Source organism: Bradyrhizobium sp. MI1.10 (genome assembly GCF_055811035.1).
Window position 1 is genome coordinate 127,662 of the sequence record NZ_JBVVPN010000011.1, and the last position, 57,671, is coordinate 185,332.

The 57,671-nt window shown below is 64.8% G+C and carries 48 protein-coding genes, 3 tRNA genes and 1 pseudogene (2 of these 52 cut by a window edge); 12 read left to right on the plus strand and 40 right to left on the minus strand.

Features of this window, described 5'->3' with window-relative positions; all coding sequences use genetic code 11:
* Positions 1–876: 876 nt before the first annotated feature.
* Positions 877–1,347, minus strand: coding sequence for a type II toxin-antitoxin system RatA family toxin (locus AC0L3K_RS14040; protein WP_219680137.1), 471 nt, complete (start codon positions 1,345–1,347; stop codon positions 877–879).
* 6 nt (positions 1,348–1,353) lie between these two features.
* Entirely contained in the window at positions 1,354–2,310 is a 957-nt protein-coding gene (gene lipA / locus AC0L3K_RS14045; RefSeq protein ID WP_219680140.1) for a lipoyl synthase, read from the minus strand.
* 130 nt (positions 2,311–2,440) lie between these two features.
* Between lipA and AC0L3K_RS14050 the strand changes: the two genes are divergently transcribed.
* Positions 2,441–3,043, plus strand: coding sequence for a DNA-3-methyladenine glycosylase (locus AC0L3K_RS14050; RefSeq protein ID WP_219680144.1), 603 nt, complete (start codon positions 2,441–2,443; stop codon positions 3,041–3,043).
* Between the two features lie 2 nt (positions 3,044–3,045).
* On the opposite strand, the gene AC0L3K_RS14055 is transcribed toward AC0L3K_RS14050, so the two are convergent.
* From AC0L3K_RS14055 to AC0L3K_RS14090, 8 genes are all read right to left on the minus strand, one after another.
* Positions 3,046–5,922, minus strand: a complete 2,877-nt coding sequence (locus AC0L3K_RS14055; RefSeq protein ID WP_354128229.1) for a valine--tRNA ligase — start codon at positions 5,920–5,922, stop codon at positions 3,046–3,048.
* A gap of 153 nt (positions 5,923–6,075) precedes the next feature.
* Positions 6,076–6,849 (minus strand): PopZ family protein, encoded by a 774-nt coding sequence (locus tag AC0L3K_RS14060; protein WP_007591154.1) that lies wholly within the window; start codon positions 6,847–6,849, stop codon positions 6,076–6,078.
* 306 nt (positions 6,850–7,155) lie between these two features.
* A complete protein-coding gene (locus AC0L3K_RS14065; RefSeq protein WP_007591156.1) occupies positions 7,156–8,556 on the minus strand; it encodes a TolC family outer membrane protein in 1,401 nt (466 codons plus the stop codon).
* 214 nt (positions 8,557–8,770) lie between these two features.
* The gene (locus tag AC0L3K_RS14070; protein ID WP_007591157.1) at positions 8,771–9,433 is read right to left on the minus strand and encodes a protein-L-isoaspartate O-methyltransferase family protein; all 663 of its coding nucleotides are present in this window, start codon (positions 9,431–9,433) and stop codon (positions 8,771–8,773) included.
* A 136-nt stretch (positions 9,434–9,569) separates the two neighbouring features.
* Positions 9,570–9,749, minus strand: coding sequence for a hypothetical protein (locus AC0L3K_RS14075; RefSeq protein ID WP_007591158.1), 180 nt, complete (start codon positions 9,747–9,749; stop codon positions 9,570–9,572).
* Between the two features lie 176 nt (positions 9,750–9,925).
* Positions 9,926–10,000: transfer RNA gene (locus AC0L3K_RS14080), tRNA-Asn, on the minus strand.
* 134 nt (positions 10,001–10,134) lie between these two features.
* Entirely contained in the window at positions 10,135–10,503 is a 369-nt protein-coding gene (locus tag AC0L3K_RS14085) for a hypothetical protein (protein WP_007591185.1), read from the minus strand.
* Positions 10,504–11,774: 1,271 nt separating this feature from the next.
* Entirely contained in the window at positions 11,775–12,038 is a 264-nt protein-coding gene (locus AC0L3K_RS14090) for a hypothetical protein (RefSeq protein ID WP_007591186.1), read from the minus strand.
* 254 nt (positions 12,039–12,292) lie between these two features.
* Between AC0L3K_RS14090 and AC0L3K_RS14095 the strand changes: the two genes are divergently transcribed.
* Positions 12,293–12,487: a hypothetical protein gene (locus tag AC0L3K_RS14095; RefSeq protein ID WP_219680153.1), complete on the plus strand. Its 195-nt coding sequence runs from the start codon at positions 12,293–12,295 to the stop codon at positions 12,485–12,487.
* Positions 12,488–12,573: 86 nt separating this feature from the next.
* Here AC0L3K_RS14095 and AC0L3K_RS14100 read toward each other — a convergent pair whose 3' ends face one another.
* From AC0L3K_RS14100 to AC0L3K_RS14140, 9 genes are all read right to left on the minus strand, one after another.
* Positions 12,574–12,720: a hypothetical protein gene (locus AC0L3K_RS14100; RefSeq protein ID WP_354128228.1), complete on the minus strand. Its 147-nt coding sequence runs from the start codon at positions 12,718–12,720 to the stop codon at positions 12,574–12,576.
* Positions 12,721–12,909: 189 nt separating this feature from the next.
* Positions 12,910–12,983: transfer RNA gene (locus AC0L3K_RS14105), tRNA-Cys, on the minus strand.
* Positions 12,984–13,040: 57 nt separating this feature from the next.
* Positions 13,041–13,787, minus strand: a complete 747-nt coding sequence (locus AC0L3K_RS14110) for an ABC transporter ATP-binding protein (protein WP_473366234.1) — start codon at positions 13,785–13,787, stop codon at positions 13,041–13,043.
* Between the two features lie 10 nt (positions 13,788–13,797).
* Positions 13,798–14,514 (minus strand): ABC transporter permease, encoded by a 717-nt coding sequence (locus tag AC0L3K_RS14115; RefSeq protein WP_354128227.1) that lies wholly within the window; start codon positions 14,512–14,514, stop codon positions 13,798–13,800.
* Positions 14,515–14,712: 198 nt separating this feature from the next.
* Positions 14,713–15,447: a tRNA-uridine aminocarboxypropyltransferase gene (locus tag AC0L3K_RS14120; RefSeq protein ID WP_219680157.1), complete on the minus strand. Its 735-nt coding sequence runs from the start codon at positions 15,445–15,447 to the stop codon at positions 14,713–14,715.
* A gap of 41 nt (positions 15,448–15,488) precedes the next feature.
* Positions 15,489–18,593, minus strand: coding sequence for an efflux RND transporter permease subunit (locus AC0L3K_RS14125; protein ID WP_354128226.1), 3,105 nt, complete (start codon positions 18,591–18,593; stop codon positions 15,489–15,491).
* A complete protein-coding gene (locus tag AC0L3K_RS14130; protein ID WP_473366235.1) occupies positions 18,593–21,742 on the minus strand; it encodes an efflux RND transporter permease subunit in 3,150 nt (1,049 codons plus the stop codon). The genes AC0L3K_RS14125 and AC0L3K_RS14130 overlap by 1 nt, the downstream gene beginning before the upstream one ends.
* 36 nt (positions 21,743–21,778) lie before the next feature.
* Complete coding sequence (locus tag AC0L3K_RS14135) at positions 21,779–23,176, minus strand: efflux RND transporter periplasmic adaptor subunit (RefSeq protein WP_219680164.1); 1,398 nt, start codon at positions 23,174–23,176, stop codon at positions 21,779–21,781.
* On the minus strand, positions 23,166–24,617 hold the full coding sequence (locus AC0L3K_RS14140) for an efflux transporter outer membrane subunit (protein ID WP_376707486.1): 1,452 nt from the start codon (positions 24,615–24,617) through the stop codon (positions 23,166–23,168). Before AC0L3K_RS14140 ends, AC0L3K_RS14135 begins: the two co-directional genes overlap by 11 nt.
* Before the next feature lie 759 nt (positions 24,618–25,376).
* Between AC0L3K_RS14140 and AC0L3K_RS14145 the strand changes: the two genes are divergently transcribed.
* Positions 25,377–26,411 (plus strand): cysteine synthase A, encoded by a 1,035-nt coding sequence (locus AC0L3K_RS14145; protein WP_354128224.1) that lies wholly within the window; start codon positions 25,377–25,379, stop codon positions 26,409–26,411.
* Between the two features lie 21 nt (positions 26,412–26,432).
* On the opposite strand, the gene AC0L3K_RS14150 is transcribed toward AC0L3K_RS14145, so the two are convergent.
* The 7 genes and pseudogenes from AC0L3K_RS14150 to AC0L3K_RS14180 form a co-directional block, all read right to left on the minus strand.
* Complete coding sequence (locus AC0L3K_RS14150; RefSeq protein WP_219680172.1) at positions 26,433–26,966, minus strand: DUF805 domain-containing protein; 534 nt, start codon at positions 26,964–26,966, stop codon at positions 26,433–26,435.
* Between the two features lie 135 nt (positions 26,967–27,101).
* Positions 27,102–29,237 carry an O-linked N-acetylglucosamine transferase, SPINDLY family protein gene (locus AC0L3K_RS14155; protein ID WP_446479879.1) on the minus strand — a complete coding sequence of 712 codons (2,136 nt, stop codon included), beginning with the start codon at positions 29,235–29,237 and terminating at the stop codon, positions 27,102–27,104.
* Positions 29,159–30,328, minus strand: a pseudogene (locus AC0L3K_RS14160) (tetratricopeptide repeat protein); the annotation flags it as partial. The pseudogene AC0L3K_RS14160 and the gene AC0L3K_RS14155, both read right to left, overlap by 79 nt.
* Positions 30,329–30,428: 100 nt before the next feature.
* On the minus strand, positions 30,429–31,166 hold the full coding sequence (locus tag AC0L3K_RS14165; protein ID WP_007591212.1) for an amino acid ABC transporter ATP-binding protein: 738 nt from the start codon (positions 31,164–31,166) through the stop codon (positions 30,429–30,431).
* 11 nt (positions 31,167–31,177) lie between these two features.
* Positions 31,178–32,698 carry an amino acid ABC transporter permease gene (locus AC0L3K_RS14170; protein WP_219680178.1) on the minus strand — a complete coding sequence of 507 codons (1,521 nt, stop codon included), beginning with the start codon at positions 32,696–32,698 and terminating at the stop codon, positions 31,178–31,180.
* A complete protein-coding gene (locus tag AC0L3K_RS14175) occupies positions 32,695–33,900 on the minus strand; it encodes an amino acid ABC transporter permease (protein WP_219680181.1) in 1,206 nt (401 codons plus the stop codon). The genes AC0L3K_RS14170 and AC0L3K_RS14175 overlap by 4 nt, the downstream gene beginning before the upstream one ends.
* 25 nt (positions 33,901–33,925) lie before the next feature.
* Positions 33,926–34,942, minus strand: a complete 1,017-nt coding sequence (locus AC0L3K_RS14180; RefSeq protein WP_007591217.1) for an amino acid ABC transporter substrate-binding protein — start codon at positions 34,940–34,942, stop codon at positions 33,926–33,928.
* Positions 34,943–35,337: 395 nt separating this feature from the next.
* Here AC0L3K_RS14180 and metC point away from each other — a divergent pair, with 395 nt between their 5' ends.
* Together metC and AC0L3K_RS14190 are read left to right on the plus strand one after the other, a co-directional pair.
* Entirely contained in the window at positions 35,338–36,522 is a 1,185-nt protein-coding gene (gene metC, locus AC0L3K_RS14185; protein WP_007591219.1) for a cystathionine beta-lyase, read from the plus strand.
* A 156-nt stretch (positions 36,523–36,678) separates the two neighbouring features.
* Positions 36,679–38,370, plus strand: coding sequence for a Na/Pi cotransporter family protein (locus tag AC0L3K_RS14190; protein ID WP_007591220.1), 1,692 nt, complete (start codon positions 36,679–36,681; stop codon positions 38,368–38,370).
* A gap of 10 nt (positions 38,371–38,380) precedes the next feature.
* On the opposite strand, the gene AC0L3K_RS14195 is transcribed toward AC0L3K_RS14190, so the two are convergent.
* The 6 genes from AC0L3K_RS14195 to AC0L3K_RS14220 form a co-directional block, all read right to left on the minus strand.
* A complete protein-coding gene (locus AC0L3K_RS14195; protein ID WP_007591223.1) occupies positions 38,381–38,719 on the minus strand; it encodes a lipid-A-disaccharide synthase N-terminal domain-containing protein in 339 nt (112 codons plus the stop codon).
* The gene (locus AC0L3K_RS14200) at positions 38,716–39,462 is read right to left on the minus strand and encodes a glycosyltransferase family 2 protein (RefSeq protein ID WP_007591225.1); all 747 of its coding nucleotides are present in this window, start codon (positions 39,460–39,462) and stop codon (positions 38,716–38,718) included. The genes AC0L3K_RS14195 and AC0L3K_RS14200 overlap by 4 nt, the downstream gene beginning before the upstream one ends.
* Positions 39,463–39,525: 63 nt before the next feature.
* Entirely contained in the window at positions 39,526–40,371 is an 846-nt protein-coding gene (locus AC0L3K_RS14205) for a phosphatase PAP2 family protein (protein WP_219680184.1), read from the minus strand.
* A 1-nt stretch (position 40,372) separates the two neighbouring features.
* Entirely contained in the window at positions 40,373–42,115 is a 1,743-nt protein-coding gene (locus AC0L3K_RS14210) for an ArnT family glycosyltransferase (RefSeq protein WP_007591232.1), read from the minus strand.
* Between the two features lie 50 nt (positions 42,116–42,165).
* Positions 42,166–44,274 (minus strand): penicillin-binding protein 1C, encoded by a 2,109-nt coding sequence (pbpC, locus tag AC0L3K_RS14215; protein WP_219680185.1) that lies wholly within the window; start codon positions 44,272–44,274, stop codon positions 42,166–42,168.
* A 95-nt stretch (positions 44,275–44,369) separates the two neighbouring features.
* Positions 44,370–49,574, minus strand: coding sequence for an alpha-2-macroglobulin family protein (locus AC0L3K_RS14220; protein ID WP_219680187.1), 5,205 nt, complete (start codon positions 49,572–49,574; stop codon positions 44,370–44,372).
* A 402-nt stretch (positions 49,575–49,976) separates the two neighbouring features.
* Between AC0L3K_RS14220 and AC0L3K_RS14225 the strand changes: the two genes are divergently transcribed.
* Positions 49,977–50,053, plus strand: a tRNA-Arg gene (locus AC0L3K_RS14225).
* Positions 50,054–50,254: 201 nt separating this feature from the next.
* Positions 50,255–50,497, plus strand: coding sequence for a hypothetical protein (locus tag AC0L3K_RS14230; RefSeq protein WP_473366236.1), 243 nt, complete (start codon positions 50,255–50,257; stop codon positions 50,495–50,497).
* Between the two features lie 61 nt (positions 50,498–50,558).
* Here the strand turns inward: AC0L3K_RS14230 and AC0L3K_RS14235 are convergent, their stop codons facing one another.
* Together AC0L3K_RS14235 and AC0L3K_RS14240 are read right to left on the minus strand one after the other, a co-directional pair.
* Entirely contained in the window at positions 50,559–50,924 is a 366-nt protein-coding gene (locus AC0L3K_RS14235) for a hypothetical protein (protein ID WP_007591279.1), read from the minus strand.
* 15 nt (positions 50,925–50,939) lie between these two features.
* Positions 50,940–52,223, minus strand: a complete 1,284-nt coding sequence (locus AC0L3K_RS14240; protein ID WP_219680191.1) for a hypothetical protein — start codon at positions 52,221–52,223, stop codon at positions 50,940–50,942.
* Positions 52,224–52,363: 140 nt separating this feature from the next.
* On the opposite strand from AC0L3K_RS14240, the gene AC0L3K_RS14245 reads away from it, so the two are divergent.
* Positions 52,364–52,591, plus strand: coding sequence for a DUF2171 domain-containing protein (locus AC0L3K_RS14245; RefSeq protein ID WP_007591282.1), 228 nt, complete (start codon positions 52,364–52,366; stop codon positions 52,589–52,591).
* A 126-nt stretch (positions 52,592–52,717) separates the two neighbouring features.
* Here the strand turns inward: AC0L3K_RS14245 and AC0L3K_RS14250 are convergent, their stop codons facing one another.
* Both AC0L3K_RS14250 and AC0L3K_RS14255 read right to left on the minus strand, forming a co-directional pair.
* Positions 52,718–52,936, minus strand: a complete 219-nt coding sequence (locus AC0L3K_RS14250; protein WP_007591284.1) for a hypothetical protein — start codon at positions 52,934–52,936, stop codon at positions 52,718–52,720.
* 237 nt (positions 52,937–53,173) lie between these two features.
* Positions 53,174–53,323, minus strand: a complete 150-nt coding sequence (locus AC0L3K_RS14255; protein WP_167552267.1) for a hypothetical protein — start codon at positions 53,321–53,323, stop codon at positions 53,174–53,176.
* Between the two features lie 227 nt (positions 53,324–53,550).
* On the opposite strand from AC0L3K_RS14255, the gene AC0L3K_RS14260 reads away from it, so the two are divergent.
* A complete protein-coding gene (locus tag AC0L3K_RS14260; protein WP_007591288.1) occupies positions 53,551–53,730 on the plus strand; it encodes a hypothetical protein in 180 nt (59 codons plus the stop codon).
* 110 nt (positions 53,731–53,840) lie between these two features.
* Here the strand turns inward: AC0L3K_RS14260 and AC0L3K_RS14265 are convergent, their stop codons facing one another.
* From AC0L3K_RS14265 to AC0L3K_RS14275, 3 genes are all read right to left on the minus strand, one after another.
* Entirely contained in the window at positions 53,841–54,617 is a 777-nt protein-coding gene (locus AC0L3K_RS14265; RefSeq protein WP_007591290.1) for a hypothetical protein, read from the minus strand.
* A 184-nt stretch (positions 54,618–54,801) separates the two neighbouring features.
* Positions 54,802–55,038: a hypothetical protein gene (locus AC0L3K_RS14270; RefSeq protein WP_007591292.1), complete on the minus strand. Its 237-nt coding sequence runs from the start codon at positions 55,036–55,038 to the stop codon at positions 54,802–54,804.
* Positions 55,039–55,113: 75 nt separating this feature from the next.
* Positions 55,114–55,350 carry a hypothetical protein gene (locus tag AC0L3K_RS14275; protein WP_007591294.1) on the minus strand — a complete coding sequence of 79 codons (237 nt, stop codon included), beginning with the start codon at positions 55,348–55,350 and terminating at the stop codon, positions 55,114–55,116.
* A 267-nt stretch (positions 55,351–55,617) separates the two neighbouring features.
* Between AC0L3K_RS14275 and AC0L3K_RS14280 the strand changes: the two genes are divergently transcribed.
* Positions 55,618–55,965, plus strand: a complete 348-nt coding sequence (locus AC0L3K_RS14280; protein WP_007591299.1) for a DUF6481 family protein — start codon at positions 55,618–55,620, stop codon at positions 55,963–55,965.
* A gap of 123 nt (positions 55,966–56,088) precedes the next feature.
* On the opposite strand, the gene AC0L3K_RS14285 is transcribed toward AC0L3K_RS14280, so the two are convergent.
* Positions 56,089–56,331, minus strand: a complete 243-nt coding sequence (locus AC0L3K_RS14285; protein WP_007591301.1) for a pentapeptide MXKDX repeat protein — start codon at positions 56,329–56,331, stop codon at positions 56,089–56,091.
* A 320-nt stretch (positions 56,332–56,651) separates the two neighbouring features.
* Here AC0L3K_RS14285 and AC0L3K_RS14290 point away from each other — a divergent pair, with 320 nt between their 5' ends.
* Positions 56,652–57,671 carry the 5' portion of a TRAP transporter substrate-binding protein gene (locus AC0L3K_RS14290; RefSeq protein ID WP_007591303.1) on the plus strand. Its footprint extends 3 nt past the window's final position, so the window shows 1,020 of its 1,023 coding nt (coding positions 1–1,020); the start codon lies at positions 56,652–56,654; the stop codon falls past the right edge of the window.
* On the plus strand, position 57,671 holds a 1-nt sliver of the coding sequence (locus AC0L3K_RS14295; RefSeq protein ID WP_007591315.1) for a TRAP transporter small permease. Its footprint extends 554 nt past the window's final position; only 1 of the gene's 555 nt is visible here; only part of the start codon is in view: it crosses the right edge, with 1 base visible at position 57,671; the stop codon falls past the right edge of the window. The genes AC0L3K_RS14290 and AC0L3K_RS14295 overlap by 4 nt, the downstream gene beginning before the upstream one ends.

Sequence of the window (57,671 nt, forward strand, 5' to 3'; positions counted from 1 at the left end):
CCCCGCCGCCCCCGCCGGCGGGGGGGGGGTCCCCCCCGGCCGCGGGCTGGCCCCCTCCCACAAGGGGGGGGGGGGCCCCCCCCCCGGGGGCCGGGCCCCCCCCCCCCCCCCCCCCGCGCTTCAATCCCTTGCGTTGCCCGACGGGCAAAACACCCAAATGACGGGTCAATCCGCTCGCGCGAAAAGATTCCACTTTACCGAAATTCGGCTTTGGCGTATTCCTTCGCCACCTCATCCCTGTCAGAGGGGCGTATCGCGATCGTCACGAACGCGGGGTGAGCTGCGGTGGACGCTAGTCACATCGGCGCGAAGGGCGTCGCAGGGCGGCAAAACTGTGAGCGAAGGCGTCGCGCACACGACCGGTGCTATTAGCGTACGGCAAAACCGTGTCGTCCTGACGCCCGGGGTCTGTGCGTCAAGTCTTGTGGTGATGTGGACGGCCCGACCGGGCATCCGCATCAGCCATCCGCAAGGCGACGGGGGCAATAGTGCATCGCTCCCCGGGGAGAACTCGGCATAAGCCGTCAAACCACTGCGCAGGGAAGGCCGTGTGTTGGGCTTCACCTGTATGCCGCTGTGCAGCCTCTCGTAGCGCAACCTTCGCACAGTGGACCGTGGGTGCCAGCCGGCACCCGGTCTTCCCTGCGCCCTCTGGCAATTGGGGGCGACGCCAAAAGCCAAGCTCGGGCGAGACACGCCGCGGGGCTGCACACCCGTGTCTGCGACGGAGGACGAGAGTTGTTGGAGAGTGTCGACGCCGCCTCCTCAGTCATTGCGAGCGGAGCGAAGCAATCCAGCATCCCTCAGTGGAAAGGCTCTGGATAGCTTCGTCGCAAGGGCTCCTCGCAATGACGGAGGAGAGAGCGTGCCCGTCCACTACGACGACGCCAGCTTCCGCCGTCCGTAGATCGAATCCGCTCGCTTCTCGAACGCGATGGAAAATCGCGCGAACGCGGCGTCGAACATCGAGCCCATCAGGAGCGCCAGCATGCGGCTCTTGAACTCGTAGGCAAGGAAGAAGCCGACATCGCAAACGCTCTCGCCTTTGGGCTCGAACGTCCAACGGTTTTCCAGATTGCTGAAGGGACCTTGCAGATATTCGACCAGGATCTTCAGATTGGCACGGTCGAGCGTCACGCGGCTGGTGAAGGATTCCCTGACCAGCTTGAACGACACTGTCATGTCCGCGACCAGCACCTCGGTGCCGTCGGGTTTCGCCATACGCTGACGGACCTTCAGCGCGCTGCACAGCGGCACGAATTCCGGGTAGCGCTCGACGTCGGCGACCAGATCAAACATCTCGGACGCGCTGTGATCGACACGGCGCTTGCTCGAAAAATTGGGCATGGCGATTCAGCGGGCGCTTGCTGCCCGCGCGGCCTTCAGTTTCGCAAAATCCTCGCCGGCATGATGCGACGAACGGGTGAGCGGGCTCGCCGACACCATCAGGAAGCCCTTGGTGTAGGCGACCTTCTCGTAGGACGAAAACTCGTCCGGCGGCACGTAGCGCATCACGGCGTGATGCTTGCGGGTCGGCTGGAGATATTGCCCGATGGTCAGGAAATCGACGTCGGCCGAACGCAGATCGTCCATCACCTGCTGCACCTCGTGGCGCTCCTCGCCGAGGCCGACCATGATGCCGGACTTGGTGAAGATGGTGGGATCGAGCTCCTTGACCCGCTGCAGCAGCCGGATCGAATGGAAATAGCGCGCGCCCGGCCGCACCGTGAGATAGCACGACGGCACGGTCTCGAGATTGTGGTTGAACACGTCGGGCTTCGCCGTGACGACAACCTCCAGCGCCCCCTCCTTGCGCAGGAAATCGGGCGTCAGGATCTCGATCGTGGTCGAGGGGCACGCGGCGCGGATCGCGCGGATGGTCTGGGCGAAATGCTCGGCGCCGCCGTCGGTGAGATCGTCGCGGTCGACGGAGGTGATGACGACATGGGCAAGCCCGAGCTTGGCCACGGCCTCTCCGACGTTCTGCGGCTCGGCCGCGTCGAGCGCGTTCGGCATGCCGGTCTTGACGTTGCAGAATGCACAGGCGCGGGTGCAGGTGTCGCCCATGATCATGAAGGTCGCGTGCTTCTTGTCCCAGCACTCGCCGATATTCGGGCAGCCTGCCTCCTCGCACACCGTATGCAGGCCGTTGGCGCGCACGATGTTGCGGGTGTCGGCATAGCCGCGGGTGTTGGGCGCGCGTACGCGGATCCAGTCCGGCTTCGGCGGCGAAGCGGAATCGGGCCGATTCACCTTTTCGGGGTGACGTGGGCGCAGCGGGTTCGAGATGGTATCGACAATAACGACCATGGGGTGTCCGGTCTGACCAAGTCCTACCTAGTCGGTCTCGCCGGGCATCGCAACCCGGCTCGCCCCGCTTCAGGGAACATGGCAGATATGGGCAATATCCTGCTCTGTTCTCTGGCGATTCTCACCTCGAATGGCTCCAGTCTCGAAACCTTCCACACCCCGGCTCGGCAAAGCGCTGAAGCGTGCCTTTTTCGCACGCAGCGTGCACGAGGTCGCGCCCGACTTGATCGGTGCAACCATGCTGGTCGACGGCGTCGGCGGGATCATCGTCGAGGTCGAGGCCTATCATCATACCGAGCCGGCGGCGCACTCCTACAATGGCCTCACGCCGCGGAACCAGGTGATGTTCGGCCCGCCCGGCTTTGCCTATGTCTACCGCTCGTACGGCATCCACTGGTGCGTGAACTTCGTCTGCGAGGAAGAAGGCTCGGCCAGCGCCGTGCTGATCCGCGCGTTGGAGCCGACCCATGGTATCGCCGCGATGCGTCGGCGGCGCCATCTCCAGGATTTGCACGCGTTGTGCTCGGGCCCGGGCAAGCTGACCGAATCGCTCGGCATCACCATCGCGCACAATGCCTTGCCGCTGGACCGTCCGCCGATCGCGCTGCATGCGCGGACGGAGGACGTCGAGGTGGTGGCCGGCATCCGGATCGGCATCACAAAGGCGGCCGAGCTGCCCTGGCGCTATGGCGTCAGGGGTTCGAAGTTTTTGAGCAAGCCGTTTCCGAAATAAGCCTAAGACGCCTGCTTGAGCCGCTCCAGCGCCTCGAGCAGCTTGGCCTTGCGGGCCAGCGCGGCCTCGCGCTTCTCGCGCTCCTCCTCGACGACCTCCTCGGCCGCGTTGGCGACGAATTTCTCGTTGGCCAGCTTGGACTCGGCGCGCTTGATGTCGGCGTCAGCCTTCCCGATCTCCTTGTCGAGACGCGTGCGCTCGGCGGCGACGTCGATCACGCCCTTCAGCGGCAGCGCGGCCACCTCACCTCGCACCAGGAGCTGGACCGCGCCGTCGGGCGCACGGTCGGCGAAGGAGATATCCGACAGCCGCGACATGCGCTTGATGACGTCGCTCCAGCGCGGCGCGCGCTCCTTCGTCTCGGCCGAGGCGCCTGCGAGCACCAGCGCCGTGAGAGTCGCCGGCGGGATGTTCATCTCGGCGCGCACCGAACGGATTTGGGTGACAAGGTCGATGACCCAGCCGATCTCGGCCTCGGCGGCGGGATCGGTGAAGTCGGCATGGTCGAAGATCGGCAGCACCCAAACCGGCGAGACGAGCGCATCGGTCGGCCCCGTCGTCGCCGCGAGCATCGCAAGCTGCTCCGGCGTCGGCCCGGCCGGCTTCAGCGGCCACGGCGCCAGCGCGAGCAGACCGTCGCGCTTGGCCGTCACCTCCCACAGCTCCTCGGTGATGAAGGGCATGAAGGGGTGCAGCAGTTTCAAGATCTCGTCGCGCGCCCATGCCACCATGGCGCGGGTCTCGGCCTTGGCAGGGCTGTCGGGGCCGAGCAGCACGGGTTTTGCGAGCTCGAGATACCAGTCGCAATAGACGTTCCAGACGAAGCGGTAGATGCTGCCGGCGGCGTCGTTGAAGCGATAGGCCTCGATCGCCTCGGTCACCTCGCGCGTGGTGTGCGCGCTCTCATGCGCGATCCAGCGGTTCAGCGTCTCCTTGACCTTGGCCGGCTCGAAACCCTCGGGCACGGCGCAATGGTTCATTTCGGCGAAGCGCGACGCATTCCAGAGCTTGGTCGCGAAATTGCGATAGCCCTCGACGCGGCTGGTGGCGAGCTTGATGTCGCGCCCCTGCGCGGCCATCGCCGCAAGCGTGAAGCGCAGCGCATCCGCACCATATTGGTCGATCAAGCTGAGCGGATCGATGACGTTGCCCTTCGACTTCGACATCTTGGCGCCCTTCTCGTCGCGGACGAGGGCGTGGATGTAGATCGTCGAGAACGGCACCTCCTTCATGAAGTGAAGGCCCATCATCATCATGCGGGCGACCCAGAAGAAGATGATGTCGAAGCCGGTCACCAGCGCGTTGGTGGGGTAGTAGCGCTGCACTTCCGGCGCGTCCGCGGGCCAGCCGAGGGTCGAGAACGGCCACAGCGCCGAGGAGAACCAGGTGTCGAGCACGTCCTCGTCGCGCGTGATGAAACCATCACGCTTGTTGCGGTCGAGCGCCATCTCGCGGCCCTGCTCGACCGTGATGACTTCCTGCTCGACGTAATAGCCAAGCGCGTGGCTGACGGCCTCCTCCTCGGTCTCGGCGACAAACACCTTGCCGTCGGGACCGTACCAGGCCGGGATCTGGTGACCCCACCAGAGCTGGCGCGAGATGCACCACGGCTGGATGTTCTCCATCCACTCGAAATAGGTTTTTTCCCAGTTCTTCGGCACGAACGTGGTTTCGCCGGAACGCACTGCCGCCATCGCGGGCTTCGCCAGCGTCTTGGCGTCGACATACCATTGGTCGGTCAGATAGGGCTCGATCACCGTGCCGGAGCGGTCGCCATGCGGCACCATGTGGGTGTGGGGCTCGATCCGCTCGACGAAGCCGAACGATTCCAACCGCTCGACAATGCGCTTGCGCGCAGCAAAGCGATCGAGCTTGTTGAACTCCTCGGCGAACTGCGAGGCACCTTCCGGCAGGTCGCGCAGATAATCCTCGTTCTCGAGGAGATCGAGGCAACCTTCCTTGTCGATGACACTGATCCGGGCGAGGCCATGGCGATTGCCGACTTCGAAATCGTTGAAGTCGTGCGCCGGTGTCACCTTGACCGCGCCCGAGCCCTTCTCCGGATCGGAATAATCGTCGGCGACAATCTGGATCTTGCGGCCGACCAGCGGCAGGATCACGTTCTTGCCGACCAGCTTCTGATAGCGCTCGTCGTCGGGATGCACGGCGACGCCGCTATCGCCGAGCATGGTCTCCGGGCGCGTGGTGGCAACGACGATGAAGCTCGAGGGATCCTCGGGGCTGAAAGTCTTGCCCTCGATCGGATAGCGCAGGTACCAGAGGCTACCCTTGACCTCGGTCTGCTGCACTTCGAGATCGGAGATAGCAGTGAGCAGCTTGGTGTCCCAGTTGACCAGCCGCTTGTCCTTGTAGATCAGGCCGTCGCGGTGCAGCTCGACGAAGACCTTGACCACGGCCTTGGAGAGGCCCTCGTCCATGGTGAAGCGTTCGCGCGACCAGTCGCAGGAGGCGCCGAGCCGCTTGAGTTGGTTGATGATGGTGTCGCCGCTCTCGGCCTTCCACTGCCAGACCCGCTCCAGAAACTTCTCGCGGCCCATCTCGCGACGGCTGGGCTGCTGGCGCTCCATCAGTTGCCGCTCGACAACCATCTGGGTGGCGATGCCGGCATGGTCGGTGCCGGGCTGCCACAGCACGTCGCGGCCGCGCATGCGCTCGAAGCGGCACAGGATGTCCTGGAGGGTGTTGTTGAGGGCGTGGCCCATGTGCAGCGAGCCCGTCACGTTCGGCGGCGGAATCACGATGGTAAAGGGCACTGCGTCGCGGCGGTCCGGGCGGCCGGCCTTGAACGCAAGGCTGTCCTCCCACACGACGGACATGCGGGCTTCGATATCGGCGGGCTGGTAATTTTTCTCGATCATGGCGCTGTTAGAAAGCCGCGCACGGGGTCCAAGTCAACGGACAAGTCAACGGAAAGGTCAAAGGAAAGCCAGGCGGCAGCAGGGCTTTCCGATCCGGTCGGGAGGCAGAATATGACCCACAAGCGGGGCTTTATGAGGGCTCTGCGGCCCGATCTACCTGCCGCCGCGCGATACCCGCTCGATTTCGGCCTTCACGATGCGTTCGACCAGGCCGGGCAAATTGTCGTCCAGCCAGGATTTCAGCATCGGACGCAGCATCTCCTTAACCAGATCCTCCAGCGTTCGCGCATTGCTGCTGAGCACCGTGTGGGCCAGGGAATTGAAGGCGGATTCGACCGCGGAGACCGTCGATTGCGCCAGGATCGGCTGTTGGAGCGGCAATGGCGGCGCATCGAAGTCCACCGGCGCATAGGATGCCGGCGTCGGACGCGGCGGCGGCGATTCGGCGAATTCGAGATCGTCGCGCGGCTCGACCTTGCGGAAGCTCGGCGGCGGCGGAGGCGGCGTCGGCTCCATCGCCAGCGCCATATCGTCAGTCAATTCCAGCACGTCGGGCTCAGGTTCGGGCTCCGGCTCGGGAGCACGGATTTCCGGCGCAGCCGTGGCCGTGTCGAGGCCCGCCAGCAGCGCGTCGATATCGTCCTGATTGTTGGATGCATCCGCCTCGGGCGCGGGGGCCGGCGGCGGCGCCGGCTTTGCGGCTGAAGGCGGTACGGGCTTCTCGGCGGCCGGTTTGGGCGGCACGACCTTGGATGGCGGAATATCGTTGATCGCCTGCGGCTTCGGTGGGGCGGCGGGGGCGGCAGCTTTCTCGGACTTGGCAGCATCCGCCGGCGGCGGCTTGGCCTCATCATCGGCAATGATGCGCCGGATCGAGGCCAGAATCTCCTCCATCGAGGGTTCTGTGACCTTTGCAGGCTGCGTCATCTCCGACTCCACATCATCAACGCCCTCGCATGCGTTGTTTTACACCAAGCACGACAGGATTGGCCGGTTCCGGATGGCTGGCCCGACATTTTCGTCACGGCAGCCCGACTTGTCCCCAGATGACGGCTCAACGTGCAGCGGTGCGCCCCTGCCCTCGGCACCTCATGCTTTACGCACACGGCATCGGATGCAGAGCGAATCGACCCGCATCTTCTTGGCAAGGCTATGTCAGGGATTTTGATGATTGCAAGCAAAGCACCGGTCGGCTTCGGCTATTCGCGAGGCCGACCGGATGACTACGGGACTCTAGCGTCCGTCTGGCGTGCGTACGCCGGCCCAGCTGTCGCGGACCTGCTGGTAGTGCACGCTGGGATCGTAGACCGTGGTGTTGAGACCAAGCACCTGCGGCGCCAGACGACCGACCGCGTTGAGCACCGAATAGGACGCCACCACGCGGTCATGCTGGGCAGTGACGAGCGCAACGCGCGCGTTCACCAGCGCTTGCTGCGCATTGAGCACGTCGAGGGTGGTGCGCTGCCCGGCCTTGGCCTCTTCGCGCACGCCGTTCAGCGCGATCTCGGACGCCGTGACCTGCGCCTGCGCGGACTGCACCTGCGCCTTGCCGGCTTCCAACTGGCCCCAGGCCTGCACGACGTTGGCGCGGGTCTGATCGCGGGTGGTTTCGAGATTCAGGCGCTGCTGCGCCAGGTTCTCTTTCGATTGGCGGATCAGCGCATATTCTGTGCCACCCTGATAGATCGGCACAGCGACTGTCGCGAGGGCGGACGCGGAACTCGTTCGGAAGATCGTCAGCTGCTGCTGGTAGGCTGTGCTGGCAGTAGCCGCGACCGTGACCGTCGGCAGCAAAGCGCCTTCGTTGATCTTGACCTGGAGGTAGTTGACGTCGATGCCATACATGGCAGCCGTAACGTTGGGATTCTCGACAAGGCTGAGACCAACGGCGGAGGCGATCGTCGCAGGAAGGAAGCGATCGACCGGCGAGCCGGGGGCGAGGGCCGCCGGCTCGTTGCCGATGATCCGGCGGAAGTTCGCGCGCGTCGTCGTGAGATTCGATTCGGCGGTCAGGGCCTGGGTCCTGCCGGCAGCCAGCTGCGCTTCGGATTGCGCGACGTCCGTGCGCGTCACCTCGCCGACATTGAAGCGATCGCGCGTTTGCTTGAGCGTCTGTTCGAGCACGCGCACGTTGCTGCGCTGAACTTCGAGCGTGGCCGAGTCGCGCAGAAAATCCATATAGGCCGTGGCAGCCTGCAGCAGGACCGTCTGCTCGAGCACACGCAATGCCTCGCGGGAACCCGACACCTGGCTCTCCGCGACGCGCGTCCTGTTGGCGGTCTGATTGCCGTTGTAGAGTGTCTGACTGACGCTCACGCTGGCGCTGTTGGGCTGAAGCAAGCCGGAGATCGACTTGGGGGTGGGGGGGACGACATTCTGCGTCGCCTGGACGTCCTGATATTGATACCCGCTGCCGAGGGTCACATTGACCTTGGGCCGATAGCCCGACAGCGCCTGCGGCACGTTCTCGTCGGTCGAGCGCACCTGGGCGCGCTGCGCGTTCAGCTGCGGATTGTTCTGATAGGCGCGCACCAGCGCAGCCTCGATCGTATCCGCCAAGGCAGGCGTCGGCCCGGCAAGCGCCAGCAGCAGGACCGAAACCGCTGCTCCGGTGAAGAACTTCACCCCATGCATCCAAAAATTCCGTTCATTCTAACGCCCGGCTCGTGCCCGCGAGCTGGGTTACCGTCTACGAGTGGAGTCGTTGCCCCGCCGCAACATAGGACGCGGTCAAGCGCGACGGAACTACCTGAGGGTGGTTCTCGGTGGAAACTCTTCACGTGCAGCATCCCGGCCACACTTCTGATTCAGAACGGGATTTTAACGGGCCAAAGCCGCTATCGGGCCGTCAGAACACGAAGGCGGCGGCTCGTTCCAGCCCGGGAAGGACCGGGGCCGCGGCATCGAACAGCGCCCGATGGCCGAATTCGCCGTGAGTATGGGTGACGATCATGGCTCGCGGCGGCCTGGATTCGGCCGAGACCCCCAACAGGCGCCCACCCTCCTTGAGCTGCCCGAGCAGCCCTGCCGGCGTCACCTCGGTGGCGCCGTTGAGGACGATCACATCATAGGGGCCGGCAGCGGCATCACCCTCGGTGCAGGCCGCGGCCTTGCAGGCCACGTTGGCGAGCCCGAGGGCGGCGAAGGCGTCCTTGGCCTTCGCGGCCAAGGCCGAATCGCATTCCGTCGCGGTGACCTGACGCGCAAGCTTGGCGGTCAGCGCAGCGAGATAGCCCGTGGCGCAGCCGACGACCAGCACGTTGTCATCCTCGCCGATCTCGGCGGCCTGGAGCAACTTGCCGGTCAGTTGCGGCTTGATCAGGAACCGCTTGGCGCCGCCCTCGCTGACGTCGAGATCGAGGTCGAGATACGCCAATGCCTGCCGGCTGGCCGGCACGAAGGCCTCGCGCGGAACCGTGAGCATGGCATCAAGAACACGACGGTCGGTGACGTCACTGGTGCGCACCTGGCCATCGACCATTTTTAGGCGCGCCGTCGAGAAAACGGACATTTGCGGACCCTGCAAGGCGGACGATGCCGCGGACGAAAGTTGGCGGCATCTTTGGAACAGGCCCTGCGAAAACGCAACATGGCTTTGACCCGCGAAACGGGCCCTTCCGCAACTCGCAACGTCGAGGGTGAGCCGCCTATTCGATCGTGACTGCGAGGCGGCCGATCAATGCGGCGACTTCATCCAGCCGTGCCGAATCGTGGGTCTCGACCGCCCGCGCGAGACAGGCGAGGCATTCGTCATCGCTGAGTTCGGGGATGTCCGCCGGCAGAATGGAGGGAGCCAACGGGGAACGGTCGACCTGGATGTCTCGCATGGGAATCAGCTCCGTAAAGGACCGGCGCCTGGAAGCTCGATTTCAATTGAGTCGTTTTGGCGTCGCGGCGGAGGATGCGGGCTCGCCACGGTACACATCTAATTGAGAATTTGCCGCAACGAGATCGCATCCCAGATCAGAGTCTGGACGCAAACCATTGACGATGAAGCGGAATTTGGCTCCCCGGGCTGGATTCGAACCAGCGACCATCCGATTAACAGTCGGATGCTCTACCGCTGAGCTACCGAGGAAAAGGGCGAACCCGTCGTTCGCGCGCGGCTGCGTATAACAAAGCCGCTTGCGCTTGCAAAGGACGAATTCGCCATCTCGCACATTGCGGCGAGGAAGGGCGCGTGGCCCCTCCTCCGCCTGGCCTCAGGTCAAGTTACTCGGCGACGAACGAAGTGGTCTTGGTGCCGGAATCGTAGCGCAGCCGAAGCGCGGTGAACTTGCAGAGGTTGACGTTCTTCCAGAGCACGGTCTCGTCATAGTTCTGCCAGTCGACGCGGACGTTCCAGACGCATCCTTCGTCGTCATCGTCGAACTCGACATAGGTGCTCGCCTGGTTCTGCAAAACCTTGTCCAGCTCGTTGTCCCATTCGTCCATGCCATCGTCCGGGGCGTTGAAGCCCAGGAATTTGATGGCATAGCCGGTCTCGTTGACGACAGTGACGTTGCGCGCGTCAGCCGCGAACGACGGCGCGGCGGCAATCGATAGACCGATCGCGATCAGTGCAGACAGAAAATACTTCATATGAAATTCCCCCGATCGAAACGGGCTTTCGGTGCCTGACGTCGATCGGCGCAGGCGCCGCGGCAACCAATGGTGTTGCCTTGGAGGATTCGTCGGAGGCGCAATCGAAAGGTTCAAGACGCGATCGATCCGCCTCCGGCTCTCTGCACGACGCGAGACGCGCAGCGAGCCAATTCTTACCGATTCGAATTCTCCGCAGCAATGAACCGGCATTCATAGATCGGCGCGGCTTGTTGTCTCCGGCGCGGGCGCCGGCGCTGCGCGCTCAATATGATTCTTGTCGCAGGCACGGCTTCGCTTCCTCGCGACGCATCTCGCCCGAGCTTTGCTTTGTCTCGTCCACCCTCCTCCGTCAGAGGGCGCAGGGAAGACCGGGTGCCGGCTGGCACCCACGGTCCACTGTGCGAAGGTTGCGCTACAAGAGGCTGCACAGCGGCATACAGGTGAAGCCCAACACACGGCCTTCCCTGCGCAGTGGTTTGACGGCTTATGCCGAGTTCTCCCCGGGGAGCGATGCACTATTGCCCCCGTCGCCTTGCGGATGGCTGATGCGGATGCCCGGTCGGGCCGCCCACATCACCACAAGACTTGACGCACAGACCCCGGGCGTCAGGACGACACGGTTTTGCCGTACGCTGTCAGCACCGGTCGTGTGCGCGACGCCTTCGCTCACGGTTTTGCCGCCCTGCGAAGCCCTTCGCGCCGATGCTGCCCGCGTCCACCGCAGCTCACCCCACGTTTCGTGACGATCGCGATACGCCCCTCTGACCGGGATGAGGTGGCGGCTGAATACGCCAAAGCCGAATTTCGGTAAAGCGGAATATTTTTGCGCGAGCGGATTGACCCGTCGTTTGGGTGTTTTGCCCGTCGGGCAACGCAAGGGATTGAAGCCCGGATTGCTTCGCGAATCCGGGCTATCGGCTGTCGCCTCACGGCCGCCGACACACCGGGTCGATCTCGATCAGTGCGTCCTAGCAGCCGGCTGCCAAAAACTGCTCGTGAGGAACCCTCGCGGCATCAATTTCCGAATTCGGAGAAACAACATGATCTTGCGCGACGCAGCGATCTGCCCGATTAGGGAATCATGCGGTGAGGTCATTTGACACAGATATGACAATCGAAGGACGCATCTGCGGCCGGCATCCGAAGCACATCACCCCCGTCCACAGTCTTTCCGCAGCATACCCACAGGCATATCCACAGGCCGACTATGCCGGATTCGCGAGCCCGCGCGAGCCACTTGCTGCGCACAAACCCACAGGCCCGGTATGTCAGCCGCCGCCCTGATCGAACACGGTGCGGCAAGCCTCACTCAAGCTTGACCTGTTACGGCGCAGGCACGCCGTGATGGCCCGGACGTTGGGGATCTCGCCGGCGCAGAGCCGGTAGACGTCGGGGGTGCAGGCCCGGCGCTGCTCGGGCGTTCCCTGCTGAGCATGGGCGGCGGAGGCAAACAGCGTCAGGAACAGCCCGACCGTCGAGGCGCGACGCGCCCGGCTTTTCACACCCGCAAACCGCAAGAACCTCGCCTTCATGACCAGTCTCCCGTCTGCCTTGCCCGCCGGCCTGTGTTGGCCGGTGTGCGAAGGGGTAGGAGAAATAAACAGCGGACGATGTGACCTCCTTCACACTGCGGGCACCCGGCAGGAACCTAAGTTTTCCAACGGGATTTCATCAATCGCTAACCAATCGGGACCCGATTGGCCGATCGTTAAAATACGAACGATCGGCTCAACCGGGAAGCAAACCCGCTTTGCGATATTGCGCCATCCGCGGGCCGGAGGGTGTGATGAGCGAAGCCGAGTTCAACTTACTGCTGGACGCCGTCCAGGACGCCATGATCCATGAAGATCTGGCGTTCGTGCCGGGGGAGGATTTCGTGCCGCGCTCGTGGACCTATTACGCGAAGCCCAAAGCTGCCAATGACAACGAGGGCGCGTGGCCCCTGCTACCTTTCCCGGACGGCTGGTACGCGGCCTGCTGAAGCCAATCTCGCCGTGAGCCGATGCGCCCGCGCTCTGCGGGCGTTTTGCTGTGGGCTCTACGCCGCGAAATCCGGCGCGACCGCGATCAAGTCTTGAGGCGGTCCTCGCCGTCCAGCGGCGCCCGGTCGGGTGCGGCCGAGGGGAAGATGCTGTCATAGATCGCGCGGGCCTCGCGAATGAGGCGAGCCCGCTCCAGCTCGGATTTCGGGACAAATCGGACGATTTCGCTCACGTGCTCTCCAGCGCTCGATCGTTGGGATGCATCACTTCGCAGATGCGAAGACTATGCCAGCGGGCTGAATGGTGGGTTTCCGCCGGGCCCCGGGTAAACCCGGTGTGCGCAGCCGGCACGCATCGCCCCCGCAGGCTGATGGCAGCCGCGACACGATCGGATATTCGCTGAGATATCAGGAGGTTGTGATGGAGGCCACGTCGGGACTCGAACCCGAGTAAACGGTTTTGCAGACCGGCGCGTAACCACTCCGCCACGTGGCCCCAACGAGGGCGGAGCAATATAGGGGATCACGGGTTTAGGCAACCCCGACCGGGCAGCTACGCCTTCGCGCCGCCGAGATATTGGCCGAGAATCTCATCGGTCGCACCGGCCGCCACGATCCGCCCCTCCTCCAGCAGGATCGCGCGGTTGCAGGTGCTCTTGATCAGCTCGACGTCGTGCGAGGCGAGCACCAGAATGCCGGCGCGCACGACGATCTCGTCGAGCCGCTGCCGCGCCTTCTTGCGGAACTGCTGGTCGCCGACGCCGATCCATTCGTCGAGCAGCACGATCTCGCCCTCGACGGCGGTTGCGACCGCAAAGATCAGGCGCAGCATCATGCCGCTGGAATAGGTGCGCAGCGGCAAGTCGAGCCGTTCGCCGAGCTCGGTGAATGCGGCGATCTCCGCGCGCCGGTCGTCGATCTCGGAGCGCCGCGCGCCGATCACGAGCCCGCGCCGCACGATGTTCTCGTAGCCGGTCGCTTCCTCGTCGAATCCGGCCGAGAGATCGAACAGCGGCTGGCAGCGGCCCAGCACGTCCACGCTGCCGGACGTCGGATGGTAGATGCCGGCGAGCACCCGCAGCAGCGTGGTCTTGCCGGCGCCATTGGCGCCGATGATGGCGACGCGGTCGCCGGCACGGATGTCGAGACTGACATCGTTCAACGCGGAGACGATGTGCGGGGTCGTCCGCCGCAGTGTCACCGCGTTGACGAACCGGCTGCGCAGCGAGCGGTCGCGGAACGACAACACCGGAAATCTCACCGAGACGTTGCGAAGCGCGATATGAGCTGCGGGGGTCATATCTCGCGCCTCACAGCCAATACGCCACGCGATGGCGGTATTTCGCGTAGCAGCCGAGGCCGATGACGGCCACGACGGTCGCATAGATGACCCCGAGCAGCCATTGCTCCGCATCGGTCGGCTGTGAGAGCAGTGGCCTGCGCACCAGATCGAGCAGCGTCGCGAACGGATTGGCGCGGATCAGCCAATAAAACGCGGTGCCGCGCACGGTGTCCTCGGTCCAGATGATCGGCGTCAGGAAGAACACGAATTGCAGGCCGCTGACGATCGCCGAGCCGATGTCACGAAACCGCGCGCAGAGCATGCCGAGCGCGACCGAGCCGCCCAGCAGCACGACGAGCAGGATCGCAAAGCCCGGCACCGCGAGCAGCATGCTCCCATGCAGCGGCCACGGCATTACCAGATAGAGCAGTACGACGATCACCAGATGATGCGCGAAGATGAGGACGTTGCGCGCCATCATCTGGAGAACATGCACGATCAGCGGCGCCGGCACCGCCTTGATCAAATGGTTTGATGCCACGAAGATGTTGGAACCTTCCTGGAGCGTCGTCGCGATCAGCGTCCAGACGATCAGGCCAATGGCAAAGGGCGGCAGAAAGCTCGCAATGTCCTGCTTGAACAGTGCCGCATAGACCGTGCCGACGCTGGCAATCGTCGCGGCGAGCGTCAGCGTGATCCAGAGCGGGCCGATCACGGTGCGCCGGTAGCGCAGCGAAATGTCCATCAGGGCGAGCGTGCCCCAACGATCGAACCGCGCCGCCTGGGCAAGGATCTCCTTGGCTGCAAGCTGAATGCGACGGTCCCTTCCGTTTCCGGCGTTCCGATGGTGCGACAGGATAGCAGATCGCGGCCTGTTGGCCGATGGTCTCTATCCGCCCGCCTCTCGCGGGACAATCGGCCGGACGGATGATCCGGACCGGAGTCAGGCTCGCTTGACCCGCCGGACACCGCGCCGGCGGTCCTTCACCGGCGGCTTCGGCGCCAATTCGGGCATCTCGGTCTGGACCTCGCGGTAGCGGGTTAACATCCGTTCAAAGCTGGCATTCAGCGTCTCGGCGATGTCCGGGCGCTTCTCCAGAACGGAGAGGATCGTCGCTGCCGCTTCGATGGTCGACAGGCCGTCCTTCCGAGGCTCCTTGCGCAGGCGGCCGTAACGCGATGGCGCGGCCGGGTTGAGGATGACGCGCTGGCATTTCAGCATCCAGGGGTTGCGCCACCACAGGGCCTTGGCCTGGCTCCAGGTGCCGTCGAGCAGCACCACACCTTCGAGCTTGCCGAGGCGCGCGCGCTGGTTGTCCGCGCCCTCGCCTTTGCGGTTGAGCGCCAGGATTTCGCCCTCGGCCTCGAGATCGGCGGCGTGCGCCGAGCCGAGATAGAGCACGGCCCAGTGCGAGGCGTTCTCGATCGGTTGCCCCAGCGCCTTGGACAGGCTCGGCCAGGACAAGCCGACCCGCAGCGTGGCACCGGCGAAATGCTTCGCAAGCAGCCGCGCGGTGCCGAGCGCCCTGTCCTGCTCCTGCGGATGCTGAAGGATCAGGAGCGAGAGCCGGTTCTTGATGGGCGTGACGCTGTCGCAGATGCACAGCGGCATCGGCTTCTGGCAGTGCGGGCATTCGGGGATTGGATCGGCCGGCGCAGCGGCGGTGGGGTTCGACATGGTCGCCGCTATACGCTTTGCGGGGCTGTTCAACAACCCGCCTATTCCGCCGGCGCAGGCACCGGGCGCGGCTCGCGGCGCCGGCGCAGGCGGTCGATCAGCAGGTAGATCACGGGCGTGGTGTAGAGCGTCAGGATCTGCGAGACGAACAGCCCGCCGATGATGGTGATGCCGAGCGGGCGGCGCAGTTCCGTGCCGGGCCCGGTCGCGACCACCAGCGGAATGCCGGCGAACAATGCAGCCATGGTCGTCATCAGGATCGGACGGAAGCGTGCCTGGCAGGCCTCGAAGATCGCCTCCGCCGAAGACAGGCCGCGCTGGCGCTCGGCATCGAGCGCGAAATCCACCATCATGATGCCGTTCTTCTTGACGATGCCGATCAACAGGATGATGCCGACGAAGGCGATCACCGTCAGCGGCGTGTTGGTGATCTGCAAGGCCAGCAGCGCGCCGAGGCCCGCCGAGGGCAGCGTCGAGATGATCGTGAGCGGATGGGCGAGACTCTCATAGAGCACGCCGAGCACGATATACATCGCCACCAGCGCGCCGAGGATCAGGAGCGGCTGGCGGCCGCTGGTCTTGGCGAAATCGCCGGCGTTGCCGTCAAAACTGCCGCGGATGCCTTCCGGCATGTGCAATTCCTCGACCGCGCGCTGGATGTTCTGCGTTGCGGCCTGGATCTGCACGTCCGGCAACAGGTTGAACGACACCGTGGTCGATGGGAACGATTGCGAATGATAGACCGCGAGGGCGGCGAGCCCGCGCGTCGCATGTACCACGGCCGACAGCGGCACCTGCGCGTCGCCCGCGCCGGCGACATAGATGCGATCGAGGTTGGACGGGTCGACCTGGAATTTCGGGTCCATCTCCAGAACGGTCATGTACTGGTTGCGTTGGGTGTAGATGATCCCGATCTGCCGCTGCGAGAACGCGTTGTTGAGCGCGTTGTCGATATCTTGGACGCGGACGCCGAGCGCCGAGGCCTTCTGGCGATCGATCGACAAGGTCAATTGAAGCCCGCCGGGATCGCGGTCGCTGGAGACGTCGGTGATGCCTTCGACGCTCTCCATGCGCTTGGCCACGATCGGCGCCCACTTCTGCAACAGGCCGAGGTCGGTGCTGGTCAGCGTGTACTGGTAGTCGGAATCGCTCTGTCGTCCGCCGGCGCGCACGTCCTGGGCGGCGAACATGAACAGGCGGATGCCGGGCACCGGGTATAACGCCCGCCTGAGACGGTCGATCACCACCTGGGTCGAGACGTGGTCGCGCTCCTCCGGCGGCTTCAGGCTGATGAACATGGTGCCGCGATTGGAGGTCGCGCCACCCGGCCCGCCGCCGCTGCCGACGGTGGAGCCGATGCCGGCCACGGCCGGATCCTGCATCACGATGTCGGCGAGCCGCTGCTGCAGGCTGAGCATGGACTGGAACGAGATGTCGGCCGAGGCGCGCGTCGCCCCGATGACGAAGCCGGAATCGTCGGTCGGGAAATAGCCCTTGGGGACCTTGATGTAGAGCACCACGGTGAGGCCGATGGTGGCAAAGAACACCAGCAGCGTTAGCAGCGGATACTCCAGCACCGTGCGCAGGGTGCGGGTGTAGAAGGCGACGATGCGCGTCAGCGAGCCCTCGATGACACGATCGAACAGTGTGGCGGATCCCGACGTGGTCTGCCTGATATAGTGGGCACAGATCATCGGCGTCACCGTGAGCGACACCAGGGTCGAGACCAGGATCGCGAAGGTCAGCGTCAGCGAGAACTCGCGCAAGAGACGGCCGACGATGCCGTCCATGAAGATCAGCGGCGTGAAGGCCGCGATCAGCGACAGGCTGATCGACACCACGGTGAAGCCGATCTGCCGGGCGCCGTCCAATGCCGCCTGAAGCGGCCGCATGCCCTGTTCGAGATTGCGGTACATGTTCTCGATCATGACGATGGCGTCGTCGACCACGAAGCCGACGGAGATCGCCAGCGCCATCAGCGACAGATTGTCGATCGAGAAGCCCGCGACCCACATGCCGGCGCAGGTCCCGGCCAGCGCCAGCGGCACGGAGATTCCGGCCGCGATCGTCGGCGTCAGCCGTCGCAGGAATACGAACACGACGACCATCACGAGAATGGCGGTCGCGAACAAGGTCCACTGCATGTCGAGCACGCTGGCGCGGATCGTACTGGTGCGATCGACCAAGGTGGAGACGTCGACGCCGGCCGGGATCCACTGCTTCAGCGCGGGGATCAACTCCTTCACCCGGTCGACGGTCTCGATGACGTTGGCGTCGCCCTGCTTGGTGATCTGGATCAGCACCGCCGGCTGCTTGTTGAACCAAGCGATGGATCGGGCGTTACGGACGCCGTCCTCGATGTCGGCAACATCGGAGAGCCGGACGAAATTGCCGTTCGCGCTTTTGATGACGATGTCGCGGAACTCTTTCGCCGTCCGCATCTGCCTGTTGAGCGACAGCGTTTCGCTCTGGCGCTCGCCATTGAAGATGCCGACCGGACCGAGCGGATTGGCGTTGATAATCGCAGTTCGCACGTCGTCGGTGGCGATGCCGGCGTTCGACAGCGCGACGGGATTGAGCTGAATCCTGACCGCCGGCTGGTCGGCACCCGAGATCGTCACATTGCCCACCCCCGGCACCTGCGAGATGCGCTGCGCCAGCACGGTATCGGCGACGTCGTAGACCGCGCTGGCGGACAGCGTCTTCGAGGTCAGCGCCAGCACGAACACGGGGGCGCCTGCGGTATTGGCCTTGCGGAAGCGCGGCAGCGTCGGCAGATCGCTGGGTAGGTCGACCAGCGCGGCGTTGATCGCCGCCTGCACGTCGCGCGCGGCCTTGTCGATGTTGCGGCCGATGTCGAACTGGAGCTGGATGCTGGTCGTGCCGAGCGAAGAGGTCGAGGTGATCTGGTTGATGCCCGCGATCTCGCCGAGCCGCCGCTCCAGCGGCGAGGCAACCGTCGCGGCCATCACGGACGGATCGGCGCCGGGACGGCTGGCGGACACGAAGATGGCGGGGAAATCGATGTTCGGAACCGAGGCGACGGGGAGGAACTCGTAAGCCACGATACCCAGCAGGAACAACCCGATCGACAGCAGCGTGGTCGCGACCGGGCGGCGGATGAAGGGCTCCGAGATCGATGCCATCACTGCATCCCCTCGGTCGCGCCCGCGACGGGCGGCCCGCCGGGTTCGACCGGCGGCAGCGCCTGCTCAAGGCGGCGGTTGATGCGGTCGAGGGCGAGGTAGATCACCGGCGTGGTGTAGAGCGTGAGCAATTGGCTGAGCAGCAGGCCGCCGATGATGGAGATGCCGAGCGGAAAGCGCAGCTCGGCGCCGGTGCCGCTCTCGATCGCCAGCGGCAGCGCGCCGAACAGCGCGGCCAGCGTCGTCATCATGATCGGACGGAAGCGCAGCAGACAAGCCTGCACGATCGCCTCGTTGGGCGACATCCCCTGCCTGCGCTCGGCCTCGAGCGCGAAGTCGATCATCATGATCGCGTTCTTCTTGACGATGCCCATCAACAGGATGATGCCGATCAGCCCGATCACGGAGAGATCCTGCCCGCACAGCATCAGCGCCAGGATCGCGCCGACGCCGGCCGACGGCAGCGTCGAGAGGATCGTGATCGGATGGATGTAGCTCTCGTAGAGCACGCCGAGCACGATATAGATCGTGATCACCGCGGCCAGCAGCAGCCAGGGCTGGCCGGCGAGTGCCTTGGCGAATTCGGCGGCGTCGCCGGCATAGACGCCGACGATGCTGTTGGGCATCTCAATCCGGGTCTGGATGGTCTTCACGGCCTCGACGGCATCGCCGAGCGCAGCGCCCGGGGCGAGGTTGAAGCTGAGCGAGATCGACGGGAACTGGGCCTGGTGCGAAATCGCGAGCGGCGCGGTGGTGCGGGTCAGCGTCGCCACGGCGGAGAGCGGCACCTGTGCGTTGGGCGCGCCGGCGGTCGCGCTCGCCCCGCCCGGCAGATAGAGCTTCGACAGGATCGAGGGATCGCGCTGGTACATCGGCAGCGCTTCCAGCACCACGCGATACTGGTTGGCCTGGCCGTAGATGGTCGAGATCTGGCGCTGCGCGAACGCGTCGTTGAGCGTGTCGGTGATGCCCTGGAGGCTGACGCCGAGCTGGCCGGCGCGGGTGCGGTCGACCGTGAGCTGCGCCCGCAGACCGCCTTCCTGCGCCTCCGAGGAGACGTCGCGGAACAGCGGATCGCGCCGCATCTCGGCAACCAGCTTGCGCGCCCATTCCGACACCAGCGCGGCGTCGGTGCCGGTCAGCGTGTACTGGTATTGCGAGCGGCTCGACTGGGTCGATATCTGCACATCCTGCACCGGCTGGAAGTAGACGGTCATGCCGGGGATGGCTGCCACCCGCTCCTTCAGCCGCGTGATGACGACGCTGACATCGTCGCGCCGCTCGCCGCGGGGTTTCAGCGTCATGACCAGACGGCCGACATTGGTGGTCGGATTGACCGAGCCTGCCCCGATCACCGAGACCACGCCTGTTACATCGGGGTCGGCCTTGATGGCGTCGGCCGCGTCGGCCTGCCGCTTCTGCATCTCCGCGAACGACACGTCGGGACCCGCTTCCGTCACCGCCGTGATCGAGGCAGTGTCCTGCAGCGGCAGGAAGCCCTTTGGCGCGACGACATAGAGCGCCAGGGTCGCAATCAGTGTGGCGAAGGTCACGACCAGCGTCGCGCGCTGGCGCTCCAACACCCAGAGCAGCGTGCGGTGATAGAACCCCACGGTGCGGTCGATGAAGCGGCTGACCGCGGCAAGACCCGGCACTGCCAGCTCTTCATGGGCGTGCTTCAGCAGACGCGAGCACATCATCGGCGTCAGCGTCAGCGAGACCACGGCCGAGGTCACGACCGCGATCGTCAGCGTCAGCGCGAATTCGCGGAACATGCGGCCGACCAGGCCCGACATGAACAACAGCGGGATGAACACCGCAATCAGCGACACCGTCAGCGAGATCACGGTGAAGCCGATCTCGCTGGCGCCCTTCAGCGAAGCCTCCATCGCGCTATCGCCGTTTTCCATGTGGCGGACGATGTTCTCGATCATCACGATGGCGTCGTCGACGACAAAGCCGGTGCCGATGGTGAGCGCCATCAGCGACAGATTGTCGAGGCTGAAGCCGGCGAAATACATGATGCCGAAGCTGGTGATCAGCGAGAGTGGTAGCGCCACCCCGGCGATCAGCGTGGCCCTGAGCGAGCGCAGGAACAGCAGCACCACCAGCGTCACCAGCACCACGCTGAGGATCAGCGTGAACTGCACGTCGCGGACCGAGGCACGGATGGTGACGGTACGGTCGGAGACGATGGTGAGATTCACGCCGGCCGGAATAGCGCGCTGGACCTTTGGGATTTCCGCCCGGATCTGGCTGACGACGTCGATCACATTGGCGCCGGGCTGCCGCTGAATGTCGATGATGACCGCGGGCGAGCCTTGATACCAGCCGCCGGTGCGGTCGTTCTCGAGGCCATCGACGATCTGGGCGACGTCGGCAATCGTGACCGGCGAGCCGTTGCGGTAGGCGATGATGACAGGCTTGTAGGCGTCGGCGGCGGCGATCTGGTCATTGGCGGCGATGATGTAGGATTGCTGCGCGCCGTCGAGCGAGCCTTTCGGCCCCGAGACGTTGGCATTGGCAATCGCGGTGCGCAGGTCTTCCATGGCGATGCCATAGGCGGCGAGCCGCGCGAGATCCGCCTGGATGCGGACGGCCGGCTTCAGTCCGCCGAGCACAGAGACGCGTCCAACGCCGGAAATCTGGCTCAGCCGCTGCGCCAGAAGCGTGTCGGCAATGTCGCTCATCGCCCGTAGCGAGATGGTGTCGGAGCGCAGCGCCAATGTCATCACCGGCGCATCGGCCGGGTTCACCTTGGCGTAGGTCGGCGGATAAGGCAGCGTCTTGGGCAGCACGCCGGCCGCGGCGTTGATCGCGGCCTGGACGTCCTGGGTCGCGCCGTCGATGTCGCGGTTGAGATCGAACTGGAGCGAGATCTGGCTGACGCCGAACGAGCTCGTCGAGTTCATCGCCGACAGCGACGGGATCTGGCCGAGTTGCCGCTCCAGCGGCGCGGTGATCAGCGAGGCGATCACGTCGGGGCTCGCGCCGGGCAATTGCGTCGTCACCTGCACGGTCGGGAAATCGACCTGCGGCAGCGCAGACACCGGCAGCGCGAAATAGCCGAGCAGCCCGCCGATCAGAAGCGCGATGCCGAGCAACGAGGTCGCGATCGGCCGTCGGATGAAGGGTTCGGAGACGCCCATGGGATGCGCCTGCCGCTCAGGCGGCTGTCGTCGGGATCATGGCTGCTTGGCTCCACTTCCCGATGCACCCGGCCCTGGTGCCGGTCCGGTCTGGCCCTTCTGGTCGCCCTCGCTGCTCTTGCGCTTGGCGCGGAACTCGCCGTCCTTATCTTGTCCGTCCCTCTGGCCGTCTTTGGCGCCGTCCTTCTTCTGACCATCCGGTCCGCGCGAGCGCTTGCGTGGCGCGAGATCGGCCGACGGCGTCTGGTCGTCGCGGCCGATGACCACCTTGGAGCCATCGGACAGATTGGCAAAGCCTGTGGTGACGACCTTGTCTGTCGCCGACAGGCCGCTGGCGATGACGGCGTCATGCTCGTTCTGCTGCGTCACCGTCACCGGCTTGGCCGCAACCAAATTGTCCTCGCCGATGACATAGCTGAACGTGCCGATCGGTCCGCGCTGCACGGCCGAGGTCGGCACCACCAGTGCCTGCGTCAAGGTCTCGACCTTGAGGCGGACATTGACGAACTGGCCGGGCCAGAGCTGGTAATTGGCGTTCGGGAATTCGGCCTTGAGCCTGAGCGTGCCGGTGGTCTGGTCGACCTGGTTGTCGATGCCGGTGAGCTTGCCGGTGTCGATCACGGTGAGGCCGTCATTGCCGAACACGTCGACGGCGAGCGCGCCCTTCGACGCGGCGGCGTTGACCCGCATGATCTGCTGCTGGGGCAGGCTGAACCACACCGCGATCGGCTGCAATTGCGTGATCACCACGAGGCCGGTGGTGTCGGAGGCGTGGATGATGTTGCCCTGGTCGACCTGGCGCAGGCCGGCGCGGCCCGAGATCGGCGCCACGATCTTGGTGTAGCTCAGCGTCGCCGCCGCATTGTCGATCGCCGCCTGGTCAGCCTTGACCAGCGCCTCGGTCTGCGCGACCAGCGCGCGTTGGGTGTCGGCCTGCTGCTTGGATCCGGCGTTGGACGCGGCGAGCTGCTCGTAGCGCGTGAGGTCGATGCGCTGGTTGGCGAGCTGGGCCTGGTCCTGCGCCTTCTTGGCGACAGCCTGATCGTACGTCGCCTGGTAGAGCGCCGGGTCGATCTCGCCGACCACGTCGCCTTTCTTGACGTCCTGTCCCTCGGTGAAATTGACCGCGATCAGCTTGCCGTCGACTTGAGAGCGGACGGTCACGGTGTTGAGTGCGCGGATCGCGCCGACGCCGTCGAGATAGACGGGAACGTCCTGGATGCGGGGCGTCGCCGCCAGCACCGGTACCGGCAGATCCGGCCGTTGATTGCGGCCGTTCGCCTGCTGCGGCTGCTGATGCCAGGTGGTCCAGCCGTAGTAGCCGAGCCCGCCGAGGATCGCCAGCGTGATCAGGGTCATGACGAAGCCGCGCCCGCGCGACTTCTTCGCCGTTCCCTCCTTCGCGCCCTGCTTCGTATCCGGCTTAAAGAGCATTGACCGGTTTCTCCATCCTCGGCTCCCAGCCGCCGCCGAGCGCCTGATACAGGCTGACGATAGCAAGAAGGCGGGCAAGTTGCGCCTGCGACAGCGCGTCTTCCGCCTGGAACAGGGTCAGTTGGGTGTTGAGCACGGTGACGATGTCGGCGGTGCCGGCGCGCAATTGCTGCTCGGAGAGATCGAAGGCGCGGCGGGAGGCGTTGAGGACGTCACGCTGCAATTGCAGCCTGATCGTGGTCTGCTTGATCGAGAACAGCGCATTGTCGACATCGGCAAAAGACTGGATGATGGTCTTGCGGTAGGTCTGGAGCAGTTCGTCCTGCCGCGCCTTGGCAAACTCGAAATTGCCGAGGATCTTGCCGCCGTCGAAGATCGGCTGCGTCGCGCTGCCGACGAGCTGGAAGAACGCCGCATGCGGCTGGAATAGCGAGACCAGGGCCGAGCTCTGATAGCCGCCATTGCCGGTGAGCTGGATGGTCGGAAAGAACTGCGCGCGGGCATTGCCGACGTTCGCAGTGGCAGAAGCAAGTTGCGCCTCCTGCCGGCGAATGTCGGGCCGCTGCGTCAGGAGCTCGGACGGCAGGCCGGGCGTCACGCGGGGTATAGCGATCCGGTTCAGCGAGCCGCCGAGCACGCGCACGCTCTCCGGCGGCCGCGACACCAGGACTGCAAGCGCATTGACGTTTTGGTCGAGCGTCTGGCGCAGCGGCGGCACCAGGGCCTTCTGGTTTGCGAGCACGCTCTCCTGCTGCGCGACGTCGAGATCGGTGCCCGTGCCAGCCTTACGCCGTTCCTTGACGGCATCGAGGATGCGTTGCGCGCTCGCGATGTTGCGCTGTGAGGTCCGGATGCGATCCTGCGAGGCCAGCACCTGGAAATAGGCGTTAGCCACACCCGCAAGCGTCGTCAGCGCAACGACGTCGCGATCGAAACGGTTGGCATGCGCCGTTTCTTCCGCGGTCTGGAGTGCGTCCCGATTCTGACCCCAGAAATCGAGCTGGTAGCTCGCGCTCAGCGAAGCCTGGTAGTTGACGACCTCACGGCCGCCATTGGTGAGCCCCGAGGCGGAGGAGCCGGAGGTGCGCGAATAGGCCTCCTGCCCGGTGCCGGAAAGGCTCGGCAGCAGCGCCGCACCCGCTTGCCGCGCCTGCGCGTCGGCCTCGACGATGCGCGAAACGGCGGCGGCAATGTCGAGGTTGACGGTCTGCGCCTCTTCCATCAGCTGTGTCAGCTCCGCCGAGCGGAAGCTGCGCCACCAATCCAGAGACGGCGGCGCATCGCCCTTGCCGGCGTATTTGTACTGCGTGGGAACGTCGAGCGCGGGATCGGGAAGATCCTGCGTGAGCACGCAAGCGCCCGAGCCGGCGGCGAGGCAAGCGACCGCAAGCCAGCGCGCCGCACGTCGTGTCCGGGACGCGGAACCTAGAGACCGCCGCACCGCGATCGCAGGATCATCTTGTGTCAAATCCACCCCCCGCCGGGCAGATCGAGCCGCCGCCGCGAAGCCGGATTAACCGATTCGCGGCTGGACAGTCGGCGGGCGTTGGATAACTCGTTCACAGCGATGATGCTTTCTGCGGAACCGGACACCCATACTAGCCGGGTGCGGAACAGCGGGACAGTCCCGCAGGTGCGAAATGACCGCCAAAGCGCACCGCCATCAACACGAAGAAAGCACGAAATAGTGCTGTGTTGCAGCGCTTTTTCGCATTCCTATGCGGCCGTGGAGCCTGCTCAAGCTTACCAAGATTTCATGTGATAATGCCGCCACACCGACGCCAGTCCCTTCAATCCGCCTGCACCGCTCGCGATGCGGCTTCAGTCCGGTCTCGAAACCGAGGTGGGCCACTCTCGCGAGGCCGTCCATTGTCGAAACGAATGGGCATTCGTCGTGCAGAGATTTGACCGCCTCCCGCGTACCAGCCGCACTCTTCGAGGGCGATGTCTCAGATCCAATGGCGAAGGTGCGCTGGCGACGACCCTTATCTTCCATGTTTTGGCAGGGACCGGCCAGATCCTCCTACCGATATCCCGCAGCGTAGCACAGCAGCAGCATCGGCGATCTCTCCTCCCAAAAATTCACTGCTTCCGGGCACTTCCGCCGGTTTCGCCGCAGCGCAAAAGCCTTCCCCTTTGACCGCCCAAGCACTAGGTTCTGGCCAACCTGATCAACCCTTTGCCAGTGATTTCCCCTGACATGACCATCAAAAATGACGTTGTCGAAGCCATCGGCAACACCCCGCTGATCAAGCTCAAGCGCGCTTCCGAACTGACCGGCTGCACCATTCTGGGCAAGGCCGAGTTCATGAATCCCGGCCAGTCGGTGAAGGATCGCGCCGGCAAATGGATGATCCTGGAGGCCGAGAAGCGCGGCGAGCTCAAGCCCGGCGGTCTCGTCGTGGAATCGACCGCCGGCAATACCGGCATCGGCCTTGCGGTCGTGGCGAGCGCGCGCGGCTACCGCACGCTGATCGTGATCCCGGAAACGCAGAGCCAGGAGAAGAAGGATTTTCTGAAGCTGTGCGGCGCCGAGCTGCTGGAATCACCGGCACTGCCCTATTCCAATCCGAACAGCTACCAGCATGTCGGCCGCCGTCTTGCCGACGAGCTGCGTAAGACGGAGCCGAACGGCGTGCTGTTCGCCGACCAGTGGAACAACCTCGACAATGCGAAGGCGCATTACGAGTCCACAGGTCCTGAGATCTGGGAGCAGACCGGCGGCAAGGTCGACGGTTTCGTCTGCTCCGTCGGCAGCGGCGGCACGCTGGCCGGCACCAGCCGCTTCCTGAAAGAGAAGAGCAAGGACGTCAGGATCGCCTGCGCCGACCCGCACGGCGCCGGCATGTATGAATATTTCAGAACGGGCGACGCCAAGGCGACGCCGGGCGGCTCGATCACCGAGGGCATCGGCCTCAACCGGGCGACCGCAATCGTCGAGAGCGCAAAGGTCGACGACGCCTATCTCATTCCCGATGCCGAAGCGGTGACGGTGATCTACGAACTCCTCCAGCACGAAGGCCTGTGCCTCGGCGGCTCGACCGGCATCAACATCGCCGGCGCCATCCGCCTCGCAAAGCAGCTCGGACCGGGCAAGACGATCGTCACCGTGCTCTGCGATTCCGGCAGCCGTTACCAGTCAAAGCTGTTCAACGCCGACTTCATGCGCGCCAAGAACCTGCCGGTGCCGGAATGGCTGGAGAAGCGCAGCAACATCAAGCTGCCGTTCGTCTAGAACGTTCCGGAAGCCGGCCGTCTAACTCCAGGTCGGCCGCGACGATCCCTGCGACACCCGCGTGAGGCGCTCGTTCGATAGCGAGGGCTTGATCGCGCGCGTGCGCGGCGGGAGGGGAGCGCCGTAGGAGCCTTCGCTGTCGCCGCTCGGCCAGAACACGAGCGCGAGCATCAGCGCGAGGTTGACGAGCGCGCCGACCGCCGTTGCCTGATGCTCCTGCCCGATCGCCCAGGCCGGAAACCGGCCCGCGACGACATGGTCGACGATCACCAGCGCGAACCAGGCAGGCACCACGCAGACCGGATCCCAGCCGATGTCGCGGATGCGCACCGATTGCAACGTGAAGGTGACAACTCCGAAGAAGACGATCGCAGCGATCATCGCCGAGCTGCTGGTGAGATCTTCAGGCCGGATCGCGCCGGGCGAGGTGTTGCGCAGCACGGCCATTGCGATTGCAAAGCAGATCGCCGTCATCACGATCGCAAGCGCGACCGTGGCGAGGAAGAAATGCAATCGCCCGAGCCGGGCGTTCAAGCCGAAGACGAAACCGAGCATTGGCGTACCCTTTTAGCGCCATATGCCCAGAAATGGCTTTCGGAGCCATGAACCGGCACTATCGCGCGCCGGCGCATGGTTTCCGGACGACTAAGCTGGCCAGCGCAATTCGAGACTTCGCCCCACCCGAGAGGGTCAGGCGCCCTCGCCGCCTTCGGCAGCCGCGGCACAATAGTCGCGCCAGAACTGGCGATAGCCCGCCTCGACCCTGGCCGTGTAGATTTCGACATTGCCGGCGGGGGAGGCTGCGATCCGAGCCGGCAACTCGCTACGCAACTTCGCCAGGTGCGCCGGCTGCGCCGCATATTTGCAGGCGATCGCGGCATAGCCCTCGTCATCCTCGGCGACCCAGTCGTCGAGACCGACAGCAGCCACGATCGAACCGCCGGCACGCGACGAGGCGCCGTTGCCGAGCTTGGCCACGACCGGAACGCCCGCATAGAGCGATTCCCAGGTGCTGACGCCGCCGTTTTGCGGGAACGTGTCGAGCGATATGTCGACGTTTGCAAACGCCCGCAGGTGCTCGTGGCGCGGCGTCGAGCCCAGGCAGATGACATTCTCCTCGGCAACGCCCTGCGCCACGAACCGCGCGATCAGACTATCGCGCAGCATGGGATCGTCGAGCAGCGTATGCTTGATGACGATCTTCGAACCGGTCACCTCGCGCATCACGTTCGACCACACCCGGATGGCCTCGTCCGAGATCTTGTAGATGCGGTTGAACACGCCGAAGGTGACATGGCCGTTGCGGAGCATGGGCGGCTCCGATGCAGGTACATCCAAAATGGGATCGATCGTGATCAGGCACGGCAGGTCGTAGACCTTTTCAGCCAGCAGATGGCGCGCCGATTGCGGAATGAAGATGGGATCCGCGAGCACGTAGTCCATGGTCTGCAGGCCCGTGCCCGTAGCGTGTCCGAAACCCGAGACCTGGATCGGGGCCGGCTTGCGGGCGAAGACGTGGAGCCTGTTGCCGGTGGTGTGCCCGGACACGTCGATCAGGATATCGACCTTGTCCGCCTGGATGCGATCGGCGAGTTCGTCGTCCGAAAGCTGCCAGGCGTCGACCCAGACGTCCGCCGAGGACCTGAATGCGGCGGTCATCTCATCTCTTACCGGCGAGCACGAATAGCAGACGATCTCGAACCTGGCGTGATCATGATGGCGCAGCACCGGTAACAGAGCGAACGCTGCCGAGTGATGCCAAAACTCGGCAGCAACATAGCCAACCACGATCCGCCTGTCGGGATCGAGCTGCCGCGGGGCAAGAGTCCTTCGCGGCAATCTCGAGCCGATCGCGTCCCACCACTGTTTTCGCGCGGCCTGCTGAACCGCGAAATCGGCGTCGGAGAGATAGTCGAGGAAGAAGATCTTCCGCCCGATCAAGGAGGCATCCGGCACAATGGCCAACGCCGCATCGAGAAGCTCGATTGCTGATGCGATCTCTCCCTGGTTTGCAAAACAAGCGCTCAGCAGCGCCATTCCGATCGCGGAGCGTGGATATTCCTCCAGCAACGTCGTGCAGGCCAGAATTGCTTGCGCCGTGTTTCCCATGGCGAGCGCGACTTGCGCCTTCCCCTGCAGGGCCACCTCGAGCTTGGGCGCAAGCGCAAGGGCCGCGTCAAAATCTGACGCGGCCTGTTCCAACCTCGACGTCTCAAGATTGAGCCGCCCACGGTTCGCCAGAATCTTCGCCGAACCCGGCCTGATCGCGAGCGCCGCCTCCAGCGCGCCTTTGGCCTCGTCGAAGTGCTTGAGCTCGATATTGACCAGACCTTTGCCGACGAGCGCCTCCACGTTTCGCGGCTGAAACAACAGCGCGCGCTCGAAGCTCTGTTTGGCGCGATCAAGCTGGCGCAGCGCAAGCTCTGCCAGGCCGCGATTGCACAGCGCATCGGCATGATCGGGCTTCAGCCCGATCGCGCGATCGTACAATTCGATAGCCTGCTCGACGCGGTTTAGGTGCAACAAGGTATTGCCGAGATTGGCCAAGGCCATCGGGAAGCTCGGCTTCAACGCGATGGCCCTCTCCAGGGACGTACGCGCGTCCTCATATTCCCCAAGTGCGAAATGCGTGGCTCCCAAATCGGAAAAAGCCTGTGCGGAGCGTGGGTCGAGCGTCACGGCATATTTCAGTGCCTGTTTCGCTGCCTCGAACTGTCGGCTCGCGAATGCGCCCAAGCCAAGCAGGTGAATTCGGAAGCGACATATCCGATCAAGATCCGCTTGTCCGGGTCGAGCTTGCGGGGCGACAACACCCTTTGCGGCAATTTGGCGCCGATCGCTTCCCACCAATGTTTTCGCGCAGCCTGCTGGACCGCAAAATCCGCGTCGGGGAGATAGTCCAGCAAGAATATCTTGCGCCCGATCAAGTCCGCATAGTCAGGCGCGATTGCCAGCCCTGCATCGAGATGTTCGAGCGCCGTCGCGATGTCTCCCTGGCTCGCATAGCAGGAAGCCAGGAGCGCAATTCCGATGTCGGACCGCGGATGTTCCTCGAGCAACTTCTTGACGACCGCAATCGCCCCGGCCGTATTGCCCTTGAGAATGTTGACTTGCGCCTTCCCCTGCAAGGCCACTTCGAGCCTCGGTGAAAGCGCCAGCGCCGCATCGAAATCCGCGAGCGCCTGCTCCAGCCGCAACAGATCGAGATTGAGCCGTCCGCGCTGCGCCAGAATCTTCGGCGAATCCGGCTTGATCGCGAGCCCTGCCGCGATCGCCGCGGCCGCCTCTTCGTAGTGCCGGAGCTCGATGCACACCATGCCCTTGCCCGCGATCGCTTCCGCATGACGCGGTTGAAACGCGAGGGCGCGATCGAAACTCTCCTTGGCGCGCTGGAACTGCCCTTCGATCAGCTCCGCCATGCCACGATTGCAGAATGCATCGGCATAGTCCGGCTTCAGCCTGATAGCGCGTTCGTGCAGCTCGATAGCCTGCTCGGCGAAGCCCATGTGCAGCAGCGTATTGCCGAGATTGGTCAAGGCGATCGGAGAATTCGGCTTCAGCGCAATGGCTTTCTCCTGGCATGCGCGAGCGTCCTGAAACTTCTGGAGGGTGAAATACACTGCCCCGAGATTGCCATGGGCATCGGGCGAACGTGGATCGAGCACGGTCGCGCGCTCGAGCAATTGTTGCGCCTCATCGAGGCGCCCGCCATCATACGCGCGCAGGCCAAGCAGGTGCGCGGCGTCGAAATGATCCGGAACCTCCGTCAGAATCCGCCGGCAGAGTGTCTCGACCTCTGCGTATCTGCCCTGCCCGAGTGCCTGAACCGCGGCGGACATGAGCGCGTCCGCCTGCTTCCTCAATTTCTTTTGCAATCGCGCGTTCTGGAATGCGCGCGCGCCGGCGCTGCTCTGCAAAGTCTCTCTCCGGAGTATGGCCCGAAAAGAGGCTGGCCGATTCGCATGGTGCCAAGCTGGCGGATCGGTTAGACCAGCGACGCCACCGGATTGCAGGTGCTCAGCGCAGGATCTGGCTCAGGAACAGTTTTGTGCGGGCGTGCTGCGGGGCCGCGAAGAACTCGTTGGGCGTGTTGGCTTCGATGATCTGGCCCGCGTCCATGAACACCACGCGGTTGGCGACCTCGCGGGCAAAGCCCATCTCGTGGGTGACGACCAGCATGGTCATGCCCTCCTCGGCAAGGTCGACCATGGTGTCCAGCACCTCCTTGACCATTTCGGGGTCGAGCGCCGAGGTCGGCTCGTCGAACAGCATCACCTTCGGGTTCATCGTCAGCGCGCGGGCAATCGCAACGCGCTGCTGCTGACCACCGGACATCTGCCCCGGAAACTTGTTGGCCTGGTGCGGGATCTTGACCCGCTCCAGAAACTTCATCGCCGCCGCTTCGGCATCCTTCTTGGGGATGTTGCGCACCCAGATCGGCGCCAGCGTGCAATTGTCCAGCACGGACAGGTGAGGAAACAGGTTGAAGCTCTGGAACACCATGCCGACTTCGCGCCGCACCGCATCGACATGCTTCAGGTTCGGCCCGAGCTCGATGCCGTCAACGACGATCTCGCCTTCCTGAAACTCCTCGAGCGCGTTGATGCAGCGGATCAGCGTCGACTTGCCCGAGCCGGAGGGGCCGCAGATCACGATGCGCTCGCCCTTCTCGACCGCAAGGTCGATGTCGCGCAGCACGTGAAATTCGCCGTACCATTTGTTCAAGCCGGAAATTTTGACGATGGGGTCGGACATGGTGACCTCGATCAGTTGCGGCGGTGAGCGTTGAGGCGGTGCTCGACGAAGAGCGAGTAGCGTGACATTCCAAAGCAGAAGATGAAGTAGATGATCCCGGCGAAGGCGAACCCGGTGAACGCGGTCGACGGCGACGACCATTTCGGATCCGAGAACGACGCCCGCAGCGAGCCCAGCAGATCGAACAGCGCCACGATCGAGACCAGCGACGTGTCCTTGAACAGGGAGATGAAGCTGTTGACGAGGTTCGGAATGACGTGGCGCAGCGCCTGCGGCAGCACGATCAGCGAGGTCGTCTTCCACCAGGACAGCCCCAATGCCGCGGCCGCCTCGCCCTGCCCGCGCGGGATAGCAGCCAGCCCGCCACGGACGTTCTCAGCCTGATAGGCGCCCGTGAACAGCGAAATTCCAATCAGCGCACGCACCAACCCGTCGACTGTGAAATTGCCCGGCAGAAACAGCGGCAGCATGTAGGTGGCGAAGAACAGCACGGTGATCAGCGGCACGCCGCGCCAGAACTCGATGAAGGCGATCGAGAAGATCCGGATCAGCGGAATGGTCGAGCGGCGGCCAAGCGCCAGCGCAATGCCGATCGGCAGCGAGGTGACGATGCCCGTGACGGAGACCACCAGCGTCACCAGAAGTCCGCCCCACAGGTTCGTCTGCACGATCGGCAGTCCGCCGTGATCGAGCCCCATCAGCTTGATCACGATTGCGATGGCGGCGAAGGTGACGACGCTGGACGTCAGGGCCCGCCCCCCCGTGCGGAGGCCGCCGCCGAGAACGAAGGCGATCAGCGAGACGATCGCGGCGGTGATGGCGAAATCGGCCCAGACCGACTGGCCCGTCCCCTGCAGCTGGTCACGCAGCCAGGTCAGCGGAAAGATCAGCCAGTAGATCGCGGTCCCCACGAGCATGATGACATTGCCGACGACCCACAACAGCGGTGCGGCAGAGGATGTCTTGCCGAGACCGAGCAGAGCCTTGCCGGCGCCGATGATGCTGTCGTCGAACAGTTGCAGCAGGTCAGCGGTCCAGCTCAGGCCAAATCCCTTGATGCCGCCGCCATGCAGCAGAAAGAATGCGACCACTGGAAACGCAAAGAAGAACAGGCCTGCGTTCAATCCTTTCGACGGCAGTCGTGGAATGAGCAACGGCACCAACAGGACCACCGACAGGACGAGCGTGAGGTTGACCCGCCAGCGTTCGGCTTCGGGGTAGAAGCCGTAGATCAGTTGCGGCAGCTTGGCCTGGATGTAGGGCCAGCAGGCGCCGACCGTAAAGCCGGCGTTCTCGGCGAGGCAGGCCGTGCGATCCTTACCGGTCCAGACTGCATCGACCATCAGGAATCTGACGGAAGGAATGATGGTGAACCATAGCAGCAAGGCGCCGACGATCGTGAGCAGGATGTTGGTCGGCGAGTTGAACAGGCGCGTCCGCACCAGGCCGACGAAGCCCGTGGTCTTCACCGGCGCGGGACGCTCATCGAGAAGATCCTGGCGGACGAAGCTGGACGAGGTGATATCGCTCATGCGCCGAGACTCCGGCTGATGCGCCAACCGTAGACGCTCATGACGGCGCTGGTGATCAGCGAGATCAGGAGATAGACGCCCATCGTCATGGCGATGATCTCGATGGCCTGCCCGGTCTGGCTCAGCGACGTGCCAGCGAACACGGAGACAAGGTCAGGATAGCCGATCGCGACGGCCAGCGACGAATTCTTGGTGAGATTGAGGTACTGGTTGGTCAGCGGCGGAACGATGACGCGCATCGCCTGCGGCACGACCACCAGGCGCAGCGTGGTGCCGCGGCTCAGGCCCAGCGACGATCCCGCCTCCATCTGCCCGCTGTGGACGGAGAGGATGCCCGCGCGCACGATCTCGGCGATGAAGGCAGCCGTATAGGTCGACAAGGCCAATGTGAGCGCCACGAACTCCGGGATGATCCGCGAGCCGCCGGCGAAATTGAAGCCCTTGAGCTGCGGCAGCTCGAAGCTGAAGGGCAGACCCGCTACCAGAATGGTGACGAGCGGCAGTCCGAACAGCAGGCCCAGCACATAGGGCCAGATCCGGATCATCTGCCCCCGCTGGAACAGCGCCCGGCGCGCGTGGATGCGCAGCACCACCGAAGCCACGATGCCGAGCGCCAGCACCACAAGAAACGCCTCGAAGCCGCTCTCGCCGATCGGCCGGGGAATGACGAGACCGCGATTGCTGACGAAAGCGATGCCGAGCAGCGAAATGCTCTGTCGTGGATTAGGCAAGGCAGCAAGCACCGCCAGGTACCAGAACAGGATCTGGAACAGCACCGGCAGGTTGCGGATGATCTCGACATAGATTTCGCCAATGCGCGCGAGCAACCAGTTGGGTGACAGCCGGCACAGCGCGACAATGAAGCCGATCACGGTGGCAAACACGATGCCCACCACCGAGACCACGAGCGTATTGAGGAGCCCGACCAGGAACACGCGCAGGAACGTGTCCGAGCCGGTATACGAGATCAGCGTCTGATTGACGTCGAAACCGGCGTTGTTCGCGAGGAAGCCGAAGCCGGCCGCAATGTGCTGGTTCTCGAGGTTGGCGCGGGCGTTGGAGACGATTTCATAGGCAATCCAGCCCAGGACCGCAGCGAAGGCAAACTGGACGGCGATGCCGTTCCAGCCTGTCTTGCCCCCCAGGACGCGCCTGATCTTCAGCGCGATCTGGGGCGGGGGTTTGCGGGCCTCGATGCTCATCGCCGCGAGCGCGGGTCAGGCGGGGTCAGCGGATCGGCGGCGCGTATTGGAGACCGCCCTTATTCCAGAGATTGTTGAGTCCCCGATTGATACCAAGCGGCGAGCCTGCGCCGACGTTGCGGTCGAACACTTCGCCGTAATTGCCGACGGCTTTCACGATGCGCACCACCCAATCCTTGCTCAGGCCGAGCTGTTCACCGAAATTGCCGTCGGTGCCGAGGACGCGCTTCAGCTCCGGATTTTCCTGCTTCGCCTTCTCGTCGACGTTCTTCGCGGTCACGCCGAGCTCTTCGGCGGTGATCATGGCAAACAGCGTCCATTTCACGATGTCGAACCACTGGTCGTCGCCGTGGCGCACCATCGGTCCGAGCGGCTCCTTCGAGATGATTTCCGGGAGCACCATGTGATCGCCGGGATTGGCAAGCTTCAGGCGGTTGGCGTAAAGGCCCGACTGGTCGGTGGTGAAGACGTCGCAGCGCCCGGCCTCGTAGGCCTTGACCGTTTCGTCGTTGGTGCCGAACGCGATCACCTCGTACTTCATGTTGTTGGCCTTGAAGTAGTCGGCGAGATTCTGCTCCGTGGTGGTGCCGGTCTGGACGCAGACCGAGGCGCTGTTGAGCTCGAGCGCGGAGTTCACCTTGAGCGACTTCTTCACCATGAAGCCCTGCCCGTCATAATAGGTCACGCCGGTGAAGTTTGCGCCGAGCGAGGTGTCGCGCGAGATGGTCCAGGTGGTGTTGCGCGACAGCACGTCGACTTCGCCGGATTGCAGCGCCGTGAAGCGGTCCTTGGCGGAGAGCGGCACGTACTTGACCTTGGTCGGATCGTTGAAGATCGCCCCGGCGATCGCGCGGCAGACGTCGACATCAAGCCCGGTCCAGTTGCCCTTGTCGTCCGGCGAGGAGAAGCCGGGCAGGCCCTGACTGACGCCGCAGGACAGCATGCCGCGGTCCTTGACGGTCTTGAGCGTTTGCGCCTCGGCGGCTTGGGCCGTCAGGCCGGCGGCGAGGGCGAGAGTGAGAGCCAGGATTACGCGTTTCATGGGCTTGGGGCCTTTCAAAGTCGTCTCAAGGTCAGGAACGTTGTCTTTGCGATCGTCTCTGCCAGGGCTAGCCGTATCAGGACCAGCCCTGCAAGAGTCATGCTGGAAAACCTTGCCGATCACCCGCCGATCCCGGGAGGCCCTACCTTAATCCCCGCCGAAAGGCGCCCGCCGTTACGGCTGTGGCGCGTGGTCCGGTCAGGCGATGGATCGAAGGTCGCGGCAGGCCCCTCAACATGCGGCGACTGACTAGCACCTGCGATAACAGAACGGCTGGCGTGCCGGGTCAAGGGGTTGACGGGACTCTTCTGTGTTCTGTTATTAACGACAGCGGCCTTTCGGCCTGCCCGCGGGCGCAGCGCGCCTGGTGGAAACGCGCTTTTGAAAGCAGACGCATGGATTCCTCACACCCCTCCGAACAGCACGCCGAGACCCGGCTGGTCACCTCCGGCCGCGACACCAAGGCGCAGAAGGGGTTTGTCAATCCTCCGGTGTTCCACGGCTCGACCGTGCTCTATCCGACCGCCGAGGACCTGCACGCCCATCGCGGCGAGTTCACCTATGGTCGCCATGGTTCCCCCACCACCAAGGCGTTCCAGGAGACGCTGATGGCGCTGGAGGGGCCACAATGCGCCGGCGTCGGCATCGTGCCGTCGGGCCTGTCGGCGATCTCCACCACCCTGCTCTCGGTGCTGAAGGCCGGCGACCACATCCTGGTCTGCGACAACGTCTACCGGCCCTCGCGCAATTTCTGCAATGGCATGCTCACCCGCTACGGCATCGAGACCACCTACTTCGATCCGATGATCGGCGCCGGCATCGACAAGCTGTTCAGATCCAACACAAGCGCCGTCCTGGTCGAGGCGCCCGGCTCGCAGTCGTTCGAGATGCCCGACATCCGCGCCATCGCCGATGTCGCACATGCGCGCGGCGCGCTCGTCATCGACGACAACACCTGGGCGACGCCGCTTTATCACCGCTCGCTCGAACAGGGCGTCGACATCAGCATGCAGGCCGCCACCAAATATATCGGCGGCCATTCCGACATCATGTTCGGCACCATCTCGGCCAATGCCAGGGCATGGCCGCAGATCGCCGAAGGCATCCGCCTGCTCGGCGTCTGCGCCGGTCCCGATGACGTCTTCCTGGCGCTGCGCGGCCTGCGTACGCTGTCGGTGCGGCTGGCGCAGCATCATCGCTCCGGCCTCGACATGGCGCGCTGGCTCGCCAACCGGCCAGAGGTCGCGCGCGTGTTGCATCCGGCACTCGAGACCGATCCGGGCCATGCGATCTGGAAGCGCGACTTCACGGGCGCGTCGGGCCTATTCAGCATCGTGCTGAAGCCGGCGCCGCAGAAGGCGGTCGACACAATGCTCAACACGCTCAAGCTGTTCGGCATGGGCTTTTCCTGGGGCGGCTTCGAGAGCCTTGCGATTCCTTTCGACTGCGACGGCTATCGCACGGCGACCAAGTGGGCGCCGGGCGGCCCTACCCTGCGTCTGCACATCGGGCTGGAGAGCACTGACGACCTCAAGGCCGACCTCGATCGCGGCTTCGCTGCCCTCAAAGCGGCAATGTGAGCCTGTTCACAAGGCACTGCGCCTGCGCACGCGCCAACGCGCGCCGCAGGAACGTGTAGCCGCTGCAAACGTTGATGCCCCCTGCGCCAACAAATGGTTTGAACCTCAAGCATTTGGCGCTAGCCTCACCAATCGACTCCAATCCGGACTCGGAGCATGGGAACGTTGGTACTGCTCGATCTGATGGGCGGCGTGGCGCTGTTGCTGTGGGGCCTGCACATGGTCCACAGCGGGATTCTGCGTGCCTTTGGCCCGGACCTGCGACGGCTGCTCGGCAAGGCTCTTGGTAACCGCTTCAACGCGTTTGCTGCCGGTCTCGGGCTGACGGCGCTGCTCCAGAGCAGCACCGCGACTGCGCTGCTCACGAGCTCGTTCGCAGCCGAGGGCCTGCTCAGCCTTGTCACCGCGCTTGCCATCATGCTCGGCGCCAATGTCGGCACGACGTTGATCGTGCAGGTGCTGTCGTTCAACATCGCCGCCGTCGCGCCGGTCCTGTTCGTGCTCGGACTGGTCGCCTTCCGCGTGGGTCCGCGCTCGCGGATCAAGGATGTCGGCCGTGTCTCGATCGGTCTCGGACTGATGCTGCTGTCGCTGCACATCCTGCTCGACACGCTGGCCCCGGCCGAGAACGCACCGGGCGTCCGCGTCATGATGTCCTCCATCACGGGCGATCCCGTTCTGTGCATCCTGATCGCGGCGCTCGTCACCTGGGCGGTGCATTCGAGCGTCGCAAGCGTGCTGCTGATCATGTCACTCGCCTATTCGCAGTTCATCTCGCCTTACGCCGCGCTCGCACTGGTGCTTGGCGCCAATCTCGGCAGCGCCATCAATCCTGTGTTCGAAGGCGCCAGACGCGACGATCCCGCCAGCTATCGCCTGCCGGTGGGCAATCTCGTCAACCGCGTGATCGGAATCGCCCTCGTCCTGCCCTTCCTGGGCCCGATCGCCGAGCACATGCACGCTTGGCAACCCGATCTCGCCAGGATGACGGCGGCATTTCATATCGCCTTCAACGTCGGCACAGCCATCATCTTCATTGGCCTGCTCGACCCCATGTCGCGCCTGTTGACCCGGCTCTTGCCCGATCGCGTTCAGGAGGCCGATCCGGCCCGGCCGCGCTATCTCGACGAGACTGCGCTGGAATCGCCGTCGCTGGCGCTGGCCGATGCCGGCCGCGAAACCCTGCGCATGGGCGATCTCGTCGAAATCATGCTGCGCAAGGTGATGGCGGCGATGATGAGCGGTGACCGCGCGCTGGTCGACCAGGTCTCGAAGATGGACAACATCGTCGACGGCCTCGACGAAGCCATCAAGCTCTACGTGACCAAACTCATGCGGGGCAGTCTCGACGAGAGCGAGGGCCGGCGCGCGATGGAGATCATCTCCTTCGCCATCAATCTGGAACATATCGGCGACATCATCGACAAGAGCTTGAGCGAGCTGGCGACCAAGAAGATCAAGCGCCGCTTCCAGTTCTCGCCCGAGGGCGCCGAGGAGCTCGCCGCCTTCCACAAGCGCACGATGGATTCGCTGCGCATCGCCTTCGGCGTCTTCATGTCGGGCGACGCCAACGAGGCGCGCAAGCTGCTGGTGGAGAAGACGGCGCTGCGCAACACCGAGCTGGCCGCCGTCGAGCGCCACCTCGACCGCCTGCGCGAGGGCCGTCCCGAGACCATCGAAACCACGTCGCTGCATCTCGACGTGCTGCGGGACCTGCGCCGCATCCACTCGCATATCTGCTCGGTCGCCTATCCCGTGCTCGACGCAGCCGGCGAGCCCCATCGCAGGACCGAGACGGGGACCGCTGCCCTGCCCGCAACGGGCGCGGCGTCGGCCTTGCCGCGCTAGTCGCGTCGGATCAGCGCTCCAGCGTCTTTGACGCGCGGCCGCGGTTCTTCACGATCAGCATGATGTTGCGGATATAGATGATGGTCGCCAGCGCCTGGCCGAGGATAATGACGGGCTCGCGCTTGACGACGCCGTAGACCAGCGTCATCAGCCCGCCGCCCATGGAGCAGAACCAGAACGCCATCGGCACCACGCTGTTGCCGGCGCGCTCGCTCGCGATCCACTGCACCAGGAAGCGTGCCGTGAAGAACAGTTGCGCGACGAGGCCGAACGCGAGCCAGAAGTCGAACTTGGCCACGAAGACGTCGTAGAAATAATTGCTCAGCGCCTGACCGTATTGGATGATCATGCCGTCACCTCAGTCACATCCGGCGTCGGCTTCTTGCGGCGGATCAGCCACCACACGCCCCCGAGATCCATGATGCCGATCCACAGCCGGTCGAAGAAACCGTAGTTCGAAACGCCGGAGCGGCGCGGCCGGTCGATCACGTCGACATAGGCGATCTCGTAGCCCTCGCGGCGCACCAGTGCCGGCAGGAAGCGATGCAGCCCGTCGAAATAGGGCATCATCAGGAACACCTCGCGCCGGAACGCCTTCAGGCCGCAGCCGGTATCGCGCGTCCCGTCCTTCAGGATCGCGTTGCGGACGCCGTTGGCGATGCGCGACTGGAATTTCTTGAAGCCGGTATCCTTGCGGCCGACGCGTTGTCCGGCGGCAAGTCCAACCTTGCTTCCGTTCTCGACCGCCGCGATCAGGTCGGGCAGGAAAGCCGGATTGTTCTGGCCGTCGCCGTCGAGCGTCGCCACGATGGCACCGCGTGCCGCACGCACGCCGCTGCGCACGGCCGCGGACTGGCCGCCTGATCTGGCATGGCGCAGCTGGCGCAGATTGTCCCGCTGCTTCATGACCGCGCCGAGCCGTTCGCCGGTCGCGTCGCTCGAACCGTCATTGACGTAGATGATCTCATAGGTCCAGCGGCCGTCGAGCGCTGCGACGATCTCCTCGATCAGCGGCACGATGTTGTCGGCTTCGTTGCGCACGGGAACGACGATGGAAACCGAGGGCTGGAAAACCGAAGGCTGGGACGACAAATCGAAGCTCGTGGTTAGAATTGGCTTGGCTCGGGAACCGGCGGTCCCGGCAGGCAGCCGCTTTTATGGGGCGGATGCCCCGTGGGCAACCCTTTTGAGGCGGCCCGAGACCGCCCCTGCAAGAGGCACAATGGTGCCGTCGGCACGGATGGCAAAGCCGAGCCTGCGGGCCGCGAACCAGTAGCGCACCGCCAAGGCGCCGACCAAGCCGACCAAGGCGCCGGCCACAACGTCACTCGGGTGGTGCGCAAGCAGCACCAGTCGCGTCAGCAGGATCACGATCGCGTAAGTGAACATGAACACGCGCAGGCGCGGCCACAGCGCCGAGACCGCGAACGCCAGCGCGAACGCCGTCACCGCATGCCCCGACGGCAGGCTGGCATAGGCCCCGGTCCCCTCGAACGGGATGAAGTTGAACGGATTGGCCTTGCCGCCGACGAACGGACGTCCTCGACCGATGAGATATTTCAGGATCTCGGCGACGAATACGGACACGGCAACAGACAGGAACATGAACTGCAGCCGCGTGCCGAGGCCGAGCAGCAACGCGCGGCTTGTGCCGCGCAATCCCGCCGCAACCAGCGCCAGCACCACCAGCAGGCCCCCGAGCACCGAGAGCACATACTCGTCCTTGCCGAAATCAGTGAGGATGCGGATCGGCCACAGGCCCGGCGTGCCACGCGCCGGCATCAGCTGGATCTCGGTCAGGTCGAAAACGACCATCAGCGCGATGACCAGGGCTGCACCTGCCGCACTCAGCCACAGCGAATGCCGCGCCAGCTTTCGCGCGGCCTCGGCGCGGCGCGAATGCGAGGGCGTGCGCACGAGCTGTGCCAGGGCGCGCCCCGAGAGCGTGAGCAATTGCGCGGGATAGCTCGCGCGCGGCGCGATGTCGGTTGGTGCCGACATCCTACTCGGTGCCTTCCGAGCGGAAGATCGAGATCGAGATCGCACGCCCTTGCGAGAAATTGTAGCCGTCGATGCGCGTGCCGACCTTATAGCGCAACCCGATCGCCTCGGCGCGCTGCACGAAGCCGCGCTCCGAACGCTGCTCGATCAGCGCGAAACGGCAGCTTCCTTGCCGCAGGAAATCCGCCGCGCCCGAACCGTCGGTGAGCAGCGTCTGCGTACCCGTCAGGAAGACGAGGCTCGGCTCGTGATAGCCGGCCGCGGCCGCCTTCGGGCCGACGCAGGTGACGTTGCGAAGCGCGCGTGCGATCTCGATGCTCGGAAACAGCGGCGTCAGCGACGGCAGCACGATGCCGTAGACTGTTACCGCGAGCATCAGGGCTGCGACCAGCGCGTTGAGCAGCGAGCGCTCGGCGTGATTGTTGTCGTGAAGCCACCAGGCGAACAGGCCGAAGATCAGCGAGGCCGCGATGAACGGCCAGGCCACGAAAGCAGGCTGTCGAGTCAGCATCACCGCGCCGACGACCGCGATGATCGAGCCGCCAACAGGGATCGCGAACCACCAGGCCGAGCCGCGCATCAGCCAGGACCAGGACAGCACGCGCCGCTCGAGCGCGCCCGCGGTGAGGATCGCGATCGCAGGATACAGCGGCAGCACGTAATGGGGCAGCTTGGTCAGCACCACCTCGAACACGATCCAGGATGGGATCAGCCAGGCCAGCAGGAACTGCGCGCCGGGCTCGCGACGCGCGCGCCAGACCGCGGGCGCCGCCATCGCCGCGAGCGGCGCGCCGGGCCAGAACGTGATCCAGAACAGCGCCAGATACAGACCGGGCGGCGCGCCGTGGGATTCCTGCGCGCCCAACTTGCTCAGCATGTCGCCGCCGACGGAATCGGCGAAGAAGGCATCGCCCGCGCGCCAGAAGATCGCGACGAACCAGGGCAGCACCAGCACCAGCATCCACATCAGGCCCCAGAGCGGGCGCAACTTCCATAGCCAGGAGGCGTCGCGGTCCTGGATCGCGAGCGCGACAATGGTCAGGCCCGCGAACATCAGGATCAGCGGGCCCTTGATCAGGATGCCGACAGCGAGCGCGGTCCAGAAGATCGCGGGCCAGCTCCAGGGCGGACGCGTCTCGTCCTCGGCGCGCTGCCACGACAGATAGGCCCGCCCCATCGCGCCCATCGCGGCGACCACGCAGAACAGCAGCATGGCGTCGGTCTTCGCAAGCCGCGCCTCGACCCCGAGCAGCACGGAGGCGCACATCAGAAGTGCTGCAAGCACCGCGGCGCGCCGCGTGACGAAGCCGAGCGCCGTCCAGTAGGTCATGAGCACGGCACCGATCGCGCCGATCAGCGACGGCAGCCGGTAGACCCAGATCCGCAACTCGGCCTTCGGCAGACCGAGCGCCGACGCCGTCTCGACCGCAGCCGATTGCAGCCAGTAGATCCCGACCGGCTTCTTGTAGCGGACGTCCTCCTGGAAACGGATGTCGACATAATCGCCACTCTCGACCATCTGCTTGGTGGCCTGCGCAAAGCGCGCCTCGTCGCGGTCAACCGGCGGAATCGTGAAGAAGCCCGGCAGGAATAGCAGCAGCGCGCACAGCAACAGGAAGCTCACCGCGCGGACGTGGCTGGCGGTGGCGATGTCGAACATGAACACGAGCCGGCTGCCCGGATTCACCGGGGATTTCGGCTCGCGGGGAGCTCCAAAACGGGGTGCTGGGTAGGTTTCAGCCATCGGTTCCGCTTACGCTGAAACCGCCATCGCCACAACCGCTTGAGGCAGGGTCACTGAATTCGAATGACAACTGTGTCCGCGGCGCCAGTGGCATCGATCACGGTCAGCCGCGCAAAGCCCGGACCCGGCGGATCGATCAGCCGCTGACGGCGGCCGTCGATCTCGCCGAGCGCCATTCCGTTAACCATGACAGTCATGGGGAGAACGCCTCCGGCGACCTTGACCGGCATGGCTGCGCCCCCCTCGCCACCTGAGCGATCGACGTCGATCCGCGAACCGTTCAGCGGAAACTGGATGTGCAGAGCCTGCTCGCCCCCGGTCCGCACCAGATCCCCGACCGGGCGGAACCGCCTCAAAGGCAACGGCAGCTTGGCGTTGCTGGCAACGAGAGTTCCTTTCGGTGGCTTCGGCAACGGGAGAAGCGTCTTGCCGGTTCGGGCGAAGGCGTCGAACAGGATCGGCGCGGCGGCGACGCGCCCGATCAGGCCCGGAACCGGCGCGCCGTCGGGCCGGCCGACCCAGACGCCGATGGTCATGCGCCCGTCGAAGCCCATCGACCAGGCGTCGCGGTAGCCGTAGGAGGTGCCGGTCTTGAAGGCGATGCGGTTGTGAGCCGCGTTCTCCGGCGGCGGGGTGCCGAGCAGCACATTGCCGACTTGCCAGGCCGCGACCTGATCGAGCAGTCGCAGCGGCTCGCGCACGTCCCTGTCGCTCATGATCTCGCGCAGCGGCTTGGTGGTGCCGAGCCGGGCGAAGCCCGCATAGAGCTGGGCGAGGTCCTGCAGCGTCACACCGACGCCGCCAAGGCCCATGGCAAGTCCCGGCGCCTCGTCTTTGGGCAGCACCAGATTGCCGCCCGCCTGATGCAGCCGCGAGGCCAGCCGGCTCGCGCCGACGCGGTCGAGCAGGACGATCGCGGGCACGTTCAGCGACAGCTGCAGCGCCTTCTTCACGGGCACGGTGCCCTGGAACGTCATGTCGAAATTTTCCGGCGCGTAGGAGCCGAAGCGCACGGGCCGATCGTCGATCAGACTGTCGGGGTGAACAAAACCGTCCTCGAAAGCGAGCCCATAGATGAACGGCTTCAGCGTCGAGCCCGGCGAGCGGACCGCGCGGGTCATGTCGACCTGCCCTGCCCGGCGCTCGTCGAAATAATCCGCCGAGCCGACGCGTGCGAGCACGTCGCCGCTCTCATTGTCGACGACGATGATGCCGACCGAGATGTTCGGTCCCAGCGCAATGGCACGGTCGCGCGCCAGCGGCTCAAGCACCTTTTGCAGGTTGGCATCCAGCGTCAGCTTGATGACGGGCGCGTCCTTGACCGTCGCAAGCGCCGCATCGGAGGCATGCGGCGCCAGGATCGGCATTGGCCTGCGCAGCTTCGGCACGGGAACGGCCTTGGCCTGCTTGGCATCGTCGAGGCTGATCTGTTGCTCCTCGACCATGCGGTCGAGCACGCGGTCACGCGCTTTGCGCGCCGCATCGGGATAGCGATCGAGCCTACGGGTCTCCGGCGATTGCGGCAGCGCGACCAGCAATGCGGCTTCAGCCAGCGACAACCGCTTCGGCTCCTTGCCGAGATAGGCGGTCGAGGCAGCGCGGATGCCTTCGAGATTGCCGCCGTAGGGCGCGAGCGCGAGATAGAGGTCGAGGATCTGCTGCTTGCTCAAGCTGCGCTCGATCTCGATCGCACGCACCATCTGCCGCAGCTTTGCATGGAGCGAACGCTGCCGCCGCGGCTCCATCAGCCGCGCGAGCTGCATCGAGATGGTCGAGCCGCCCGAGACGATGTGGCCGCGGGTCGCAAGCTGAAACGCAGCGCGCCCTAGTGCCAGCGGGTCGATACCGTCATGCGCGTAAAAGCGCTGGTCCTCATAGGCGAGCAGCAGCTTCAGATAGGTCGGATCGACGTTCGTATTTGTCTCAACCGGCAGTCGCCAGCGCCCGTCCGCCATCGCATAGGCGCGCAGCAGCTTGCCGTTGCGATCGACAATGGTGGTGGAAACTTGGCGGGCTTCGTCGAAAGGCAGCGGACCGAGGGCGTAGACCCAGGCGACGAAACCGACGATGGTGAGAATGAGCGAGAATGCCAGCGCGGAGAGGACATGCAGGTCCAAGCTCCGCGCTCCGTCATGGCCGGGCTCGTCCCGGCCATCCACGTCCTTGCCCCTCGCACAAAAGTCCGTGGATGCCCGGGACAAGCCCGGGCATGACGGCGGAGCATGTGGCTCCTTGTCGCTCATCCCCTCACCACTCACTTCGCCGCCCGCACCTCGACGGTGCCCGTCCCGGTGCGGCCGTAGCGCGAGGGATTGTACATGTCCTCGACATAGGCCTGCGGCAGCACGTATTTGCCGGGCGAGACCACACGGACGACATAGGCCACCGTGAAGACCGCCTTGGAATCCGAGGCCCGGTCGACGGCCGCCGTGAAGCGGTCGTCGCGGAACTCGGTATCCTTGGGCTCCTGGCCGTCCTCGATCCAGCCCAGCGTGCCGCTGTCGCCCGACGACACCAGTTTCGGATTGTCGATCTCGAGGCCGGCCGAAAGATAATCGGACACCATGATGTGGCCGTACTCGGGCTTGGCCTCGGTGATCTTCAGCACCACGGCGAAGCGGTCGTTCTGCTTCACCTTGCTGATATCGGCGGGCTTGCCGTCGAGCGTGAAGAAACTGCGCTCGATCTTGAAGCCGTTCGATGCCGCGGGCTCCGGCGTCACCGGCGAACCCGACACAGAGACCACGGCCTGCACCGGCGCATCGCCCGTGTTGGTGATCTTCAGCGGCTTGCCCTCCAGGGTCGCCGCCTTGTAGCTGCGGTACAGCGCGGTCTTGACCGGCTGGCCGTCGACCTCCATCGACAGGTTCTCCTTGGCGAGCGCGCGTGCCGCCAGCACCAGCCACGCATTCTCCTGCGTGGAGGTATAGGGCGTCAGCCCGCGGGCAGTCTCGACCCTCGACACCGCCTGCGTCAGCGTCGCCTTCGGGGCATTGCCTTCGCTGGCAAGCGACACCAGCGCTGCGGCATCGCGAAGCTGCGAGCCGTAGTCGGTGCGGCCGAACTCCAGCACGGGTTTTGGCGCGAGACTGTCGAGCGCGGCACCGTAAACGCGCTCCGCGCGGTTGCGGTCACCGACCAGCGCGAGTGCCGCGGCGAGCTGCGATTTCGCGATGGGAGTTGCGAGGTTGCTTAGCTTGGTGTCGGCGAGATAGCGGAGGTCGCCGATTGGCGCCGCGCCGTTGCGCGCGAGCACATAGAGGCCGTAAGCGAGATCGCGGCCGCCGTCCTTCTCCGGCTCGTTGCCGTTGACGACCGAGTTGCGGATACGATCGAGCGCGGTCTTGAACAGCACATCCGGGACCACAAAGCCCTTTTCGCGGGCGCGGGTCAGGAAGTCGGTCACGTACGCGTCGAGCCACGCATCGTCGCCGCCCGCCGACCACAGTCCGAACGAGCCATTGGAGCCCTGGCGGGCCAAAAGCCGCTCGATCGCGTCGCGGATGCGCTGGTCGACTTCGGTGTCCATGGCGAGATGCGCGCCCGCGGCGAGATCGTTGACATAGAGCAACGGCATCGCACGGCTCGTGATCTGCTCCGAGCAGCCATAGGGATAGCGGTCGAGCGCTTTCAGGATCGTCGCCGCATCGAGCGCGGTCGACAGGCTCGCCGAGACCGAGACGCTGCCGGTGCCCGGTACGAGGTCGGCGAACATATCAGACGTCAGCGTCAGGCTCTCGCCCTTCGCCAGCGTCCGGATCGAGCGCCGCGCCAGCACCTGCGTCGCCGCCTTGACGTCGAGCGCATAGTGGCGCGCGAGTGCAAGCCCGTTCGGCCCCTTGATGTCGACGTCGAGCGTCGCCTGCCCCGCCGCCGTCGCGTCGATGGCGAGCGTGAACGAATTCCGCTGCTTGGCGGCGAGCTTGACCGTGGTTGCGGGATTGCCTGTCATCTTGACCGGGCCGCCCGTCTTCACGTTGATAACGTAGTCGCCCGCCTGCCCCTCGACATTGTCGATCTCGAGATTGACCGTGCCGTGGTCGCCGTTGAGCAGGAAGCGCGGCAGGGTCGTGGTCAGCACGACAGGATCGCGGATCACCACGTCCGTGTTGGCGCGACCGAGCTTGGTCGCGGTCCACGCCACCGCCATGACGCGCGCGGTGCCGGCGAACTCCGGAATGTCGAAGCTGATTTCCGCGGTGCCGTCAGCAGCAACCGTGACGATGCCCGAATAGAGCGCGAGCGGCTTCTGCGCAGGCGGCGAGCCCTGCAATTCGGCCGCGCCGGCGTCACCGCCGGACTTAATCTGACCGCGCGTGCCCGACATGCCGTCGATCAGTTGCCCATAGAGATCGCGGATCTCCGCGCTGAGGCGGCGCTGGCCGAGATAATAGTCGTCCGGCGCCGGCGGTTTGTAATTGGTGAGGTTGAGGATGCCGACGTCGACCGCGGCGATGACGATCTTGGCGTCCTCGCCCGGATTGAGCCCGTCGAGCTTGAGGGGGATCTTCAGCAACCCATTCGGCCGGATCAGCGCCGGCGGGGTCAGCTTCACCTGGAGCGTGCGGGTCTGTTTGTCGATACCGAACCATTTGAGTCCGATCGCCCGGCCTGGCATGCGTTGCGCGGCCGCATCGAGCGGACGGCGCAGCGTCGCCACCACATAGGCGCCAGTGCCCCAGTCCTTGCCGACCGGGAGCTTCACCTGGGCGGTGCCTTCCTTGACGTCGATGGTCTGCGTCGTCAGCAGGCGATCGCCGAGCACGTTGACCGTCAGCTTGCCGGCGCTGCGGACGTTGACCGACACGGTCATCATGTCGCCCGAGGCGTATTGCGGCTTGTCGATCGAGGTCTCCAGGAGGTCCGGCGTGTCGGCGCTGCCGTCGGAATACCAGCCGACGTCGAACTGTACGGAGGTCACGGGCCCGTCGGCATCGTTCGACTTCACGTCCAACCGGTAGCGGCCGGGCTTTGGGGTCAGCGAAATCCGCGACGGCTTGTCCGCGGCGACGGTCACGTCGCCGTCAGAGACGCGCGAGGTCGATTTGACCGGCTCGTACTCCCAGTAATTGCTCTGGCGATACCATTGGTAGCGCGACTCCATCTTCAGGAGCTCGTAGCGCAGGCCGTCGCGGCGTAGCCTCTCGCCCTCGGGCGAGACGAACACGATGTCGAACTCGGCCTTGTCGCCTTCGGCCACGTTCTTGTCGCCGAATAGCGGCTTGATGCCGATCATGGCGGCAGCAGGCGCGACCGGCAGCACGATCTTGCGTTCGACGGCGCGGCCGCCGGTCTCCACCATGCGAACGAAGATCTGCGCCTCCTGCGGCCGCGTCGAGGCCGGCTGCTTGTCGAGCGTGACCGGGAAGGTCGCAACGCCGTTGGCGTCAGCTTCGGGCAGGTTTTCCAGCGGCGTGCGCTCGTTCGAGGTGGTCTCCTCGTCGGCGACGCCGAACTGGTAACCGGCGAAGCCCGGCCGCTCGGACGCGGGCGCGACCAGCATGTCGCCTTCGAGCGCCAGCCCCGAGGCCGGCGCGCCATAGAGGAAATGACCGTCCGCCTTAAGCTCCACTGGAGCGTTAGCTTTGATCAGCTTGTCCTTGGAAGACAAGTCGAATTCGATCCGATCAGGGACGTAGTCCTCGACCATGAAAGTGGTCTCGCCGACCGAAGAGCCCTTCGGATCGGTGAAGGCGCGCACCCGCCAGGTCCCGGTCGGGACGGCCGAGTTGAGCGGCACGGACAAGGTGCGCCCGCCGGCGCCCTGGTCGGACAGCACGGCGCGGCGATATTCGACGCCGTCGGGACGCTCGATCACCAGGGTCATCGGCCCGCCGGTAACGGCGTTGCCCTGCCCGTCCCGCAACAGCGCGGTGAGATAGACGGTCTCGCTGGAGCGGTAGACGCCGCGCTCGGCATAGACGAAGGCGTCGGCGCCCACAGGCACGGCCCTGCCCGAAACGCCGCGGTCCGACAGGTCGAAGGCAGAGGATTTGAGGCTGAGGAAAGCATAGTCGGCCTTCTCACCGGTCACGGTGAGCATCGCCGGCGACAGGCCGCCCTCGCCGCGCGCAAGCCCCGCCTCGAACAGCAAATGGCCGCTCTCATCGGTCTTGCGGGTGGCCAGGATCTCGTTGTTGCGCGCGACCAGTCGCACCTCGGCTTTGCCGACGGGATCGGTCGAGGCCAGCGAATTCACGAAGACATGGATGCCGTCATTGCCGGAATAGGCCGTGACGCCGAGATCGGAGACGATGAACCATTGGGTGGCGAGCTGGTAATCGTCGTCCGAGCCCGGCCCCTTGGCTGCGGCCGTCATCACATAGACGCCGGGCTGGAGCTCGCCCAGCGCCTGGTCGACCGGGAACGCCGTGGTGACGTCCTGGTTGAGCGTCATCGCGGTCGCGAGCTCGCCGGTCCAGACTTTGACGCCGCGCTCGCCACCGAGATCGCTGAGCTGGTATTTCGACAGAGTCTTCTGGAAATCGCTGTCGACCACCGTGTTGATCAGATTGCGGTCGCCGATCCGGAACACGTTGATGTTGACGGCTGGCGTGTTGACGCTGACGACGGGAATGCCGCGCTGGCCCGTCCTCGGCAGCACATAGGCGCGGCTGGTGAAGCGCACGAAGGGCTTGCGGTCGCGCACATATACGTTGAACTCGGCCGATTTCGGCAGGCCTTCCTTCACGGTGGACGGCAGGCCGGCGCGCAGATTGATGTTGTAGCGCTCGCCGTGCTTGAGCCCATCGACGCAGAGCTGCTTGCCCTCGGCCGACAAAGCCGGCTTGTCCTGGCCCGCCAGCGCGAGGTACGGCGCGAAATCGGTGCGTTTTGCCAGCTCCTCCGAGAACTGGAAGCAGGCGCGCGGACTGGCGGAGTCCGAGTCCACGGTGTAGTCGAGCAACCGAAACCCGTGCTCGTCGCGCATCTTCTCGTACTGGCCCCGGACGTCGGCGACCTCGCGCATGTCGAGCGACAGCCGCAGTGCATCAAGCGCCGGCCGCCACAGCTTGCGTTCGGACAGCGACTTGCCGAGCACCGCGAGCGAATCGGCCTCCTCGCCCGCATTGCCGGCGCGCTGGTAGGCGATGTAGGCGGCAGTCGAGGCGCGCTCCAGCAGAAACGTCTGTTCGCTCGAGCTCTTGGGCGTGATCTGGAAGATGACTTTCGCCAGGCGCAGCCAGTTGCCGGCGTCCTCCGGCGTGGTCGCCGCGATCTGGCCGAGCACCGACAGGCCGGTGCGATAGTCGTTGCGCCGGAAGGCAGCATCGGCGTCGGTGCGTAAGCTCGCGCCGCTCTTGGCGACCGGCCCCGCCTCGCCCTTGATCTGCGCCTCCAGTTTGATCGCGGAATCGGCGAGGTCGTCCCGCTTGAAGGCTTTGTCGGCGGCCTGCGCTACGCTAAGGCCGAACGCCAGCGTGGCGCAGAGTGTGACGGCGCGAACAAGACCGATCATGGATGGACTCCCGGAAATCGCGGACGAACGCCGCTTGTCGCATGAAATGCGCGGAAAGGTGACCGACTCAAGGCGATGGAACCAAAGGTGCAAACCGTCGCATTCGCCATGACAAGGCACGCCCAGAGGAGACCGATCAAGCTACCGCCGCGCACGCCGTCCTGATGGCGCAGTAATACCCGACCAGTCGTCCGGCGGCCGTGTCCCGGAAGCTGGCCAGCGTTCCCGGCGATGTGATCCATCGTCCAGTCCGCTGCCGCTCAACCCGGCACCCTGACACCCCACCGTTCCGCTTTGTCGCGGCTTCGAGGAAAACGGTTCGGTTCAGGCTTGGCGAAAGACGATATTTTTCATAATGGCATGGTAGATGAACAGCCGGCCCCAACCAGGGCGGCTCAAGACGGTCCCGTAGCTCAACTGGATAGAGCATCAGATTTCTACTCTGAGGGTTGCAGGTTCGATTCCTGCCGGGATCGCCATATTCAGTCTCATCGGACGGGGACATCGTCCGGCGCACGCTGACTCGATACACCGGCGTTCACTGTAAGCCCGGTCTACGACGCGCGCCTGCAGAATCCACCGTCCTTCACGAACGCGTGGGTCGCCTCCCTCCGGGCTTTGATCCGGGCAAACGAACCCTATGTATCCGCCGAGCGACTTGCGCCCCGATAAGGACTTTGATGCCACTATCCGACTTGACGAGAATGGCGATCGCATCTGCGGTGGCGGTTGTGGCAATATCGTTCCTGGCAGTTGACGCGGGAGTCGTGAACTCCGGGGTGATCACAAAGCCCATCGCGACGGCGCGGGCCTCCATCGTGGACGCGGCGGCGAGTCAGCACCAACTCGCCTTCGCCGTTCAAGCCTGGGCACGTCGCGGCCACCAGAAGCCGGCCGTGGAAGAATGCCTGGCGATCGATTGAAACAGCGCAGTTTGTCGCCGCTCGTCTCGCGGATGTATGCGCAACGTAACAATCATGTTTGTTACAGGCCATTATTCCCCCGGATGAAGATCGTCCAAATCCAGCCGAACAGTGCGCTCAAGGCGGCGACCGATGCGGCGATTGCCGCGGTCCGAGTCCACCAGATCTGCCGCTCGTGCCGTTCGATATCCGCCTCGGATTTTTGATTATCTTTCCAGTTCAGCCATTCCTGGGCGAACCCGATCGTCATGACGGGCGCGGTTCCGATCGCAATCGCTCCTGCGGATGCCGCGTCGGTCTGGGCTAGGCGCGCTCGGACGTTGGCTGCACCCGTCTTTTCAAGCACCGCAAGCCATTGCTGGGACTGTTCGTCTGAAACATGCCACGTGCATTCCCTGTAAGGAAACGCTGTCGGTCGCTCTGTCATGGCCTTGCACCGCACTCACTCTTCAGTGTCGCCCTGATGTCGCGCCCACCATCCGGCGATCGCCGCCGCAAGATTCTTCCACGACTCGGTCGGCAGATCCGGCACCGCCACCCGGACGCTGTACCGATCCGTAGTCGCGTCGTGAAACCACTCGGTCGCCGCGAAATCGAAACCAAAGCTGCCGGCGTGGCGGATGGGGAAGCCTTCGCCGCCGAGGTCGCGGCTCATGTCCTCGGCCGCCTGCCGCGCGGTCGCCTCATCGAGGGAGCGCCTGCCGCGAAGCGTGACATAGAGGCCGTGGGTGAAATGCAGCTCGGCCGAGAGCGAACCGAGCTCGGCGGCGAAATATCGCGCCGTGTGGCGACCGTTGCGCAGGATCGCCGCGACGCGTTTTTTCGTCAGGGCCCAATAGCCCGCTGAGCCCACGAATGGCGGGAAGTGTGCCGGCAACGCCGCGCCACCGAGAAGCCGGACGGCATTGCCGGTTTCCGCCGCCAGGCTCTCGGACAGCAGCTGGCCTGCATTCAGGTCTTTCCGGCTCCAATGCACGAATACGGCAGAGCCGAGCCGGCCGTATTCCACCCCGAGCGAATCCAGCTTGTTGTGGCTTCGCACCAACACGACCGGAATGTCCAATCGCGCGGCCCATCTCAGAACGCGCCGGATGCGCCCCGATCTGCCGGCGAAACATGTCGTGTCGAAAATCAACAGGTCGAGCCCCGAACCGTCGCAACGCAAAGCCGCTTCGAACGCCGCGGCAGGGGCGCATGAATCCAGCAGGAGAAACCGTGGCGAGGCTGCCGCAGCAAACGCTTCGCCCAGCGGGAGGCTGGCGGTGACAAGCCGTAAATGGGGGACGAGGCTCTCGATCAGCTCCAGTGTCTCGCCGTAGGTGCCCGGCAGCACCACGACGTCTGCCTTGCCGATGATTCGTGCGGACGCGAGCAGCAGCGCGGAGATCGCGGCCATGCCGGATGCGGTATAGATCGCCTCGCTCCCGCAGCTCCGCTCGAGTTCGTAGAACGAGGGACCACGCACCTTGAGGTCCGCGCGCTGATAATCGTAGCTGAACACGAACGGACCGCTGCTGGGAGACGCCGCGTGCGACCAGGCGGTCTCCGTCGCCTTCCAGTCCTGGAGCGCATGCTCCGCGCGTAGCGCGGCGGCGAGCTGAAACTTGGAGACCACGACCTCGTCGACCGATTGCGGCCGAGCCAAATGCAGCGGGCTCCTCAGGCAATCGTTCAGCAGCCCGATTTCCCTGTGCTTTCGTTCGAGATAGGCCTCGGAGGTCTCCATGCGGATCTTGACGAAGGTGGTCTTGGCAATTGCGACGGCCTTTCAACGTTCGGCGAACGCATTGGCTCCAAACAGTCGGCCGCGCTCATCCTTGCAACGAAGACCGGTCCTCGCCGTTGACACTGCACAAGGAGAACATCATGAGCGAGATCAGAGAGCACATGAAGATCGTCGGCAAGGACGGCGCACATGTCGGCACCGTCGACCGCGTCGAGGGCAACCGCATCAAGCTGACGCGGAAGGACAGCCCGGAAGGTCACAAGGACCATCATCATTACATCGACACGAAATATGTCGGTGCCGTCGAAGGCGATGTCGTCAAGCTTTCGGTCAATGCCGACGCGGTGCCGAAGTCGGAAGCAGCCTGAGCCAGCAAGTCCCCTCGGGGACTTTTTGTTTGTTCACGGTCCTGCTCCGCTTCGTTCTCCGAAACGAAACGCGATCGGAAAATCGTCGCCCGAACGAGTCTTAACGTCGCGTTTCGACGGCTCGCGTCAGGCCTCGAGCGTCACGAGCACGGGCCGGAAGCGGTAGGCGTCGATCGCGGCGTTGGACAGCAGCAATCGTCGCCTCTCGCCACCCAACATCATGCGGTCGATCCTGTTCAGGATGAACCGGGCCGCGTCCCTGCGCTCGCCAGTAAGCAGGCCGGATTGGTCGAGATACTTCCAGGCAATCTCGAAGGACTGTGCGCGCAACTCGGGATCGGTCATAGCGGCTCAACGTCGGCGGGGAACCGACGTTCCATCGGCAAGACGCCCTCCCCCGGTCGCCCTTCATGATCTTCGCGCGAAAAGAATTGAGGGGGCGCGGAACGAACCTGCGATCAGCGCGTTCGATATCGAGTGGTGCCGATTTGCCAGCCCCGATCGGCTCTCGAGAACCCCGTGCTCGTCCCCCCGAGCACAGGGTTTTTCTTTGAATACGGATATTGTCGTAAGAGCGTGGGCTCAGTCCGTCCGCTCTTCGCGCCGGTCGCGGGCGAGTTGGTGCCAGGCCAGGGCCAGCTCGATGAGACGTTGCCGGTCGGGGCCATCGGCCGCCACGGCGCGCTTCATCGCCGCCTCGGCTTCGTGCTGTGGATCGTACTTGGTACACATGAAGCAATTCTAGCCGGACGATCTGGACAAGCGCGTGGCAATTTCGTCCGTATGATTGCGGGGTTAATGCCTCCCGACACGGATTTGCGACGCGATCCAGCTCACGCATCTGTCGAACGATCCGCCCCGATTGTGGGCTTGGTGCGTACCGATCTGTGAAGTGCGTCACAGCCGGCGCCCGGCGCCTCCGCTAAACAGTTCTCAGCGCTCCCAGAGAGGGAGAAGGCATGGGAGATATTCCCGTCATGACGCAAGAAGCCGCAGCCGAAATTGCCGTCCCGACGCGACGCGAAAGATCCGACCCGCTCGGCATCGCTTATCTTGCGACCATCGGCATCGTGATGCTGGCCTGGATCGCAGGCCTGGTCTGGGCCGCGATCGCGTTCTTCAGCTGGCTGGTGTCCTGACGCGCGGGCGATCCCCCTTGAATCAATTCCCGGCCAGCTGACGGCCAGCGCAAAACGAAAAGAGGCGGACTTTTCGCCCGCCTCATCGCTTCAGGTCTCGCCTGGAGTGCTCAGTAACACGCCCGGGGATCGGCCTGCACATACTGGCCGCTCGGATAGCGGTAGTAGCAGTTGCCCTGGGCCAAATAGTAGCCGGGGCGCGAAGCAGCCGTCGCGCCGGCGATCGCCCCGGTGGCACCGCCGATCACGGCGCCTGCGGCCGCGCCCGAGGCGTTGCCCGAGATCAGGCCCCCCAGCACGCCGCCGACGATAGCGCCGCCAAGCGCGCTCGCACCAGGATCCGCCGGCGGCGGCGGAGGCGGCGGTTCGTAGGCGACCGGCGGCGGGGTGTAGGCCACAGGCACGTCATCGTAATAATCCTCCGAGATGTAGGCCGGAGGCCCTTCCATGCGCTGCGGATAATAATACCGCGCGCCGCCCACATCCCACCACCAGCCGGAGCGGCCGTCGTGGACTTCGTGGCGCCAGCGTCCGCCATCCCAGGCGAGATGGCCGCGATAGGTGTGTCCGCCCCAATCGCGCGCCGGTGCGGGACCCCTGGCGTAATTGCGTCCGGGCGGCGGACCGCCGGCATTGCGCGGACCAGAACCTGCATAGCCCGGACCGCCCGCGTGAGGCTGGCCGCCGGGCTGTAGCACGGGCCGGGCAGCCTGCTGCGGCGGCGGCCCCTTGCGCATGTTCTGCGGCGGCGCACCTGCGCTCGGCCCGGGCGATGGCTGGGCGGCGTCTCTCGGCGGCCGCGCGTCCTGAGCCTGCGCCGGGACGGCGAGCAATGACATGGCCGAAACCAAGGGAATGATGATCTTGATGCGACTGGACGCACTCATGCGTGCTTGCCCCCTACTCTCTCGATTGCCGTCGATGGCCGTGATGCCTGGCGCGATAGACGATTCGGCTCGCGCTGAGCTGATGCCGGCTGACATGACTGACCTGCTTTGGTCGGCCAAGTCCCGTTACAAATGATTAAGATCACGACATTTTTTCGTCCGCGCGGGCCGCTCTGGAGTGCCTCTAGCGGGCCGGCTCGATCACATTGCAGTTGCTTCGCCCGGACATCAGGCAGTCCTGCATCTTGCTCGCGGAGGTGAGATCGCGGGCGAGCCACCAGCCGACGCCGAGGATGACAATCGCGATGATCAAGCCGGCGATGGCGCCGCGGCGGTTGTCACCGGATTGAGGTTTTGGAGGGGATTTGAGCTTCGCGCCCGGTTTGGGCTTAGGCTCGGGCTTGGCTTCGGACTTGGACATGGCTGACCGATCACGGGGCGAGCGGGCTTTATCACCTCTGCGGCGTGGCGTCACATCCCGCCCAGCTTCTCCCGGTTAGCCCCGCGTCGGCCGGATCGCTTCCTTGCGCGAGGTTTCGGCGGCCGGGATCGCCTGCTGGGCCCGCGGTGCGCAGGTCGTGAGCACAAACGCAGTCTGGGTGCATTCCCAATCTGCACCCAGGACGGCACTTTCGATCGGCTGCGGGCTGGCGAAGAGCAGCGTGACACCAGCCAGGGTTGCCACCGCGACGGCGATTGCGAGCGCCTTCAGGCTCAGTCTTGAGATCGTCATGCCCGTGCTCCGCGTCTCATACCAGGCGGGACGCTAGGCGCCGCCCTGGTGCCCCTTATGAGGGGCATCACAATTCGGCAGTTTTTCGGGGCTACGAGAGATCGTCGGGGGCGGCGATTTTCGTCTACCTGATCGGCTGCGATTATAGGTGGCATCACGGCGCGCGCCGATGTACACGCATCTGCGTCGCGCGGCGCCCGCTATGCCCAGCCGACGTACCAACAGGCAGTGATGTAGGATCGAAAGCGAGGATGACAAGGTTCGCCGATGAGTGGATTTAGGGAACCAGGCTTCTCCGACCGGCAAAAGGCGGCACAGGAAGCACGCAAAAACCTTTTGAACAAATTCAAGTCGCAGCCGGGGCCGGATGATCCCGCGGTTGTGGCGAAGCGTGCGGAGCGCGAGGCCCTTGCGGCCAAGCGCGCCGAGGCAAAGGCTGCGCGCGAGACGGAAAAGGCCGAGCAGAAGCGCCTTCAAGAAGAGGCTGCCGCGCTCGAGGCCGCGCGGATCGCCCGCGAAGCCGAAGAAGCCGTCGCGAAGGCCGCCGAAGCCGAGGCCGATCAAAAGGCCAAGCGAGACGCCCGCTACGCCGCCCGCAAGGCGAAGCGCAAGTAACGTTCGCAAGTCACGTTCAATTGAATTTGGACTGAAACAATACTCCGGGGGCGGTCTACGTGACCGCCCCCGGATTTTTGGCGCGCGTCTGGCTGTCGCAAGCGCCGCCTCGACGATGGAAGATCAGTGCTTCTTCATCATCCCGTCGTCTTTCTTCATCCCGTCCTTCGACATCGTGTCCTTCTTCATGCCGTCGTCCTTGGACATGGTGTCCTTCTTCATGCCGTCCTTGGACATCGTGTCCTTTTTCATCATGCCGTCATCCTTGCCCATCTTGTCCTGGGCAAAGGCGGCCGGCGACAGCGCGAGGCCGAGCGAGAGAACGGCCGCCGAAACGCCGAGCGCGATGCGGGTACGAATGGTCATGACTGGTCTTCCCTTCGAGATGATGTTTGTCAGCGACGGACGCCGCTATCTGATCTCGACGGATTGCCACGGGGCGTTGTTACGCGACCGCTGATAAATTTCTGCGCCCCCGCCGCCCCTTCGTTGGACGGATGCAGAAACACCCAGAAGTGTGCAACGCAGCATGGTCGACACTTGCCGCGGCATTCGGTCTCGAACTATCAGACTAGAGAACATTGTCTGAAAGACCGGCTAGGATGGGCCTCAGCACGGTCTCAAAGACCCGCCCAAAATCACAGCAAGCAAGAACCGTCCAAGAAACGTCCAAAGGGAATCACACCATGCTCACGCGCCGCCACTTGATCGCGACCGCCGTCGCCGCACCCGCCATTCTCCGTTTCAGCACCGGCACCGCGCATGCCGCGACCACGCTGAAGATCTCGCATCAATTCCCGGGCGGCACCGTTGACAAGGGCGATTTCCGCGACCGGCTCTGCCGCATGTTCGCCGCCGAAGTCGCCAAGCGCAGCAACGGCGACATCGCCGCCGAAATCTATCCGAACTCCTCCCTGATCAAGACCAACGCGCAGTTCTCCGCGATGCGCAAGGGCGCGCTCGACATCAGCCTCTACCCGATGCCCTACGCCGGCGGCGAATTGCCGGAAACAAATATCGGCCTGATGCCGGGCCTCGTCACCACCTACGACCAGGGCATGCGCTGGAAGAAGGAGCCGGTCGGCAAGGCGTTGACCGACTTCCTCGCCGACAAGGGCATCATCCTGCTCAGCTGGGTGTGGCAGGCCGGCGGCGTCGCCAGCCGCTCCAAGCCGATCGTGGCCCCCGAAGATGCCAAGGGTCTCAAGGTGCGCGGCGGCTCGCGCGAGATGGACATGGTGCTGCAGACCGCCGGCGCATCCGTGCTGTCGGTGCCCTCGAACGAAATCTACGCAGCGATGCAGACGGGGGCCTGCGATGCCGGCATCACCTCCTCGACCAGCCTGATCTCGTTCCGCCTCGAAGAGGTCGCGAAATCGCTGACCTCGGGCGCAGGCGCGTCCTACTGGTTCATGCTCGAGCCGCTGATGATGTCGAAGGCGATCTTCGACAAGCTGCCGAAGAACCAGCAGGACGTCCTGCTCGCGGTCGGCACCGAGCTCGAAGCCTTCGGCCGCAAGGGCGCGCAGGACGACGACGTCGAGGTCGCCAAGGTCTACGAGAAGGCCGGCGCCAAGGTCTCGGCGCTCGATGCCGCGACCGTCGGCAAGTGGCGCGACATCGCCCGCGACACCGCATGGAAAGACTACGGCGCCAAGACCGCGACCTCGGCCAACCTGCTCAAGCTCGCGACCGACGTCGCCGCA

Excerpts from the sequence above, each read along its gene's own strand:
- AC0L3K_RS14115 (WP_354128227.1), bottom strand. The coding sequence starts at position 14,514 with ATGGACATTTCGCTGCGCTACCGGCGCACCGTGATCGGCCCGCTCTGG.
- lipA (WP_219680140.1), bottom strand. The coding sequence starts at position 2,310 with ATGGTCGTTATTGTCGATACCATCTCGAACCCGCTGCGCCCACGTCAC.
- AC0L3K_RS14235 (WP_007591279.1), bottom strand. The coding sequence starts at position 50,924 with ATGACAGAGCGACCGACAGCGTTTCCTTACAGGGAATGCACGTGGCAT.
- AC0L3K_RS14125 (WP_354128226.1), bottom strand. The coding sequence starts at position 18,593 with ATGGCATCGATCTCGGAGCCCTTCATCCGCCGCCCGGTCGCGACCACG.
- AC0L3K_RS14260 (WP_007591288.1), top strand. The coding sequence starts at position 53,551 with ATGGGAGATATTCCCGTCATGACGCAAGAAGCCGCAGCCGAAATTGCC.
- AC0L3K_RS14120 (WP_219680157.1), bottom strand. The coding sequence starts at position 15,447 with ATGTCGAACCCCACCGCCGCTGCGCCGGCCGATCCAATCCCCGAATGC.
- AC0L3K_RS14220 (WP_219680187.1), bottom strand. The coding sequence starts at position 49,574 with ATGATCGGTCTTGTTCGCGCCGTCACACTCTGCGCCACGCTGGCGTTC.
- AC0L3K_RS14230 (WP_473366236.1), top strand. The coding sequence starts at position 50,255 with ATGCCACTATCCGACTTGACGAGAATGGCGATCGCATCTGCGGTGGCG.
- metC (WP_007591219.1), top strand. The coding sequence starts at position 35,338 with ATGGATTCCTCACACCCCTCCGAACAGCACGCCGAGACCCGGCTGGTC.
- AC0L3K_RS14085 (WP_007591185.1), bottom strand. The coding sequence starts at position 10,503 with ATGAAGTATTTTCTGTCTGCACTGATCGCGATCGGTCTATCGATTGCC.
- AC0L3K_RS14245 (WP_007591282.1), top strand. The coding sequence starts at position 52,364 with ATGAGCGAGATCAGAGAGCACATGAAGATCGTCGGCAAGGACGGCGCA.
- AC0L3K_RS14210 (WP_007591232.1), bottom strand. The coding sequence starts at position 42,115 with ATGGCTGAAACCTACCCAGCACCCCGTTTTGGAGCTCCCCGCGAGCCG.
- AC0L3K_RS14040 (WP_219680137.1), bottom strand. The coding sequence starts at position 1,347 with ATGCCCAATTTTTCGAGCAAGCGCCGTGTCGATCACAGCGCGTCCGAG.
- AC0L3K_RS14165 (WP_007591212.1), bottom strand. The coding sequence starts at position 31,166 with ATGTCCGACCCCATCGTCAAAATTTCCGGCTTGAACAAATGGTACGGC.
- AC0L3K_RS14050 (WP_219680144.1), top strand. The coding sequence starts at position 2,441 with ATGGCTCCAGTCTCGAAACCTTCCACACCCCGGCTCGGCAAAGCGCTG.
- AC0L3K_RS14285 (WP_007591301.1), bottom strand. The coding sequence starts at position 56,331 with ATGACCATTCGTACCCGCATCGCGCTCGGCGTTTCGGCGGCCGTTCTC.
- AC0L3K_RS14110 (WP_473366234.1), bottom strand. The coding sequence starts at position 13,787 with ATGACCCCCGCAGCTCATATCGCGCTTCGCAACGTCTCGGTGAGATTT.
- AC0L3K_RS14145 (WP_354128224.1), top strand. The coding sequence starts at position 25,377 with ATGACCATCAAAAATGACGTTGTCGAAGCCATCGGCAACACCCCGCTG.
- AC0L3K_RS14055 (WP_354128229.1), bottom strand. The coding sequence starts at position 5,922 with ATGATCGAGAAAAATTACCAGCCCGCCGATATCGAAGCCCGCATGTCC.
- AC0L3K_RS14060 (WP_007591154.1), bottom strand. The coding sequence starts at position 6,849 with ATGACGCAGCCTGCAAAGGTCACAGAACCCTCGATGGAGGAGATTCTG.
- AC0L3K_RS14175 (WP_219680181.1), bottom strand. The coding sequence starts at position 33,900 with ATGAGCATCGAGGCCCGCAAACCCCCGCCCCAGATCGCGCTGAAGATC.
- AC0L3K_RS14095 (WP_219680153.1), top strand. The coding sequence starts at position 12,293 with ATGAGCGAAGCCGAGTTCAACTTACTGCTGGACGCCGTCCAGGACGCC.
- AC0L3K_RS14275 (WP_007591294.1), bottom strand. The coding sequence starts at position 55,350 with ATGACGATCTCAAGACTGAGCCTGAAGGCGCTCGCAATCGCCGTCGCG.
- AC0L3K_RS14265 (WP_007591290.1), bottom strand. The coding sequence starts at position 54,617 with ATGAGTGCGTCCAGTCGCATCAAGATCATCATTCCCTTGGTTTCGGCC.
- AC0L3K_RS14130 (WP_473366235.1), bottom strand. The coding sequence starts at position 21,742 with ATGGGCGTCTCCGAACCCTTCATCCGACGGCCGATCGCGACCTCGTTG.
- AC0L3K_RS14195 (WP_007591223.1), bottom strand. The coding sequence starts at position 38,719 with ATGATCATCCAATACGGTCAGGCGCTGAGCAATTATTTCTACGACGTC.
- AC0L3K_RS14270 (WP_007591292.1), bottom strand. The coding sequence starts at position 55,038 with ATGTCCAAGTCCGAAGCCAAGCCCGAGCCTAAGCCCAAACCGGGCGCG.
- AC0L3K_RS14065 (WP_007591156.1), bottom strand. The coding sequence starts at position 8,556 with ATGCATGGGGTGAAGTTCTTCACCGGAGCAGCGGTTTCGGTCCTGCTG.
- AC0L3K_RS14090 (WP_007591186.1), bottom strand. The coding sequence starts at position 12,038 with ATGAAGGCGAGGTTCTTGCGGTTTGCGGGTGTGAAAAGCCGGGCGCGT.
- AC0L3K_RS14150 (WP_219680172.1), bottom strand. The coding sequence starts at position 26,966 with ATGCTCGGTTTCGTCTTCGGCTTGAACGCCCGGCTCGGGCGATTGCAT.
- AC0L3K_RS14250 (WP_007591284.1), bottom strand. The coding sequence starts at position 52,936 with ATGACCGATCCCGAGTTGCGCGCACAGTCCTTCGAGATTGCCTGGAAG.
- AC0L3K_RS14180 (WP_007591217.1), bottom strand. The coding sequence starts at position 34,942 with ATGAAACGCGTAATCCTGGCTCTCACTCTCGCCCTCGCCGCCGGCCTG.
- AC0L3K_RS14170 (WP_219680178.1), bottom strand. The coding sequence starts at position 32,698 with ATGAGCGATATCACCTCGTCCAGCTTCGTCCGCCAGGATCTTCTCGAT.
- AC0L3K_RS14070 (WP_007591157.1), bottom strand. The coding sequence starts at position 9,433 with ATGTCCGTTTTCTCGACGGCGCGCCTAAAAATGGTCGATGGCCAGGTG.
- AC0L3K_RS14255 (WP_167552267.1), bottom strand. The coding sequence starts at position 53,323 with ATGTGTACCAAGTACGATCCACAGCACGAAGCCGAGGCGGCGATGAAG.
- AC0L3K_RS14075 (WP_007591158.1), bottom strand. The coding sequence starts at position 9,749 with ATGCGAGACATCCAGGTCGACCGTTCCCCGTTGGCTCCCTCCATTCTG.
- AC0L3K_RS14205 (WP_219680184.1), bottom strand. The coding sequence starts at position 40,371 with ATGTCGGCACCAACCGACATCGCGCCGCGCGCGAGCTATCCCGCGCAA.
- AC0L3K_RS14240 (WP_219680191.1), bottom strand. The coding sequence starts at position 52,223 with ATGGAGACCTCCGAGGCCTATCTCGAACGAAAGCACAGGGAAATCGGG.
- AC0L3K_RS14135 (WP_219680164.1), bottom strand. The coding sequence starts at position 23,176 with ATGCTCTTTAAGCCGGATACGAAGCAGGGCGCGAAGGAGGGAACGGCG.
- AC0L3K_RS14280 (WP_007591299.1), top strand. The coding sequence starts at position 55,618 with ATGAGTGGATTTAGGGAACCAGGCTTCTCCGACCGGCAAAAGGCGGCA.
- AC0L3K_RS14190 (WP_007591220.1), top strand. The coding sequence starts at position 36,679 with ATGGGAACGTTGGTACTGCTCGATCTGATGGGCGGCGTGGCGCTGTTG.